The following is a 55,633-nucleotide window of genomic DNA, read 5'->3' as shown; positions in this document are numbered from 1 at the left end:
CGCTGGTGGCTATCGCGTCGGCGGTCGCGACACAGTCCATTGCCTTGTCGAGTGCTCCGCAGCCGACGAGGGTGGTGGTGAGTACGGCTGCCGAGGCGATGGCGAGTGCGAGACGGCGCTTCAAGACGGGTCCTCCCCGGGGGATGTGGATGCGGGCGTACGGTTCTGGCCGTACGCCCGTGTCCATGAAGACGCCGGCGGGCCCTACAGAGTTCCTTCGAGTGCCTTGCGCTGGATCTCGGCGAGTTCGGCGCAGCCGCCGGAGGCGAGGTCGAGGAGGGCGTTGAGCTCCTTGCGGTCGAAGGGCTCGGCCTCGGCGGTGCCCTGGACCTCGACGAATCGGCCGTCGCCGGTGCAGACGACGTTCATGTCGGTGTCGGCGCGGACGTCCTCCTCGTAGCGGAGGTCGAGGAGGGGGGTGCCGTCGACGATGCCGACGGAGACGGCGGCGACGGTGCCGGTGAGGGGCTTGCGGCCGGCTTTGACGAGCTTCTTGCCCTGTGCCCAGGCGACGGCGTCGGCGAGGGCGACGTACGCGCCGGTGATGGCGGCGGTGCGGGTGCCTCCGTCGGCCTGGAGGACGTCGCAGTCGAGGACGATGGTGTTCTCGCCGAGCGCCTTGTAGTCGATGACGGCGCGCAGCGAGCGGCCGATGAGGCGGGAGATCTCGTGGGTGCGGCCGCCGATCTTGCCGCGGACGGATTCGCGGTCGCCGCGGGTGTTGGTGGCGCGCGGGAGCATCGAGTACTCGCCGGTGACCCAGCCTTCGCCGCTGCCCTTGCGCCAGCGCGGGACGCCTTCGGTGACGGAGGCGGTGCAGAAGACCTTGGTGTCGCCGAAGGAGATGAGGACGGAGCCCTCTGCGTGCTTGCTCCATCCGCGTTCGATGGTGACGGGGCGGAGCTGTTCGGGGGTACGGCCGTCGATACGAGACATGGGTCGAGCGTAGCCGTACGCGCGAGGGGCCCGGTCCCCTGTCGGACCGGGCCCCCGTCGGTGTGAGTCCGGCGGGTCAGGTGCTCACATCATGTCTTCGATGTCGGCGGCGATGGGGTCGGCGTCGGTGCCGATGACGACCTGGATCGCGGTGCCCATCTTCACGACGCCGTGGGCGCCGGCGGCCTTGAGGGCGGCCTCGTCGACCTTGCTCGGGTCGATGACCTCGGTGCGCAGGCGGGTGATGCAGCCTTCGACCTCTTCGATGTTGTCGATGCCGCCGAGCCCGGCGACGATCTTCTCAGCCTTGCTGGCCATGTATTTCTCCCTGTCCGTTCCTGTTCGAAGAACGTGAGTCGAGGCGCACCGACGGTCCGCTTTGTCACGGTAACGCACGGTTGGCCCAACTTCGCGAGCGCGTGCCCTCGTTCTGTCGAATGATGACGATCACCGGCGACCTGCCCTCAGCGGGCTCCGGGAGCCTATCGCAACTGGTCTACACCAGTGTGCAACGCGAGTCGGGCCCGGCCTCTTCCGGGTCAGGGAGGACGCCGATGAGTACGGACAGCGCCGCCGGCGCGCCGGGGAAGTCGATGTGGGGCGGGCTCTTCCAGGGGCTGCAGAAGATGGGGCGCAGCCTCCAGCTCCCCATCGCCGTACTGCCGGCCGCCGGCATCATCAACCGTCTCGGGCAGCCGGACGTCTTCGGGGCGGACGGGCTCGGGTGGGACAACGTCGCCAAGGTGATGGCGGGTGCCGGTGGCGCCCTGCTCGACGGCAACCTCGGACTCCCCCTGCTGTTCTGCATCGGTGTCGCGATCGGGATGGCGAAGAAGGCGGACGGTTCGACCGCGCTCGCGGCCACGGTCGGTTTCCTCGTCTACTTCAACGTCCTGCGCCAGTTCCCCGAGACCTGCCCCGAGGGCACGGTGGACATCGAGGGAGGCTGCCTGGCGCCCGAGCAGGCGTTCAGCGGCTACACGTACCAGAATCCGGGCGTCTTCGGCGGCATCGTCATCGGTCTGCTGACGGCCTGGCTCTGGCAGCGCTACCACCGCAAGAAGCTCGTGGACTGGCTGGGCTTCTTCAACGGCCGCCGGCTCGTGCCGATCATCATGACCTTCGTCGCGATCGCGTTCGCGTCCCTGTGCCTGTGGGTCTGGCCGCCGATCGGCGACGCGCTGGAGAACTTCAGCGACTGGCTGGTGGGTCTGGGCGCCTGGGGTTCGGGCATCTTCGGTGTCGCCAACCGCGCGCTGCTGGTGATCGGTCTGCACCAGTTCCTGAACGTGCCCATCTGGTTCCAGTTCGGCACGTACACCAGGCCGGACGGCACGACGGTCCACGGCGACATCCCCATGTTCCTCGCGGGTGACCCGGAGGCCGGCCAGTTCCTGACGGGCTTCTTCCCGATCATGATGTTCGCCCTCCCCGCGGCGGCCCTCGCGATCACCCACTGCGCGAAGCCGCACCGGCGCAAGCAGGTGGGCGGCATGATGCTGTCGGTCGCGCTGACGTCGTTCGTCACCGGCATCACGGAGCCGATCGAGTACTCGTTCCTCTTCATCGCCCCGCTGCTGTACGCCATCCACGCCGTGCTCACGGGTGTATCGATGGCCGTGACCTGGGCGCTGGGGGTGAAGGACGGCTTCAGTTTCTCGGCGGGTCTGATCGACTACGTCATCAACTGGAACCTCGCGACCAAGCCGTGGCTGATCATTCCGATCGGTCTGGGCTTCGCGCTCGTCTACTACGCGATCTTCCGGTTCGCGATCACCAAGTTCAACCTCCCGACGCCGGGGCGCGAGCCGGACGAGGTGGAGGAGGAGATGGACAGGGACAGCACCAAGGCGTAGCGCGGTACGGGGCTTTCGTCCCGATCCGCACGGCGCAGGGCCCTCGGACCGCATGGTCCGGGGGCCCTTCGTCGTTCACGCCCAGCGATGGCCCGGGCACGGAGAATTCGCAGGTTCCTTATCTAAGTCTCACGTGCTAAAACTGGTCTACACCACTCATTGGTGTAGACCACGCGGTCCAGTCCACCGCGTTCCACGAGACGCCGCCGTCGCCCCCTTTTCATGTCCTCTGGCGGCGCCTTGCCTTACTGGAGGAAGTTGATGAGTACGGCCACCGCCCAGGCCGCCGCTCCCGCGAAGAAGCGCGGATCCGGCCTGTTCCAGGGCCTGCAGAAGGTCGGTCGCAGCCTGCAGCTGCCGATCGCCGTACTGCCGGCCGCGGGTATCTTGCTCCGTCTCGGGCAGCCCGACGTCTTCGGCAAGGACGGTCTCGGATGGGACAAGGTCGCCTCCGTGTTCGCCACGGCCGGTGACGCAGTCTTCTCGAACCTGCCCCTGCTGTTCTGCATAGGCGTGGCCATCGGCTTCGCCAAGAAGGCCGACGGCTCCACCGCCCTGGCCGCCCTCGTGGGCTTCCTGGTCTACAACAACGTCCTCAAGGCGTTCCCGGTCACCGAGGCCGTCGTCAACACCACCGCCAACAAGGGTGTCGACGTCGCCGCGACGTACAACAACCCGGGCGTGCTCGGCGGCATCCTGATGGGTCTGATCTCCGCCGTCCTGTGGCAGAAGTTCCACCGCACCAAGCTGGTCGACTGGCTCGGCTTCTTCAACGGCCGCCGTCTCGTCCCGATCATCATGGCCTTCGTCGGCACCCTCGTCGGTGTGGTCTTCGGCCTGGTCTGGGAGCCCATCGGCAACGGCATCTCCAGCTTCGGCGAGTGGATGACCGGCCTCGGCTCCGTCGGTGCCGGCCTCTTCGGCCTCATCAACCGCGCGCTGATCCCGGTCGGCATGCACCAGTTCGTGAACACGGTCTCCTGGTTCCAGATCGGTGACTTCACCAACGCCGCCGGCGAGGTCGTCCACGGTGACCTCAACCGCTTCTTCGCCGGTGACCCGAGCGCCGGAATCTTCATGTCGGGCTTCTTCCCGATCATGATGTTCGGCCTCCCGGCCGCCGCGATCGCCATCGCCCACGCCGCTCGCCCCGAGCGCCGCAAGGCCGTGATGGGCATGATGGTCTCGCTCGCGCTGACCTCCTTCGTCACCGGTATCACGGAGCCGATCGAGTTCACCTTCATGTTCATCGCGCCGGTCCTGTACGTGATCCACGCGGTCCTGACCGCCATCTCGATGGCCGTCACCTGGGCCTTCGGCGTCCACGCGGGCTTCACCTTCTCCGCCGGTGGCATCGACTACCTGCTGAACTGGAACCTCGCGACCAAGCCGTGGCTGATCATCCCGATCGGCCTCGTCTTCGCGGCGGTCTACTACGTGGTCTTCCGCTTCGCGATCACCAAGTTCAACCTCCCGACCCCGGGCCGCGAGCCCGAGGAGGAGCTCGAGGACCTCACCAAGGCGTGAGCCTCAGCCGTACGGCGGAAGGGCCCCGGAACCGACAGGTTCCGGGGCCCTTCCCGTACGTGTACGTCCTCAGACCTCGTAGACCGCGCCCGCGTACGCGAGCTCCGAAGGCCCGTCGTAGACCGCCCGCGCGTCCGCCAGGTTCTGCTCGCCGTCCGTCCACGGCGGGATGTGCGTCAGCACCAGCCGGCCCACCGAGGAGCGGGCCGCTTCCGCGCCGGCCTCGCGGCCGTTGAGGTGGAGCGCCGGGATGTCCTCCTTGCCGTGGGTGAAGGACGCCTCGCACAGGAACAGGTCCGCACCCTCCGCGAGTTGGTGCAGGGCCTCGCAGGCTCCCGTGTCACCCGAGTACGTGAGGGTCCGGCCGCCGTGCTCGATCCTGATGGCGTACGCCTCCACCGGGTGGCAGACCTTCTCCGTACGGACGGAGAAGGGGCCCAGCTCGAAGGAGTCGGACTTCAGCGTGCGGAAGTCGAAGACCTCGCTCATCGCCTTGTCCGAGGGGGTGTCGGCGTACGCCGTGGTCAGGCGCTGTTCGGCGCCCTCCGGGGCGAAGACCGGGAGCGCGTCGCAGCGGCCGCCCTCGTGGCGGTAGTAGCGGGCGACGAAGTAACCGCACATGTCGATGCAGTGGTCGGCGTGGAGGTGGCTGAGGAAGATGGCGTCGAGGTCGTACAGACCGATGTGGCGCTGCAGCTCGCCGAGGGCGCCGTTGCCCATGTCGAGGAGCAGCCGGAAGCCGTCGGCCTCTACGAGGTAGCTCGAACAGGCCGAGTCCGCGGACGGGAACGACCCGGAGCAGCCGACGACGGTGAGCTTCATGGAGCGTGAACCTCCGAGGGCGGAGAGCGGCGGGGGAGGTCTTGCGATGCGTCGAGCGTAAGGCGCGGCGCCCGCCGTCGCTCCTCCGCGGCGTCCCGTTGTGGGCGAACTCACGGGCTCTGTCACCGGTTCGGATGGACCTGGGGCGGGAGGGCGCGGGGTGCGGGCGGCCGGTAACGTCGTGCGGTATGGACGTGTCCTGGTGGCCGGCGCTCGTCGCCGTCGTATTGATCGCGCTGGTCGTGGCGGTGGCGGACGGCCGGAGGCGCTCGGCGCGGCGGCCCGGTGGCCGGACGCGCCCGCCGGCGCGGCCGCCCGTCCGGCCGAGCGCGCCGGGCAAGGCGCCCGCGCGGCTCCCCCGGGCGGGCGAGATCTGGTGGGCGGACGTGCCCTACGAGGACGGGCCCGGCTCGAAGGACCGGCCGTGTCTGGTGCTCTCGCTGCGGGGTGACAGCGCGCTCGTCGCCAAGATCACCAGCAAGTACCACGACGAGCGGCCCGGTGTGATCGCGCTGCCGCCGGGCACCGTGGGGGACGCGCGGGGGCGCCCGAGCTTCCTGGAGACGGACGAGCTGCGGGAGGTCCCGGTGTGGGAGTTCCGCCGCAGAGTGGGAACGGCGGACCCGGTCGTGTGGGACCAGGTCCGCCATCTGGCGTCCTGAGGACCGGGTCTCTCACGCCCCGCGGGGCCCAGGACCCGAGCGTTACGCCCAGAGCTGGCCCTGGACCGTCTCGATCGCCTCTTCCGTCGTCGCCGCCGTGTAGAGGCCCGTCGACAGGTACTTCCAGCCGCCGTCCGCCACCACGAAGGCGATGTCCGCGCTCTCCCCGGCCTTCAGCGCCTTCTGGCCGACGCCGATCGCCGCGTGGAGCGCCGCGCCCGTGGAGACGCCGGCGAAGATGCCCTCCTGCTGGAGGAGTTCCCGGGTGCGGGTGACCGCGTCGGCCGAGCCGACCGAGAAGCGGCTGGTGAGGACCGAGGCGTCGTACAGCTCGGGGACGAAGCCCTCGTCCAGGTTCCGCAGCCCGTACACCAGGTCGTCGTAGCGCGGTTCAGCGGCGACGATCTTGACGTCGGGCTTGTGCTCGCGCAGGTAGCGGCCGACGCCCATCAGGGTGCCGGTCGTGCCCAGGCCCGCCACGAAGTGGGTGACGGAGGGCAGGTCGGCGAGGATCTCCGGGCCGGTCGTGGCGTAGTGGGCGCCCGCGTTGTCCGGGTTGCCGTACTGGTAGAGCATCACCCACGAGGGGTTCTCGGCCGCGATCTCCTTGGCGACCCGTACGGCCGTGTTCGACCCGCCCGCCGCGGGGGACGAGATGATCTCCGCGCCCCACATGGCGAGCAGCTGGCGACGCTCCTCGCTGGTGTTCTCCGGCATGACGCAGACGATGCGGTAGCCCTTGAGCTTCGCCGCCATCGCCAGCGAGATCCCGGTGTTGCCGCTGGTCGGCTCCAGGATGGTGCAGCCGGGGGTGAGCCGGCCGTCCTTCTCGGCCTGCTCGATCATGTGGAGCGCGGGGCGGTCCTTGACCGAGCCGGTGGGGTTGCGGTCCTCCAGCTTGGCCCAGATGCGCACGTCGTCCGACGGGGAGAGCCGGGGCAGGCGGACCAGGGGCGTGTTGCCGACCGCCGCGAGCGGGGAGTCGTAGCGCATGTGGATCAGACCATGCCGCCGGCCACGGCCGGCAGGATCGTGACGTTGTCGCCGTCGGTCAGCTTGGTGGTGATGCCGTCGAGGAAGCGGACGTCCTCGTCGTTGAGGTAGACGTTGACGAAGCGGCGCAGCTGGCCGTTGTCCACGATGCGGGCCTCGATGCCAGCGTGGCGCGTCTCGAGGTCGGCGAAGAGCTCGGCGAGCGTCTCACCGCTGCCCTCAACGGCCTTCTCGCCGTCGGTGTAGGTGCGGAGGATGGTGGGGATGCGGACCTCGATGGCCATGGCGTGGGCTCCTGTTTCGGGAGTGGCGTGAAAGGCGCGCGGCTGTCGGCCCCCGCGCGGGGTGGTGCTCCTGGGGCGGCTGGTGCGCCTCCGCTCACATCGCGCTGGCGAGACGGCACAGGTCGACGTGCAGCCGCGCCACGAGCAGCGCGCTGCCCGGCGTCGTCACTTCGCTCACGTCGTGGGGAACCATGCGGTCATCGTATCGATTCCCGGTCCGGGTTCCGGAATGTGATCTCAGATGGCGGACACTTCGTGCTCGACTGGCGGACCGGGCAGGTAGAGGACGGTCGGGGTTCCGGTCCTCGGATGCGGGACGACCTCGGCTTCCACCCCGTAGACGGCCCTGAGCAGCTCGGGCGTGAGGACCTCGGCGGGTGTTCCCTCGGCGACGATCCGGCCGCCGTTCAGGACGTAGAGCCGGTCGCAGTAGAGGGCCGCGAGGTTGAGGTCGTGCAGGGCGAGGAGGTTGGTGGTGCCCAAGTCGCGGACGAGCCGGAGCACTTCGAGCTGGTAGCGGATGTCGAGGTGGTTGGTGGGCTCGTCGAGGACGAGGAGCTGCGGCTCCTGGACGAGGGCGCGGGCGACGAGGGCGCGCTGGCGTTCGCCGCCGGAGAGGGTGGGGTAGGGCCGGTCGGCGAGCCCGGCGATGCCGACCCGGGCGAGCGCTGCCCCGGCGAGCTCGCGGTCGGAGCCGGTGTCGCCTTCCCAGAACCGCTTGTGCGGGGAGCGGCCGAGGGCGACCAGTTCGCGGACGGTCAGCTCGAACTCGGTGGAGCCGTCCTGCGGGACGGTGGCGATCCGGCGGGCGCGTGCCTTGGGCCCGAAGCCCGCCAGGTCGTCGCCGTCGAGGAGGGCGCGGCCCGATGTGGGGGTGAGGGTGCCGTAGACGCAGCGCAGGAGGGTGGTCTTGCCGCTGCCGTTGGGGCCGACGAGTCCGACGGTCTCGCCGGGGCGGGCGGTGAGGTCGGCGTCGCGCAGCCGTGTCCCGTAGGAGAGTGCCTGGAGGCGCAGTTCGGTCATACCGGGCTTCCTTCCGCGCGGCGGCGCATGAGCCACAGGAAGAACGGGCCGCCGGTCAGGGCGGTGAGGACGCCGACGGGGATGTCCTGGGGCGCGGCGACGGTACGGGCGCCGAGGTCGGCCAGGATCAGGGCGAGTGCGCCGCCGAGCGCGGTGACCGGCAGGAGGCGGCGGTGCGGCGCGCCGACCACCATGCGGGCGGCGTGCGGGACCATCAGGCCGACGAAGCCGACGGCTCCGCTGACGGAGACCATGACGGCGGTGACGAGGGAGGCCAGGACGAAGACGGCGGCGCGGAAGCGGGTGGTGTCCAGGCCGAGGACGGTCGCGCCCTCCTCGCCGACGAGGAGCAGGTCGAGGGGGCGGGCGAGCAGGACCAGGGCGCCGGTGCCGAGGGCGACGACGGCGGCGGGCAGGGCGAGGGTGTCCCAGCGGGCACTGCCGAGGCCGCCGAGGGTCCAGAACGCCGCCTCCTGGAAGTGTTCGGGGCGGCCCCCGAGGACCAGGATCAGCGTGGTCAGCGCGGAGAGGATGTACGAGACGGCCACCCCGGCGAGCACGAGCCGGGCGCCCGTCATCGTGGAGCCGCGCCGGGCCAGGCCGTAGACGAGGACCAGGGCGAGCAGGGCGCCGGCGAAGGCGGCGGCCGGCATGGCGACGGTGGTGGTGGCCCCGCCGCCGATGCCGAGGACGAGCACGAGGACGGCGCCGGTGGACGCCCCGGAGGAGATCCCGAGCAGGAAGGGGTCGGCGAGGCGGTTGCGGACCAGGGCCTGGAGGACGGCGCCGACGACGGCGAGTCCGGCGCCGACGACGGCGCCGAGGAGCACGCGCGGCAGCCGGACGTCGAGCACGATCGTGCGGTACGGGGAGGGGGCGGCGCGGCCGGTGAGGATGTCGACGACCTGCCCCACGGGTATCCGCACGGACCCGAGGGCGACGCCCATGACGACGGCGCCGGCGAGGGCGGCGAGGAGCCCGGCGACGACGAGCCCGTACGGGAGGTGTCCCCGGGCGGGAGCGGCCGCGGCCTTCCCGGCCGCCTCCCCCGCCACGTCCGTCGCGTCCCCCTTCGCCGCCTCCGCGGCCTCCGCGGCCGCCTTCGCCGCGGCCGTCATCGGGTGGGGTGGAGCTGGGCGGAGAGCTTGTCGACGGCGGTGGGGACGCGGACGCCGAGGACCGCGTCCGAGAGCGGCAGGACGGCGAACCGCTTGTTCCTGATCGCCGGGACGTCCTTGAGGGCCGGGTCCTCCAGGAGGCGCTTCTTCTTCTGTTCGACGGTCGTCGAGCCGTAGTCGTAGATGACGATCACGTCGGGCTTGCGGGCGACGACCTGCTCCCAGGTGGCGTCGCCGAAGGCCTTGTCGAGGTCGGCGAAGACGTTGCGGCCGCCGGCCCGGGTGATCAGCTCGTTGCCGATGCCCTTGCCGCCCGCGGTGAACGCGGTCTTGTCGCCGCTGTCGTAGACGAAGACCGACACCGGGGCGACCCCGTCCAGCCGCTTCCCGGTCGCCGCGACGGTCTTCCTGGCGTCCGCGGTCCAGCGCGTGCCACGGTCGGGGACGCCGAAGGTCCGGGCCACCTCGTCGACCTCCTGGTAGAGGTCGGCGAGGGAGGAGGCGCCCGAGGGGCAGTACTCCATGTTCAGGCGGCTGTTGACGCCCGCCGCCTTCAGGTCGTCCCGGCTGCGCCCGGCCTTGGAGTCGAAGGCGCTGGCGTAACCGCCGTAGACGAAGTCGGGGTTCGCGGCGAGGAGCGCCTCCTTGGAGGGGTACTCCTTCGCGAGCACCGGCACCGCGTCGTACGCCTTCTTGTACGCGGGCAGGATCCGGTCGTCGAGGTAGGCCGTGCCTACGAGGGACTTCTCCAGGCCGAGGGCGAGCATGATCTCGGTGACGTGCTGGTTCATGGTGACGGCCCGCCGGGGCGGCGCCTGGTACGTCGTCTTCACACCGCAGTTGGCGACGGTGTACGGGAATCCGGGTGCGGCCTTCGCCGAGGGGCCGGCCTTCTCCGCGGGGGCCGCGCAGGCGGCGAGCAGCGGGACGAGGGCGGCGGCGGGCAGCAGGGTGCGACGGGACCGGGTCATGGGGAACGCCTCCTCCGGGGATTTCCACGTCCCCAGTCGGTGGTGAAGAGGCGGCAGGTCAGTTCCTGGCTCCCAGCGTCCGAAGTCGCTGGTCACAGTGGCGGGACCGTGCCGGATTCGCACCGGCTTCCTGGGTCCTGCCGCCCTGGTGTCGCGTCAGTCTCTCAGGCGTCGTACGCCTCGACGACCTTGACCTCCTCCTCGGTCACCACGCCCTCGACGATCGTGTAGGAGCGGAACTGGAAGGGGCCCGCCGCGTCGGTGTCGGCGGTGGAGACCAGGACGTAGTGCGCGCCGGGCTCGTTCGCGTACGTGATGTCGGTACGGGACGGGTAGGCCTCGGTGGCGGTGTGCGAGTGGTAGATGACCACGGGCTCCTCGTCCCGGTCGTCCATCTCGCGGTAGAGCTTGAGCAGGTCGGCGGAGTCGAACTCGTAGAAGGTGGGCGAGCGCGCGGCGTTCAGCATCGGGATGAACCGCTCGGGGCGGCCGCTGCCGACGGGGCCCGCGACCACGCCGCAGGCCTCGTCGGGGTGGTCCGCGCGGGAGTGTTCCACGATCTGGTCGTACAGGGCCCGGGTGATGGTCAGCATGTCGGACAGGATAAGCAAAGGGGCCGCCCCGTACCGAGGAGTGGTACGGGGCGGCCCGAATGCCGAGACGCGGCGGCTCAGGAGCGCTTGGGGTCGCTCAGGAGCGCTTGACGAAGGCCGCGCCCTCCGGGTTGCGCGCCTTCAGGACCAGGTAGGCCACGCCGAGGAGCAGGGCCCACGCCGGCGCGCAGTAGAGGGAGATCCGCGCGTCCTTGTCGATGCCCATCAGCACGATGACCATGCCGATGAAGGCGAGCGCGAAGAGGCTGCACCAGATGCCGCCCGGCGCCTTGAAGGACGACTGGGGCAGTTCGCCGCGGTCGGCCTTGAGGCGGAAGCGGACCTGGCAGACCAGGATCATGATCCAGGCCCACATGCCGGAGATGGTGGCGAAGGAGACGACGTAGTTGAAGGCGTCGCCCGGCCACTGGTAGTTGATCCAGACGCCGACCATCATCAGGCCTGCGGAGAAGGACGTGCCGACCAGCGGCAGACCGTTCTTGGTGAGCTTGGTGAAGAACTTCGGGCCCTGGCCGTTGAGCGCGAGGTCGCGCAGCATGCGGCCGGTGGAGTACATGCCCGAGTTGCAGGAGGAGAGCGCGGCGGTCAGGACGACGAAGTTCACGATCGCGGCGCCGACGCCGAGGCCCATCTTCTCGAAGGCCGCGACGAACGGGGAGACGCCCGGCTGGAAGTGGGTCCACGGGACGACCGACAGGATCATGATCAGGGCGCCGACGTAGAAGACTGCGATGCGCCACGGCACGGTGTTGATGGCCTTGGGCAGGACGGTCTTCGGGTCCTTGGACTCGCCCGCGGTCACACCGACCAGCTCGACGGCGAGGAAGGCGAACATGACCATCTGCAGGGTCATCAGGGTGGAGCCGATGCCCTTGGGGAAGAAGCCGCCCTCGGACCAGAGCAGGGTCATCGACGCGGTGTCACCGGCGTCGGAGAAGCCGATGGTGAGGATGCCGGCGCAGATCAGGATCATGCCGACGATCGCGGTGACCTTGACCATGGAGAACCAGAACTCGAGCTCGCCGAAGAGCTTGACGGAGATCAGGTTCGCGAGGAACAGGACGACCGTGAAGACCAACGCGAAGACCCACTGCGGCTGATTGAGGACGCCGTCGGTGTTCTTGGTCCAGTACTGCATGTACTCGGAGGCCGCGGTCACCTCGGTGATGCCGGTGACGACCCAGAAGAGCCAGTACGTCCAGCCGGTCACGAATCCCGCGAAGGGGCCGATGAACTCACGTGCGTACTCCGAGAAGGAGCCGGACACGGGCCGGTACATGAGGAGCTCGCCGAGCGCCCGCATGATGAAGAAGATGACGAGGCCCGCGATGGCGTACGCGAGGATCAGGCTGGGTCCCGCCTTGGAGATGCCCTTGCCCGCGCCGAGGAAGAGGCCGGTGCCGATGGCGCCGCCGATCGCGATCATCTGGATCTGACGGGCGCCTAGTGCCCGGTGATAACCCTCGCCGTCGGCGGAGTCCGCGGCCTCACTGCCGTCGTGCTGCTTGTCGACCTGCACTGAGGTCATGGTGGTGCGCCTTTCTCCATGCTGATCCGCGCCGACTCGCGTCTGGCTGCGGATCAGGTCCTGATCCCCCCGGATATGGATGGAGTGCTACCGGCGGTCAGCCGGTCAAAGCGCCCCCGGGAACAGGGGTGGCGTCCCCGGGTGGTCGTGAAGATTTATCACGGGGGAAACAGTGATCGAGGAAGGCGAATGTGGCGCACGCCACATGGAAAAGGGGATAAAAGCCACTCAAGAGGACCAGTAAGAACACTTTGGTGACGTATTCGTTATCCGGATTTGAGTGTCCGCTGAGCGAACCGCCCTCAGGCGCCGGGCATCAGCGTCTCGACGAGCGACTCCTGGAGCGCGCCCAGCCAGAGGTAGGCCATCACCATCGGCTTGCGCGGGTCGGAGTCGGGGAGCCGGTACAGGTCCCCGCTCTCGTCCTCGTCGGTGACCTCCAGACGCGTCCCGATGGTCAGCCGGAGGTCGTTGAGCGCGCCGAGCCAGGCCCGGGACTCGTCGACGGTCAGCTTGAGGACCGCCCCGCCGTCGTCGTCGGTGGGGGCGAGCGCGTCGAGGCTGCGGATCACCGCGTGGGCGTCCTGCCGCTTGCGGGAGCGCAGGTCCTTCTCGGTGAAGCGGCGGAAGTCGGCGGCTGCCGCCCGCAGCTCCTCGTCCTCGTCGCCGTACGCGTCGGGGAAGAGCCGCTTGAGCGCCGGGTCGCTGGGGGCCTCGCTCGGCCCCTCGGCGAAGAGCGCGGCCAGCGGGTCCTCGCCCTCCACGGGCTCGTCGCCCGGCCCGATCAGCTCCATGAGCTGCACGGCGAGGGAACGCAGGATGGAGATCTCGACCTCGTCGAGCGCGACGGCGGCACCGCCACCGGGCAGGACCTCGAAGTGTCCGGCCATCAGCCGCGGTCCTGGGTGAGGGTCGCCCACAGCCCGTAGCCGTGCATCGCCTGCACGTCCCGTTCCATCTCCTCGCGCGTTCCGCTGGAGACCACCGCGCGGCCCTTGTGGTGCACGTCGAGCATCAGCTTGTGTGCCTTGTCCTTGGAGTAACCGAAGTACGCCTGGAAGACGTAGGTCACATAGCTCATCAGATTGACCGGATCGTTGTGGACGAGAGTCACCCACGGCACGTCCGGCTCGACGACGGCGAAGGTCTCTTCGGCCGATTCCGTGCGTTCGATCTCAATAGGCGCGACGCTCACTTACCCCATGCTGCCACCTCAGGAGGGGGGTCGCACAAACGGGTCAGCCCGCGCGGCTAGAAATCGTCAGAGTGACGATTTCTGCGGTAGCATCGCTGACATGAACGCTGCGGACCTTGGGCTCCCGGTGGACGTGCCGTCGACCGCGCTCTTCACCGACCAGTACGAGCTGACCATGCTCCAGGCGGCCCTGAGGGCCGGCACCGCCGACCGGCGCTCCGTCTTCGAGGTCTTCACCCGGCGCCTGCCCGAGGGGCGGCGCTACGGAGTGGTGGCCGGCATCGGACGGGTCCTCGACGCCGTCGAGAACTTCCGCTTCGACGCGGACGTGCTCGGCTTCCTGCGGGAGCAGGACATCGTCGACGAGGCGACGCTCCAGTGGCTCGCCTCCTACCGCTTCTCGGGCGACATCTGGGGCTACCCCGAGGGCGAGGTGTACTTCCCCGGCTCCCCGATCCTGCGGGTCGAGGGATCCTTCGCGGAGTGCGTGCTCCTGGAGACCGTGGTCCTCTCGATCCTCAACCACGACTCGGCCATCGCGGCGGCCGCCTCCCGGATGTCGGGCGCGGCGGCCGGGCGGCGGCTGATCGAGATGGGCGCCCGGCGCACCCACGAGCTGGCGGCCGTCGCCTCGGCGCGCGCGGCGTACGTCGGCGGCTTCGACTCCACCTCGGACCTCGCGGCCGGCTTCCGCTACGGCATCCCGACCGTCGGCACCTCCGCGCACGCCTTCACCCTGCTGCACGACAGCGAGCGCGACGCGTTCCAGGCCCAGGTGGAGACGCTGGGCCGCGGGACGACGCTGCTCGTCGACACCTACGACGTCGCCGAGGCCGTCCGCACCGCCGTCGAGGTGGCGGGCACGGAGCTCGGAGCCGTACGGATCGACTCCGGGGACCTGCTGCTCGTGGCGCACCGGGTCCGGGCGCAGCTCGACGAGCTGGGCGCGACGAACACCAAGATCGTGGTCACCTCGGACCTGGACGAGTACGCCATCGCCTCGCTGGCGGCGGCGCCCGTGGACGCGTACGGGGTGGGCACCCAGCTGGTCACCGGCAGCGGCCACCCGACCTGCTCGATGGTCTACAAGCTGGTCGCCCGCGCCCGGTCGGCGGACCTGAAGGCGCCGCTGACGGCGGTGGCGAAGAAGTCGCTGGGAGGCAAGGCCTCGGTCGGCGGCCGCAAGTGGGCCGCGCGCCGGACGGACGCGGAGGGTGTCGCGGAGGCGGAGGTCATCGGCACCGGTCCGGTGCCGCCGGAGCTCGCCGACCGTCAGCTGCTGGTGGAGCTGGTCAAGGGGGGCGACGTGGTGGCCAGGGAGCCGCTGGAGGCGGCGAGGTCGCGGCACTTCGCGGCCCGGGCCGGGCTGCCGATGTCGGCGACCCAGCTGTCCCGGGGCGAGCCGGTCCTGCCGACCGAGTACGTGTAACACCCTGCGAGGCCCCCTCCCGAAGGAAGGGGGAAGTCTCTAGGCTCGTTGCCATTCCCCCTCACGACCGCTCCCGTTCCCCCCGCCGACCCGTCAAAGGACACCCGCCATGCACCGCGCATTGATCGTCGTGGACGTTCAGAACGACTTCTGCGAGGGCGGCAGCCTCGCGGTGACCGGCGGAGCGGACGTGGCCGCCGCCATCACCGACCTGGTCGGCGAGACGGCGGGCGCCGCGTACCAGCACGTGGTGGCCACCCGTGACCACCACGTCGCCCCGGGCGACCACTTCTCCGACACGCCCGACTACGTGACCTCCTGGCCGGTGCACTGCGTCGCCGGCACGGAGGGCGTGGGCTTCCACCCGAACTTCGCCCCTGCGGTCGCCTCCGGCGCGATCGACGCGGTCTTCGACAAGGGGGCGTACGAGGCGGCGTACAGCGGCTTCGAGGGGCGCGACGAGAACGGAACGACCCTCGCCGAGTGGCTGCGGGCGCACGACGTGGACGAGGTCGACGTCGTGGGCATCGCGACCGACCACTGCGTGCGGGCGACGGCCCTGGACTCGGCGCGGGAGGGGTTCCGTACGCAGGTCCTCCTCGACCTCACGGCGGGCGTCGCCAAGGAGACGACCGAGCGCGCTCTGGAGGAGCTGCGCGGCGCGGGCGTGGAGCTCACGGGCAAGCCGGTGGTCTAGGGACCTGCCCGTGGCTCGGGGCCCGGTCGTCTAGGAGGCCGTGGGCAGGGTCCGTATGGAGTGCCACAGCTCCTGGGTGGTGCCCGTCGCGGACCGCCACAGGAGGCCGTCCGGGTGGTGGAGGACGGCGGTGATCTCGTCGGGCGTCGGGGGCTCCGCGTTGCCGCGCAGGTAGACCGCCCGCAGGCCGAGGTTCCGCAGCCTGGTCAGGGCGCGGGCCCGGTTGGCGGCGTGGACCAGGAAGCGGACCGTGGCACCGTCGCCCGCGGGGCTCGGAAGCCCTATCGCGACGACCACGCTGCCGCCTGGCAACTTGCAGAAACCTCCACCGGGCATGCCGGAACCACTCCCCCTGTGAGCTTGCTGTCAATAAGAACTGGTCAGAGGCACCTAAACACGATCGGCCGCCGCCCGCTAGAGGGCGACGGCCGATCACGCTTTGACCTGCGACGATGCAGATTACTTCTGCGACGGACCCACCTGGACGGTGATCGTCTGGCCGTCCTTGGGCTCCTTGACGACCGCGATCTTGGTGTTGGTGTCAGTTACCTGGACACCGGCCCGCTCGGTCTGGGTGTACCAGTAGGTGCCCCGACGGTCGTCGAAGACCGGGTTGCCGGGCTGCGACTTCACCCACGCCGGCACGCCCGCCTTGTGCAGCCGGATCGCGTCGGTGCGGTAGGTGCCGAAGGTCGAGTCGTACGCCTGGACACGGTTGCGCATCAGGGTGCCGTCGGCGTTCTTCAGCGGCGTCGGGTGCGCGTCGACCGGGAGGATGAGGCCCTGGCCCGGGTGGACGGCCGTGTTGTTGTCCTTCTGCGAGGTGTCCCACAGCCAGACGAGCAGACCGTTCTGGTACGGGTAGTGCTCGACCCAGCTGGCCTTGTCACCCGTGAACCCGAAGTTGTACGGGCCGACCTTGAGGGTCTCGTCGTACGAGACGTACTGGCGGTTCTCCGCGAGGTAGTACTGCTCGTACTCCTTCGTGAAGCCCTTGCCGATCCGCGAGAAGCCCTTCGACACCCAGCCGTTGTCACCGTTCTCGGCGTTGTCCGAGAAGACGGTGGCACCGTCGGCGGTCACCGTGATGGCGTCGGCCGCGAAGCCCTTGCCGCCCGCGCCGCCGTCCGTCTGGTAGCGGAAGCGGAGGTCGAACTTCTTGCCCGCGTAGGCGTCCAGCGGGAAGACCAGCGGCTTGTACGCGCCGGAGACGTCGGTCAGCGCAGGGGCGCCGCTCGCGTCGCGCGGCAGCGCCTTGCCGTCGACCGTGCCGTCGAGGGCGGTCCAGTTGGCGCCGCCGTCCGTGGAGACCTCGGTGTAGAGGTAGTCGTAGTCCAGCTCGATGTCGTACCAGCCCTTGAGCTCAAGGGTGGCCTTCGACTTGCCGGTCAGGTCGACGGAGCGGGTCAGGGTGTTCTTGAGGTCGTCACCCATGTTGCTCCACCACTGCGTGGCGCCCTCGGCGGGCGCGACGACCTCGGTGGTGACCTTCTTCTTCGGCAGCTCGACGACGAGCGCCTGCGGGTTCTTGGTGTTGTACGCGGCCACGCCCAGCTTGTGGGTGGACTTCGTACCGCGCTGCTCGTTGCTCACCTTGGTGTAGTTGAGCCAGCCGAGCTGCAGCTTGTCCCAGGCGTTCATGTCGCCGGGCAGGTCGCCGATGGAGTCCTTGCCCCGGCCGAGCCAGGAGCCGGAGGACATCAGGGACCAGAAACCGGTCGAGTTCTCGGCGCCGGGGCGGCCGGAGGTGTCGTACAGGTCCGGGAGGCCGAGGTCGTGGCCGTACTCGTGGGCGAAGACGCCGAGGCCGCCGTTCTCGGGCTGCATGGTGTAGTCGCCGACCCAGATGCCGGTGCTGCCGACCTGCGTGCCGCCGGACTTGTTGTTCGCCGGGCCGGTCTTGCCCGCGTCCGTTCCGTACGCGTACCAGCGGTGGGCCCACAGGGCGTCGCCGCCCTGGGCGCCGCCGCCCGCGGACTCGTCCTCACCGGCGTGGACGATCTGGAAGTGGTCGATGTAGCCGTCGGCCTCGTTGAAGTTGCCGTCGCCGTCGAAGTCGTACCGGTCCCACTGGTCGTACTGGGCGATGTCGGCCTTGATCTGGGCGTCGGTGCGGCCCTTGGCCTTCTGGTCGGCGGTCCACGCGGTGACACCGTCGCGGACGGCGTCCCAGACGTTGGCGCAGTTGCTGTTGCCGCAGTAGTTCGAGCCGTAGCGGGCCTCGTTGTACTCGACCTTGACCCAGTCCGAGACGCCGCCCTCGACCGAGTACCGGCCCGAGGAGGTCTTCTCCATGTACGTCTTCAGGGACTGCTTCGGCTGGCCCTTCTTGTCCTTGCCGGTGCCGAAGTACAGGTCCTGGAAGTGCTGCTGGTTGTAGTCCTTCTGCCAGGCCGTCGAGTTGTCCTTCGAACGGTCCGGCTGGGCTATCTGGTTGTGCAGCGGGCCGGGCGTGCCGCCGAACTTCGGCTTCGGCTCGGCCGTGTCGTCGTCCGCGCGGTCGACGAGCGTGGTGTTGTCCACCTTGTCGCCGAACTCGACCAGGATCGTGAAGATCTTGTCGGTCTTCTCCCGGCCCAGCTCGACGTACTTCTTGCTGTCGAGCTTGACGACCTGGGAGCCTCCGCGGCGCTCGACCTTCGACTCGCCGCTCAGCACCTGCTCCAGGGCGGCCTTGCGCTGCTGCTCCTGCTGCTTGCTGTACGGGCCCTCGAGGTCGTGGTCGACCGCGGTCTTGTCCACGCCGGCGCCCTGCGCCGGGTCGTGGCGCTCGATGGAGGCGGGTGCGCCCGGCCCCTTGTCGTCGGCCCACGAGGTGGTGAAGGTCGAGGCGGTCGCGGCGGTGGCCGCGAGCGCCACGACGACTGCGGACGCTCTGATCGCCCGTCGTCTGTTGGTCACTTGATCTGTTCCTCCCCGGCGCCCTCGACCACGCGGACCGAAGGTGGGGTGTCCGTGGGCGGGGTCGCGCGTCACAAGTGACGACATTCGACCGGAGTTAAGAGAGAAAAGACAGACCTTGACTTGCACAGACCAACTGCACTATGTAGGAGTCGATTTCCGTTATCCGGACGTCCACCGGGCGCACCGAAAGGGGGCGTTGAGGAAATCGATGACTCCATGCGCCCCCCGTGCATCCGTACCGTGGGTTAGGTCACGCTTACTACCCGTTTCACTCGGGCATCCACCGTCGTAGAGTCGCTCGCGTGGGGGTCCTCCGGCGCCGGCCAGGGGGAGCGACCAGTCGATGCTTCGAGGGACGGTACCCGTCATGCCGCGTCCGAACGCCGCACAGCTCGCCTACGGTTCGGCCACCGTCGTCTTCTCGACCGTCGCCCTGCTGCTGCTGTCCCGCACCACGACCCCGCTGGGGATCGTGGTGATCAGCGCCGCCGGGCTGCTGCTCGGGCTGCTGGTCACGGTGACGATGCCGGCGCACCGCAGGGCACCCGTCCCCGTGACGCCCCTCCCCCGGAACGACGAGATCCGGGTGCCGGCCGTCCGCGTGGGCGCGGGGGCCGATACCCGGATCGGTTCGTGAAGCCGCTTCCGTAGCTACTGCGGGACCGTGACCACCACGGTCTTGGCGGCCTTGTCGTGCAGGCCCTGCTTGTAGGGCTTGTCGACCAGGATCAGGATGAGCAGCAGCAGCGGCCACAGGCAGGCGCAGCAGATCAGCGCGGGCAGCCAGAGCACGATGGCGCGGATCAGCGAGGCGCTCATCTGCGGTGTGGAGCCGTCGTTGAGCATCGCGACCCGCAGCTTCATCCACTTCTTGCCCAGGGTCTGGCCGGCCTTCGCCACCATCAGGGTGTCGTAGCCGACGAAGGCCACGATGGTGATGAGCTGGAAGACCAGGCCGGTGCCCGTGCTGGTGGCGGTGATGGTGTCACCGAAGTCGTCGCCGTCGGTCGCCCGGTCGTACACGTTGAACGGGATACCGATGATGGCCAGCGGAATGGCGACGATCAGCCAGTCGACGATCCGGGCGAGGATGCGCTTGCCGGAGTCGGCGAGCGGCGGCATCCCGGCCAGTGGGTCGGCGCCGCCGTAGCCGCCCGCGCCGCCGTAGGGCTGTGAGCCGTACGGCGGGGGCGGCGGCGGAGCGTTGTCGTACGGCGAACCGGGCGGCGGGCCCCCGGGAGGCGGACCCCCCGGCGGCGGTCCCTCGGGAGGGGGGCCGCCCGGCGGCGGGCCTTCGGGGGGAGGCGGTTCGCTCCCGTACGGGGAACCCGCCGACGGCGGCGTGGGCTCCTGCGGCTTCTTGAGGAACGGGTCGTCCTCGGGCGGCTGGCCGGGCGTCGGCTGGTCGTTGCTCATGGGGGCAGTGCATCCCGCGTGGCAGGCCCCCGCAAGGAATCGCCGCCCGTTCGAGGGACCGCCGTACGGGATCGCCGCCGGGCGTCGGGTCAGCCGGCCACGAAGGTGCGGGCCGCCTTGTCGTGCCAGCACTGCCGCCAGGGGCGGTCGAACAGACACCACAGGACGTTGAGGACGCCGAGGACGAGGAGCCCGAGGACGCTGTAGACGAGCCAGCGGCGCAGGGCCGCGCCGAACGTCGGCGGCTCGTGCGCCTCGATGTCCCGCACCTGGAGACCGCAGAGCTTCTTCCCGAGCGTACGGCCCCACTTGGCGGTGGGCAGCGCTTCGTACAGCACGCCGAGGACGAGGAGCGCGGCGAGCACGATCCCGAAGTTGAGGGAGGTGGTCCCGTCCAGGAGCCAGACCTGGACCGTGACTCCGGACTGCTTGGCCGCCTCGATCTTGGCGTCGATGTGGTCGAGCGCGGTCGTGACGAAGGGGAACGACACTCCGCCGACGAGCGCGCCGAGGACGAGGGTGTCGACGAGCCGGGCGGCGAGCCGCTTGCCGAGACCGGCGGGCCGGGCGGCGGCCTGGGCGCGGGCGGCCTGGAGGAACGGGTCCTCCACGGGCGGCTTCCAGGGGAGGACCGGCTGCTCCTGCTCGGCCTGCCGGGGCGCGGCCGGGGCGGCGGCGGCCGCGGGCTGCGCCAGCTGGTGGACCTGCTGGGGCCAGGAGGGGGCGCCGCCGCCGGCGCCCGTGGTGACGGGGGCGGGACCGGTGCCGGTGCCGGGCTGGGCGGCTTGGGCCGGGGCCTGGGGCTGGGGCTGGACGTGCGGCTGCGGCTGGGCCTGGGGCTGCGGCTGGCCGGGTACGTGTGGGAGCGGCGCGCCGCCGGTCTGAGGGGACCTCAGGGCCTGGGGGCCCTGCGGCCCGGCCACGTCCCGCGGGGCCTCGGCGGACCGATCGCTCCGCGCGCCCTGTTGGTGGCCGGACGCGCCCTGCGGAGGGAGCGCACGGATCGTCATCGTGCCCTCCGGCACGGGCGCCTGCGCCTCCGGCTTCGTCTGCCGTACGCCGGGCAGCGCGCCGCCCGTCGGGTCGGCGGCCGGCGCCGGGGTGACCGGCATCCCGCCCAGCCGGGCCTGGGGGCCGGACGGCTTCGGCTGGGGCTCCGCGGTCCGGGCGGCGGCCATGCGGGGGTCCTGCGCCATGGACGGTCCGCCCGCGGCGGGCTCCGCCTCCGGCGCGCCCCAGGAGACCTTCTGGTCCCGGTCGCCGCCGAAGCCGGTCTGCCGCGAGACGTCCGCCTGCCAGGCCGAGGCCGGTTCGGGCCCGGGCGCCGGTTCGGCGGCCGGTTCCTCGTCGAGGAAGACGGGTCCCGTCTCCTCCACGGCGGGCACGGGCGCCGGCGAGGAGACGGCGGGCGCGGGCGAGGGGTTCGGGGCCAGGGCCGGCCCGGCGGGCATCGCCGAGGCCGGGGCGGCCGGCGGGAGCTCGCCCTCCTGGGGAGCGGGCCGGCTCGTTCCGGGCACCCAGGCGCCCCCGTTCCAGTACCGGATGTATCCGGGAATGGAAGGGTCCGGGTAGTACCCGGCCTGCGGTACCTCCCCGCCGGCTCCAGGAGGAGTAGCCACTGCCCCGACTCCGTTCCGTGACGACGCTTCTACGGTGTTGGGCCCGCGGGCCCAAGGAGGACAGTAACGAAGAACGCCGCCACAAGAAGAAAGAGGCCGCGAGAAACCCGCCTTCGAGCGACATACCTACAGAACCCGCCACTCACCGTCACGCTCGGGCCGACGATCCCCCTCGGAAAATCTCCCGAAAAAACTTCTCCGAAGTCGCGTCATGCCCGGCCGCCACCGCGCTCTCTCCCTGTGCGGGCCCGCCCGGGGCCCCGTACCGGAGAGGACGTCACGCCATGCAGAACACCGAGAACACCGTGGTCGAGCGGGAGCTGGAGCTCCAGCTGGTGCTCTCCCCCGAGCGCTCCATCCCCGTCCCGGCCCGGCTCGCCTACCGCACCGACGACCCGTACGCCGTGCACATCACCTTTCACGTCGGATCGGAGTACCCGGTCAACTGGACGTTCGCCCGCGAGCTGCTCGTCGAGGGCGTGTTCCGACCGTGCGGCCACGGTGATGTCCGGATCTGGCCCACGAAGGTCGACGACCGCAACGTCGTCCTGATGGCGCTCTCGTCCCCCGACGGCGACGCGCTGCTCGAAGCGCCCTCCGCACAGGTGTCCGCGTGGCTGGAGCGGACCCTGCGCGCCGTTCCGCCGGGCACCGAGTCCGAACAGCTCGGCATCGACGAGGGACTTGCCGAACTGCTGGCCACCACCCCGGTCGCCGACGACCTCTGGCTGCGCGACCCGTGGCCCTCGGACGAGTCTCAGGACGGTGAGGCGTGAGCGGGGCGCCGCCCGGTCAGAACAGCTTCCCGGGATTCAGGATCCCGAGCGGGTCGAAGGTCCGCTTGATGCCCTGCTGCAGCTCCACCCCCACCGGCCCCAGCTCCCGCGCCAGCCACTCCTTCTTCAGTACGCCCACGCCGTGTTCGCCGGTGATCGTTCCGCCCAGCGCCAGACCGAGCGCCATGATCTCGTCGAAGGACTCCCGCGCCCGCCGCGACTCGTCCTCGTCCGCCTGGTCGAAGCAGACGACGGGGTGGGTGTTGCCGTCACCCGCGTGCGCGCAGACGCCGATGGTCAGTTCGTACTTCTCGGCGATGGCGGCCGTGCCGTCGAGCATGGCGGCCAGCCGCGTGCGCGGTACGCACACGTCGTCGATCATCGTCGCGGACTTGATCGTCTCCAGAGCGGTCAGGGAGAGCCGGCGTGCCTGGAGGAGGAGTTCGGACTCTGCGGCGTCCTCGGCCGGTACGACCTCGGTGGCCCCGGCCGCCGCGCACAGCTCCCCGACGGCGGTCAGATCGGCCGCGGGGTCCGGCGTGTCGAAGGCACACAGGAGCAGCGCCTCGGTGGTGTTCGGCAGGCCCATGTTCGCCATGTTGTTGACGGCGCGGATGGTGGTGCCGTCCATCAGCTCCAGCAGAGACGGCGTATGGCCGCGCTCCATGATCGCGCAGACGGCCTCGCAGGCGGCCGCCGAAGAGGGGAACTCAGCGGCCAGCACGAGCTGCTGCGGCGGCTGCGGGCGGAGCGCGAGGGTCGCGCCGACGATGATGCCGAGACTGCCCTCCGAGCCGACGAAGAGCCGGGTCAGGTCGTACCCGGCGACGCCCTTGGCGGTGCGCCGGCCGGTGGAGAGCAGCCGCCCGTCGGCGAGGACGACGTCGAGGCCGAGGACGTACTCCGCCGTCACCCCGTACTTCACACAGCACAGGCCGCCGGACGCGGTGCCGATGTTGCCGCCGATGGTGCACGTCTCCCAGCTGGAGGGGTCCGGCGGGTAGTACAGGCCGTGCTCGTTGACCGCCCGGGACAGGACGGCGTTCACCACCCCGGGCTCCACCACGGCGATCCGGTCGACCGGGTTGATCTCCAGGATCCGGTCCATCTTGACCAGGGACAGCACGACGCAGCCCTCGGAGGCGTTGGCGGCGCCGGACAGGCCGGTGCGCGCGCCCTGCGGGACGACCGGGACGCGCAGCGCGGTGGCGGTGCGCATGACGTGCTGGACCTGCTCGACGGTGCGCGGGAGCACGACGACCGCGGGGGTGCCGGCCGTGCAGAAGCTCGCCATGTCGTTCGCGTAGGAGGCGGTGACGTCGGGGTCGGTGATCAGCGCCTCGGCGGGAAGGCCCGCGCGCAGCTCGGTGTGGAGCCGCGTCAGAAGATCGTCCATGCATCCAGCCTGGCACCCGGGGCCATCGGTGTGAACCCGCCGGAGTGGGCGCTTCGTGTGCTCTTCGTACAGGCGCACAGTGAGCGGCATGAAGACGGAGAACGTGTCGAGGTCGGTCCTGGTCGCCGGGGCGGGCGCGGTGCTCGCGGCGACGGCGCTGCTGTACGCCCCCGATCTCGCTCCCGGTCTGTTCGGCGACGGGAAGCCGCCCGCCCCCGGTCCCGCCGAGCGGGCCGTGCTCGCGGCGAACGCGGGGGCGCAGGCCTCGCTGCCCGACCTGGGCGCGCTGATCGCCGACCGCGAGAAGTGGCTGAAGAAGCATCCGACGGACGAGGAGTCCTGGGCCGTGCTGGGCGCGGCGTACACGGAGCGGGGCGTGCGGCTCGGTGACGCCGCGTACTACCCGCGGGCCGAGCGGGCCCTGAAGCGCTCGCTCGAGGTACGGCCGGCCGCGCGCGGGAACCTCGACGCGCAGCTGGGGCTCGGCGCCCTGGCCAACGCGCGGGGCGACTGGAGCACGGCGCGGACCTGGGGCGAGGCGGTCCGCAAGGAGGACCCGAAGCGCTGGCCGGCGTACCCGCTGCTGATCGACGCGTACAACGGGCTCGGCGACTACGCGTCCGCCCAGAAGGCGCTGTCCGCGCTGGAGGAGCTGCACTCGGGCTCGGCGGTGAGCACGCGCGTGGCGCAGGTCTTCCGCAACAAGGGCTGGCGCGAGGACGCGGCGGCCGCGGCGGACGACGCGGTGGCGCGGGCGGAGACCACGGCGGAGAAGGCGGCGGGGTACGCGCGGCTCGGGGACCTGGCGTGGGAGCGGGGCGACCCGGAGGAGGCGGTGACGCGGTACGGGACGGCGTTGCGTCTCGTACCGGAGCACGGCCCGTCGCTGGCGGGGCGGGCCCGGGCGCTGGCGGCGCTCGGCCGCACGGACGAGGCGCTGCGCGACCACCGGGCGGCGCTCGCGCGGCTGCCGCGGCCGGAGTACGTCCTGGCGGCGGGCGAGCTCTACCAGTCGCTGGGCATGGAGAGTGAGGCGCGGGCCCGGTACGAGCTGCTGCGGACGAGGACCTGGGTCGACGGGGAGGCCGTCCTCGGCCTGTTCGAGGCGGACCACGGCGACGCGACGGCGGCGGTCCGGCGGCTGAAGGCGGAGTGGGCGCGCGGGCACCGTTCGGTGCAGGTGGCGGACGCGCTGGGCTGGGCGCTCTTCCGGGCGGGTCAGCCGAAGGAGGCGCTGGGGTACGCGAAGCGGGCCACGGACGAGGGGCTGCGCAGCGCGCTCTTCTCGTACCACCGGGGCGAGATCGAGCGGGCGGTGGGGCGGTACGGTCCGGCCCGCCGCCATCTGGCGGAGGCGCTGCGGATCAACCCGGACTTCTCGCCGCTGCTCGCCCCGAGGGCCCGGGAGGCGGTCAAGGCGCTGGGCGACCCGCCGGACGTACTCCCGGAGGAACTGCGGCCGGAGGCGGTGCGGGCTCCGGAATCCGAGACCGAGTCGACGCCGCGGGAGACGCCGGCTCCCGGAGAGACACCGGCTCCCGAAGAGACGCCGGCTCCCGGGGAATCGCCGAAGGCACAGCCGCAGTAGCCGGGGGTCCCGCCACGCCCCGCCACGCCCGTTGTGGGCAACTGTCCCGCTGGGGCGGAACGGGTGGGGAACCCCGGCCGCGCTGCGGCGCCAACCCCGCGGGCGCCGCAGCGTGCCGACGCCCGGGCGGACCCGGGTGCTCATGGTGACGGGCCCGGGCGATCGCCCGGGCCCGTCGGCCTCGGCGGACTGGCAGGGTGCCGGACTACAGGTTGCCGCGCTTCTCCTGCTCGCGCTCGATCGCCTCGAACAGGGCCTTGAAGTTGCCCTTGCCGAAGCCCATGGAGCCGTGGCGCTCGATCATCTCGAAGAAGACGGTCGGCTTGTCCTGCACCGGCTTGGTGAAGATCTGCAGCAGGTAGCCGTCCTCGTCGCGGTCGACGAGGATCTTCAGCTCGCGCAGGGTCTCGACCGGCACGCGGGTCTCGCCGGCCCACTCGCCGAGGGTGTCGTAGTACGAGTCCGGGGTGTCGAGGAACTGGACGCCCGCCGCGCGCATGGAGCGGACGGTCGCGACGATGTCGTTGGTGGCCAGGGCGATGTGCTGGACGCCCGCGCCGCCGTAGAACTCCAGGTACTCGTCGATCTGCGACTTCTTCTTCGCGATCGCCGGCTCGTTGATCGGGAACTTCACCTTGAGCGTGCCGTCGGCGACGACCTTCGACATCAGGGCCGAGTACTCGGTCGCGATGTCGTCGCCCACGAACTCCTTCATGTTCGTGAAGCCCATGACCTTGTTGTAGAAGCCGACCCAGTCGTTCATCCTGCCGAGCTCGACGTTGCCCACGCAGTGGTCGATGGCCTGGAAGGTGCGCTTGGCCGGCGGCTCGACGATCGGGGCGGCGGAGACGAAGCCCGGCAGGTAGGGGCCGTCGTAGCCGGAGCGCTCGACGAGGGTGTGGCGGGTCTGGCCGTACGTCGCGATGGCGGCGAGGACGACGGTGCCGTGCTCGTCCTTCACCTCGTACGGCTCGGTGATACCGGTGGCGCCGTGCTCGACGGCGTAGGCGTACGCGGCGCGCGCGTCGGGCACCTCGATCGCCAGGTCGACGACGCCGTCGCCGTGCGTGGCGACGTGCTCGGCGAGGAAGCGGCCCCAGTCGGTGGAGGCCTTGATGACGGAGGTGAACACGAAGCGGGCGGCGCCGTTCGTCAGGACGTAACTGGCGGTCTCGCGGCTCCCGTTCTCCGGTCCGGAGTACGCGACGAGCTTCATGCCGAAGGCCGTGGAGTAGTAGTGCGCGGCCTGCTTGGCGTTGCCGACGGCGAAGACGACCGCGTCCATCCCCTTCACGGGGAAGGGGTCGGCCTGCCGCGCCGTGGAGGGGGAGGGATCGATGATCATCGAGTTGTCTGCCATGGGGGCAGAGTCCCGCCGATCGGCAAGCTGCGCAATAGTTCGCCGAGCGACTGGGCAATCTGCACAGCGCTGAGCCAGTATGGCCGGAAGACTTGTACAGGATGACCATGGGGAGGCAGCTGTGGCGATCGATCATCTGGACGGCCGGCTGATCGTGCTGCTGGCACGGGAACCGCGGATCGGGGTGCTTGAGGCCTCGCGCCGGCTGGGCGTGGCGCGCGGCACGGTGCAGGCGCGTCTGGACCGCCTTCAGGCGAACGGGGTCATCCGCGGTTTCGGCCCGCAGGTCGACCCGACGGCGCTCGGTTATCCGGTGACGGCGTTCGCGACGCTGGAGATCAAGCAGGGGCAGGGGGCGGACGTGCGGGAGCACCTGGCGACCGTGCCCGAGGTGCTGGAGCTGCACACGACGACGGGCCACGGCGACATGCTCTGCCGGCTGGTCGCCCGCTCCAACGCCGACCTCCAGCGGGTGATCGACAGGGTCGTCGGCTTCGAGGGGATCATGCGGGCGTCCACGGCGATCGTGATGGAGAACCCCGTGCCGCTACGGATCATCCCGCTGGTGGAACAGGCGGCGGAGGACGGCCCCGCGTAGACCTCGACGGCCCGGGCGGCCCCGCGCCCCCGCGTAGCCCCTCGACGGGCCCGCGTGGCCCCCGACCCCGGCCCCCACGACACCGCGCCCGAGTTCCAAAGAGGTGGTTGCAAAGAAACCCTTGCAACCCTTCCTTTGCAACTCTATTCTCGTGCCATGCCCGAGCCCGAGAAGCCCCAGAGCCGCACCCTCGACCCGCGCTCGCTGCGCGGGCTCGCCCACCCGCTCCGGATCCAGCTGCTGCGCTCCCTGCGCCACCACGGCCCCGCCACCGCCTCCCAGCTGGCCGAGCGGCTCGGCGAGTCCAGCGGTGCGACCAGCTACCACCTGCGGCAGCTCGCCGCGCACGGCTTCGTCGAGGACGACCCGACGCGGGGCAAGGGCCGGGAGCGGTGGTGGAAGGCGTCCCAGCAGGGCACGAGCTTCGACGAGTCGCTGTACCGGAACCCGGACCCCGAGGTGCAGGGCGCGGTGGCGGTCTATCTCCACGAGATCGCGACCATCCACACCCAGGAGCTGAACACCTACCTCGGCACCCGGCACGAATGGGACGAGAGCTGGAGCGCCGCCTCCGACATGAGCGACTTCTGCCTGCGCCTGCCGCCCGAGCGGCTGCGCGAACTCAACGAGAAGATCCACGAGTTGATCGACTCCTACAGCGAAGGCGCCGACCCCGAAGCTCCGGGCGCCGCCCGCGTACGGATGCACCTGCACGCGTTCCCCCAGTACGAGAACTGAGAAAGGGATCACGAAGCCATGCACCCCGACATCCACCTCCAGCTCCACCACCTCGACGCGGCCGAACTCCACCGGGCGGCCGCCGACTCCCTCCCCCGCACGCCGTTCCGCTCCCAACTGGGCTGGGCACTGGTCACCTTGGGCCTGCACCTCGCCGTTCCGGCCGAACCCGCCACCGCTCGGCGGATCACGCTGGCCGCATGAGCACCCCGGGGGGACGCGCTCCACTGGCCACCGTCCTGGCCGCCAACGCCATATCCATCACCGGCAATTCACTCACCCTCATCGGCGTCCCGTGGTTCGCCCTCGACACCACGGGCAGCCCCGGAAAGGCGGGGCTGGTCGCCTTCTGCGCGGCCGTCCCCGTCGTCGTCTCCGCGATCGTCGGCGGACCGGTCATCGACCGGATCGGGCGCCGGCGGATCAGCGTCGCCTCCGACCTCGTCTGCGCCGTCGCGCTCGCCGCGATCCCCCTCCTGCACGGCGCCGGCCTGCTCCGGTTCTGGATGCTGTGCGCGCTGATGGCCGTGACCGGTCTCTTCCACGCGCCCGGCGAGACCGCCCGCTCCGTGCTGATCCCGGGCCTCGCCCGCCGCGCCGGGACCCCGCTCCCCCGCGCCGCGAGCCTCTACGACGCGGTCTCCCGAGGCGCCCGGATGACCGGCGCCGCCCTCGCGGGCGTCCTCATCGCCGTCCTCGGCGCGGACACGGTCCTGCTCCTCGACGCCGCCACCTTCGGGCTCTCCGCCCTGATGATCCTCGTCGGCCTGCGAGGCGTGCCGTCCGCCGCTCCCCTGCCGGATCCGGCCCCCTTCTCGCTGTCCGGCTACCGCGCCGAGCTCCGCGAGGGGTACACCTTCGTGCTCCGCTCCCGGCTGCTGCTCGGCGTCGTCCTCATGGTGATGGTCACCAACGGCCTGAGCCAGGCGTGGAGTTCGGTGCTGCTGCCCGTCCACGCCCGGGAGAACCTCGGCGGCTCGGCCGCCCTCGGCCTGCTCGTCGCCGTCTTCGGCGGCTGCGCGCTGCTCGGGGCGCTGCTGTACGGGGCGTTCGGCCACCGCTTCTCGCGCCGGGCCGTCTTCACCGCGGGCTTCCTGCTGTGCGGCGCGCCGCCGTACGTGGTGGCCGCGCTCACCGACACCACGGCGCCGCTGCTCGTGACCATGGCGGCGAGCGGATTCGGCGCGGGGATGCTCAACCCGATCCTCGCCACCGTCGCGTACGAACGCGTCCCCGACGAACTGCGCAGCCGGGTCTCCGGGGTGACCACGGCGGGGGTGCTCCTGGCCACCCCGCTGGGCGGCCTCGTCGCCGGGCAGCTCGTCGAACGAAACGGCCTGGTGACGGCGCTCCTCGCGCTCGGCGCGGTGTACTTCCTGGTCACCCTCGCCCCGATGGTCTTCCCGGCCTGGCGCGGGATGGAGCCCTCGGGGACGAAGGGCGAGCCGGTCAGCAGCTCGGGATCTTCGCTTCCTGGCCCTGCTCCAGCGCCCGGAGCGACGCCACCGCGTCGCTGAGCGTCGAGACCGGGATCAGCCGCATCCCCTTCGGCAGCTCCGCCTGCGCGTCGGAGCACTCCGCCTCCGGCACGAGGAAGACGCTCGCCCCGTCCCGCGCGGCGGCCTGGGTCTTCAGCGAGACCCCGCCGACGGCGCCGACCGTGCCGTCCGGGTCGATCGTGCCCGTACCGGCGACGGTACGGCCGCCGGTGAGGTCGCCGTCCGCGCCGTCGCCGTCGAGCTTGTCGACGATCCCGAGAGAGAAGAGGAAGCCGGCGCTCGGCCCGCCGATGTCGGCGAGATGGAGCGTGACCTTGACGTCCTGCGGGTCCTTCTTCAGATACCCGAGGGCGGCCAGGGTGGCGGCGTCCTGCGACTCCTTCATCTCGCCGAGGTTGTGCTTCTCCACCTCGGCGTCCGACTTCCCCGGGGGGTAGACGGAGTCACGCGGCAGAACGGCCTGGTCGGTACGGAACCAGGCGTCGGCGATGTCGGCGAAGTCGTTGTCGACGCTCGGCCCGGTGGCCACGATCGTGGTCATCAGCAGCTTGCCCTCGGTCTCCCGGACGGGCGCCCCGCTGATCGTGATCACCGGCCGCCCGTCGACGGCACCGAGCACGTCGGCGGTCGAACCGGGCGAGGCGATGGCGTACGGCAACGGCGCGAGCCCGACGACGGCGAAGAGCGCGGCGACGGGCAGGGCACAGAGCGCGAGCGCACGGTTGCGCGTGAGACTGGTGAGCACGGCGTCCAATCTACTGGGCACCCGGCGGCACCCGACGGCCGAAGAACCCCCGGACCTGGTGACGCACGGCACGCACGGCCGCCTGCGGTCGATCGCCCGAGGGACGCGTAGTCGGTGAAGACCCCGTGCGCCGCGTCGTCGAGCTGCCACCGGCGGGGGCGGCCCCCGGTGTGCGCGAGCATCGCGTCCCAGGAGGGTCGAGCCGGGCGCCGCGGAAGCCGTCGGTGCCCGGGGGCCGGAGCCCTCGCCCCGCCCGTGGCCCCAGGCCGGGGCACTGGAGGACCTGCGGCCCCGGGCCGGGGCCCCTGGAGGCCCGCCGAACCGGAGCCACGTGGCCCGTGCGCGCGCCCTAGCGCAGCGCGTCGGCGACCTCACGGGCCGCGTCGACGACCCTCGGGCCCACCCGTTCCGGGACGGCGTCCGCGAGCATCACGACGCCCACGCTGCCCTCGATGCCCGTGATGCCCACCAGCGGGGCCGCCGCGCCGCTCGCTCCCGCCTCCAGCTCGCCGTGGGTCAGGGTGAATCCGGGCTCGATCAGGCTGCCCTGCCGGGCCGCGAGGATCGCGCGACCCGCCGCGCCCCGGTCCAGCGGGTGCCGGAACCCGGCCCGGTAGGCCACGTGGTAGTCGGTCCAGGTCGGTTCCACGACGGCGACCGCCAGTGCCTCCGCCCCGTCCACGAGGGTGAGGTGGGCGGTCGCGCCTATGTCCTCGGCGAGCGAGCGCAGCGCGGGTAGCGCTGCCTCCCGTACGAGCGGATGGACCTGGCGGCCCAGCCGGAGCACGCCGAGACCCACCCGGGCGCGACCGCCCAGGTCTCGCCGTACGAGTGCGTGCTGTTCGAGCGTGGCGAGCAGACGGTAGACGACGGTCCTGTTGACGCCGAGTCGGTTGGACAACTCGGTGACGGTCAGGCCGTGGTCGGTGTCGGCGAGCAGTTTGAGGACCCTGAGGCCCCGGTCGAGCGTCTGGGAGGTTTCCGCGGTCACGACGCCCTCTCCTTCGGAGTGAGTGACGGCGGACCTTCAAACGAGAGCAGCGGCGCCGGTCCCGCGGCGACGCACGTCAGAGGCCGCCGGCAGGCCATGCGCACCGGCTGCGCTCCGCGGCGGCGCTGCCACGGGGCGGTTGCATTGCGGGGGACAGTAGCGATCCACTCCGCTCAGCGGAAGACCTCGTCCAGAATCCGGGCGCGAGCGACCGGATAACGCCGGTTCGAGTCGTAAGTCGGCCGGTCGGAGGAGTTCGGCGGACAAGATCGGCTTTGTCGTACGCGAAAAGCGCCGGGCCCGTACGCCCACCGCGCACGGGCCCGCGAGGCTCCCGCGTCCGCCGGACATGCCGGCCGCCGGACGCCCGGCTCACCCGACGCCCGACTCACCCGACGCCGGGCTCACCCGACGCCCGACTCACCCGACACCCGGGTCACCGCATCCGGGTGGCCCACTCCTGGACCTTCTTGATCCGCTCGCGGATCTGACCGGCGGTCGCCTCCGCGCTCGGCGGACCGCCGCAGACCCGCCGCAGCTCGGTGTGGACGACGCCGTGCGGCTTGCCGCTCTGGTGAACGTACGCACCGACCATCGTGTTGAGCTGTTTCCTCAGCTCAAGGAGTTCCTTGTGGGAAACGACGGGCCGCCGCTCGGCCGGCAGCTCCAGCAGGTCCGCCTCGGTGTCCGGCCGCTTGCGGCTGTGCGCGATCTGCCGGGCCTGGCGCTTCTGGAGCAGGAGCTGAACCTGGTCGGGTTCGAGGAGGCCGGGGATGCCGAGGTAGTCCTGCTCCTCCTCGCTGCCCGGGTGGGCCTGCATCCCGAACTCGGCGCCGTCGTAGAGCACGCGGTCGAAGACGGCGTCGGACTCCAGCGCCTCGAAGGGCAGCTGGTCCTGCTCGCCGGTGTCCTCGTCCTGCTGCCTCTCGGCCTCCGCCATCTCCTTCTCGGACTCGGCGTACGGGTCCTCCTCGCCGTTCTTCTTCGGCTTGTCGAGGACGTGGTCGCGCTCGACCTCCATCTCGTTGGCGAAGCCGAGGAGGTTGGGGATGGTGGGAAGGAACACGGAGGCGGTCTCGCCGCGCCTGCGCGAACGTACGAAACGTCCGACGGCCTGGGCGAAGAAGAGGGGGGTCGAGATGGTCGTCGCGTACACGCCGACGGCGAGACGGGGGACGTCGACGCCCTCGGACACCATGCGGACGGCGACCATCCAGCGGTCGTTGTTCTCGCTGAACTCGTCGATCCGCTTCGAGGCGGCGGCCTCGTCGGAGAGGACGACCGTGGCCTTGGTGCCGGTGATCTCGCGGATCAGCTTGGCGTAGGCGCGGGCGGAGTCCTGGTCGGAGGCGATGACAAGCCCGCCGGCGTCGGGGATGCCCTTCCTGACTTCCGTCAGGCGCTGGTCGGCGGCGCGCAGGACGTTCGGCATCCAGTCGCCGCGCGGGTCGAGGGCGGTGCGCCAGGCCTGGGAGATGGCGTCCTTGGTCATGGGCTCGCCGAGGCGGGCGGCGATCTCGTCGCCCGCCTTGGTGCGCCAGCGCATGTTGCCGCTGTAGGAGAGGAAGATCACGGGCCGGACGACGCCGTCGCCCAGAGCGTTCCCGTAGCCGTAGGTGTAGTCGGCGGACGACCGCCGGATTCCGTCGTTCCCCTCCTCGTACGTGACGAAGGGGATGGGGTTCGTGTCGGAGCGGAAGGGCGTACCGGTCAGGGCGAGGCGGCGGGTCGCCGGGTCGAACGCCTCCAGGCAGGCCTCGCCCCAGGACTTGGAGTCGCCGGCGTGGTGGATCTCGTCGAGGATGACGAGGGTCTTGCGCTGCTCGCAGCGGTTGCGGTGGAGCATGGGGCGCACGCCCACACCGGCGTAGGTGATGGCGACGCCGTGGTACTCCTTGCTGAGCGGCCCGGCGCTGTAGTCGGGGTCGAGCTTGATCCCTATCCGCGCGGCGGCGGCGGCCCACTGCTTCTTCAGGTGCTCGGTGGGGGCGACGACCGTGACCTGCTGCACGACATGGTGGTGCAGCAGCCAGGACGCGAGGGTCAGCGCGAAGGTGGTCTTTCCGGCGCCAGGGGTCGCGACGGCGAGGAAGTCGCGGGGCTGTTCCTGGATGTACCTCTCCATGGCGCCCTGCTGCCAGGCTCGCAGCTTGTTGGCGGTGCCCCAGGGGGCCCGCCCGGGGAAGGCGGGAGAGAGGTGATGGGAGGAGGTGGCGGTGGTAGTCACGGTCTCCGGTTCGACGCTCGTCCAGATATGACAACCGGGCCACCCTACCGGTGCGGCCACCGGGGCCCGGCCTGGGCGAGGCCATGACCTCGCGCCGTGCGGCGAGCGTCACAGCCTCGGACCGGTCAGCGAGCGAATCGCGGCAGCCGCGCGGCGATCTTGGGTACGTCGAGCGCCCCTTGGCACACGTCCAGGACGAAGGTCTCCGCCTCGTCGACGTCGAACCCCGGGTCCAGCGGGTGGCCGTTCATGTGCAGGAACACCCAGGTCGCGTACCAGGCGATGCGCTTGTTCCCATCCACCAGACCGTGGTTGCGGGCCAGCGACTCCATCAGAGCCGCCGCCTTCTCCCAGACGTCGGGGTATGCGTCCTGGCCGAACACGCTCGACTGCGGGCGCGCGAGCGCGGAGTCGAGCAGCCCGTAGTCGCGCACGTCGCTCGCTCCGAGGCGCTCAGCCAGGTTCAGGAGTTCGGGCAACGTGAGGTAGTGCGTCACGCGAGCCTCCGGTTCAGCTCCTCGCTGGCCTTGAGAACGTGCTCGGCGGCCTCGTTGAACAGCCGTGAGTGCTCGTTTATGGCCTTGATGACGGCATCGTGAGCGAAGGACTGCATGCTGCGGCCCTCCGCTTCGGCGCGCTCGCGCAGCGCGTCCAGCTCTTCTTCGGTGAATCGGACGTTGAGACCAGCCATGTACCAGATGGTACCGCGCGGTACCATACGGTGTCACCGGGTTTCGGCCGCCCGCAGCCTCGTCGCCACCCACGCCCCCACCAGCGCCACCCCCGCCATCGGCAGGAAGACCACCGCGAAGGCCGCCGGGTGGGAGCTCGCCCCCGCCACCGCTCCGTGGCCGACCGTCCCGCCCCCCAGCGCCCCGAACGCCGCGCCGCCGAGCGCGAGCAGCAGCACGTTCGACAGGCCGTCCGAGATCTGCAGCGCCGCCGAGTTCGCGCCCGCCTCCTCCGGTGCGGAGAGCTTCAGGAGCAGCACGCTCGTCGAGGCGATCACCATGCCCATACCCAGGCAGCCGAAGCCCCACGCGACCGCCACCACCCACACCGGGACCGACTCGATCAGGACCGTCGGCGCCGTGCCGATCGCCGCCGCGACGAGGAGCATCCCGAGCACCACGAGCCGTTCCCGGTACGGCTCCGTCCGCGGCCGGGACTGGATCCACGACCCGAGCGCCCACGTCGCGCCGCCGACCGCGAGCGACAGCCCCGCCAGCGTGGGGCTCAGCCCCCGCTGGGTGACCAGCATGAGCGGCACGAAGGACTCGGCGGCGATGAAGGACCCCGCCGCGATCCCCCGCAGCAGCACCACGGACGGCAGCCCGCGCGCCGCCCGGTAGGTCCCGCGGGGCAGCAGCCCGAGCACGGCCGGCACGAGCAGCGCCGCGCCCGCCGCCGCCGGAAGCAGCGAGAGCCAGCGCAGCTCCTGACCGGCGTACTGGAGCAGCCCCGCACCGGCCGAGATGCCGAGCGCGAGCCGGATCCGCCGCCGGTCGTACGGCGGGAGGGGCGCGGCCGGGTCGGCGGGCCCGGACGCGGTGCGGCGAATGGCGGGGAGGGCGAGGGCGAGCGGGAGGAGGACGAGGACGGGGATCCCGACGAAGACCCAGCGCCAGCCCAGGTGCTCGGTGATCGTCCCGGAGGCGAGCGGCCCCACGACGGACGGGACGACCCAGCTGGCGGCGAAGGCGGCCATGATCGCGGGCCGCAGCTGCTCGGAGTAGGCCCGGCTGACGACGACGTACAGCGCGACGATCACCAGCCCGCCGCCGAGCCCCTGCACGGCCCGGCCGAGGACGAAGAGCCACATCGTGCCGGCGGTCCCGGAGAGCAGCAGCCCGGCGGCGAAGGCGCTGATGCCGACGGTGAGCGGTGCGAGGGGCCCGGCGCGGTCGGACCACTGCCCGGACAGGACCATGGCGAAGAGGCTGGTGGTGAAGTACGCGGAGAAGGCGAACGCGTAGAGCGGGATCCCGTTCAGCTCGCGCGCCGCGACCGGCATGGCCGTGCCGACGGCGGTCGCCTCGAAGGCGATGAGCAGGACGACGGAGACGATGCCGACGCTGAGCGCCCGGTGCTCCCGGTCGAGCACGGAGCCGCCGCCCGAGGGGGCGGCGGTGGGGGTGGTCGGCGCGACGTCGGCGTCACGGGGTTCGAGGGCGCTCATGCCTCCAGAGTAAGAGGCGTACCGCGATTTGACCCCTGTCCAAAGCAGGACAGTGCACTGGTCCGTAGGTCGTAGGCCCCGCTACGCCCACGCCCATGACTATGACGGGCACATGGCAGTCATGTTGCATCCCCCCGGATTCCCTTGGCGCCACTCTCCGCCCGCCCTACGGTCGTACTCGTACACACCATGGCCGTGTGCCCGAGTGGCTCAGGGGCTCGACTGCAAATCGAGTTACGTCGGTTCGATTCCGATCACGGCCTCTGCGCGCCTGTGGCGCGAAACCGCCCACCCCCCGCCTTTGCTGCGTAGCGAACGCATAGGCTTCGATCGCTTTCCCGGCCGGACACAGCCGGGAGTCAACGGGGAGGGGCGAAGGGCTATGACCTTCGAAGAGGAGTGGGCTGCCGCCCGTGCGAGTGCGGCGCAGTCCTCGGCGATGCAACTCAACCAGGTCGACGGGAGCCCGGGCGGCCCTGCGAGTGATGCCGCGGTTCTGGCAGTGAACTCCGACGAGCTCGGAGCGATCGGGCACGACGCGTACGGCCTCTACGGACGGCTGTCGAAGGACGGGGACCACGCCCGCCCCTCGACGTTCAACGCGGCGATCGCGTTGATGAACGGCAACTTCACCAGCGGCTCGGAGCTGCTGAAGGTGCATGACCGCTGGAACACGCAGCTGCGGACCCTTCTCGACGCGTGCGCCCACATCTCCAACCACCTCGACTACACGAAGGCCACTCATGCGAACAACGACGTCGACATCGCCGGCAACCTGACCTCGGTATCGAAGATCAGCGAGTACTTCAAGTAGTCCACGGGGGACCCGATGCTGAAGTTCGACGACGTCGTCAACGCGCCTGTAGGCAAGTTCAAGGAAGCGGTCGACGACTGGTCGGAAATGGTCGCGAAGCTGGAGAAGCTCGCCGACGACGCCCGGCTGGGCATGAAGGTGAAGTCGGACAAAGCCGACTGGCAGGGTGTCAACGCGGGTGTCACCAAGCCGTTCATCACGAAGACGGCCAAGGAGTTCGACGACGCCGCCGCTCAGGCCAAGGGCATCAAGCTGCTCCTTGAGGACGCGCACACGTCGTTCAAGGCGGCCAAGGACGCGCTCGCCAGGATCAGGGACGCGGAGGGACCCGCCGCAGGCATCCATGTGGACGCCACGGGCAAGGTCAGGCCCCGATATCCGCTGGAGGACGACGAGGCGGCCCGCCGTGACCCCGACTATCCGGAGGCTCTGCGCAAGCAGAAGGAGACCGTCGCCTCCTGGCAGACCAAGCTCGACCGGATCGTCGAGGACTGTTCCGACGCCGACGACTCCCTGAAGCGTGCCCTCGCCGCGAACGTGAAGGACGACCACAACTTCACCGCGCCCACGTACAAGAGCCTCGACGCGGAGCAGGTCGACCGGGCGACGGAACTCATGAAGAAGGTCACCGGAGACGGCGGCACCGCGCGCAATGTGGTCGCGCTCAGGGAACTCGAAGAGCTTCTGGACGACAACCGCACGGACCCCGAGTTCTCCGCGGGCTTCTACCGGAAGCTGGGTGCCGAGGGGACCCTGGAGGCGTACACGAGGATGTCGCTGGACGCGACGTCTCTCGGGCCCGCCGGCCAGGACCGCGCGAACATGGTCCGCAACATCCAGGGCGACATGGGCGCGATGCTCGGCCTCGCCACGCAGACGTCGACACCGAACCACCTCGACGCCACCTGGACCACACAGCTCCTGAAGGCGGGCCGCAAGCAGATCGACGTGTCGGGTTTCGCCGGCCTGGGCACGGAGGTGTACGGCTACCAGGCCCTGGGTTCCCTGATCAGGGAAGGGACGTACGACAAGGGCTTCCTCACCGCGGTGGGCCGCGACATGGTCGCCATGGACAAGCAGGACCCCGACATCTGGCAGCGGTACATGCCGTACGACCAGAAGATGGCCTTCAACCTCGACGAGACGGGCGGCAGGGGCTTCAACCCCCTCACCGGCCTCATGGAGGCGATGAGCCGGAATCCCGAAGCATCGGCGGCCTTCTTCGACGAACCGCTGCGTGAGGACACCAACAAGGACGGTGTCGTGACGCTGTCCGACAGCGCCATCAAGGGCAAGGACGCTCAGGGCATGGTCGAGTACATGCTCGACAAGAAGCCGACGGCGGACTGGTACGACACCACGATCGGCGGAGAGTACAACCCCGGCCAGACCGCCATGGGCAACGCTCTGGAGGCGGCGGTGACCGGCCGCGTACCGGGTGACGACGACGCGCCACCGGTGTCGCACACCGAGACCATGAGCAGCGTGATGGAGAAGGTCGTCGCGAAGATCGGCGCGGAACCGGAACTGGTGGCCGCGACGAAGCCCGGCGACCCGCCCAGCCCGCTCCACGCCCTGGCTCCGCAGTTCGGCAACATGGCCGCCGAGTACATGCCCGATCTGCAGGCGACCGCGGAGAACGGGGCGGACCAGGCGAAGCCGTTCGGCGTGATGGCCGAGTTCCGCAAGGACGAGATGGCGTTGTTCCTCGGCGCGGTCGGCCAGGACCCCCAGGCATACGGTGCGATCACGAACGCCCAGCAGGCGTACACCACAGCGCTCGTCTCGGACGTCTTCCACAACCCCGAGAAGCACGGTGACACCCAGGCCGCGATCGAGAACGCCGTCCACCCGGGCGGCGAGATCGCGGGCATCATGACCGAGGCCAGGGCGCAGTCCATCCACGACACCAAGGCGCACGAGGCCGAGGAGTTCAACAAGGGCGTGGAGGACAACGCGAAGTGGACGAACCGGGTCATCGATGCTGTGGGGGGCAAGTACGTGGAGATGATCCCGGTAGGCGGCGACGTGATCATGTGGATCAAGGAGGACGTCACGGAGTCCGCCGTGGAGAAGGCGCAGGACGACAAAGCTGGTGAGTCCCGTGTCGAGTCGGCCCAGGGCTACACCGAGGCAGAAAAGGCGGCAAAACGAGCAGCGGCATCCGCCGTCGACGCAGCCGCACGAGGATCCGACCTCGCTCCGGAGCAAATCGCCGAGTACAGGGGGGCGGCCTCCACGAAGACGGGGGCCGCACACTCCATCGGCCGTGACCTGATCGCCAGTTCAGCCCCGAAGGGAAGCTAGATGCGCCGAGCGCAGGCCGCCCGTTCATTGGCCGCATTGACGAGCACACTCCTCCTAGCAGCGATGGCCGGCTGTTCAGACGGTGAGAGCAGGTCGGTTCCGAAGCTCCCGGAACGGCTCTGCTGGGGCGTGTTCGCCGACGACGAGATCACTCCTCTCATGCGGACGGGCACGAAGGCCAAGGTGTGGGACGAACCCTTCGCCCTCGACGAGGGACTCGACTCCGTCACGTGCATCCTGTACGTCGACGGCGTCGAGAGGATGCTTGTCGACGCCACACGCTACGACTTCGAAGGTGAGGTCGACTGGTCCCCCTGGGACAAGGCCAAGCCCCAGCCCATCGACGTGGGCGAGAGGGGCATCATCTGGCCAAACGGCGCCGGCACGCACATTGTGTGCGAGGCATCCAAGTCGCCGTCCGAACCTGGAAAGTACATCGAGATGCATTTGAGCGTGGACGGCTCGCCCGACGAGAAGAAGCTGCGCGCCGCACTCCCGGGCCTGTTGCAGCAGTTGGTCACCTTCGCGAAGAACGAGCTGAACTGCCCCTGACGCACTGCGGTCACAGGGTGTTGCGGTGCGGGATCCGTACCGCAACACCCCCACGACATGGGTTCGACCAACACCACATCACGGGACATGCCGCTCGGCCGGCCGCCGCTGTCCGCCAGCAGACCGGCCCGTCCCCCGTGGACACAGTGAAATGGTCTGTCACTCTACTGAGCCGTACAGGCAGTCCTCATGCCGAAGGGCGTGTACCGGCCCTGCACCCCTAGACGTTCGGCAGCGCCGCCACCGCCGCCTGGGGCCGGATCGGGAGGCGGTTGACCGGGCGCCCCGTTGCCGCGCGGACCGCTGAGGCCACCGCTGCCGGGGACGTGACCACGGGCACCGCGCTCGCCGCCTTCGCGCCGAAGGGGGCCACCACGTCGCGCTCCTCGACGAGTTTCACGATCCGGATGTCCGGGGCGTCCAGGGCCGTCGGCAGGGCGTAGCCCGTCAGGTCCGGGTGGCGCAGGAGGCCGCGGGCCGTGCGGAGGTTCTCCGTGAGGGCCGCGCCGACGCCCTGGGTGACGCCGGCCTCGATACGGGTGGCCAGCTGCGCCGGGTTGAGGACGCGGCCGACGTCCTGGGCGACGGCCATCTCCACCACGCGGACCGCGCCCAGCTCGATGTCGACGTCGACCACCGCGCGGATCGCGCAGAACGCGAGGCCCACGAAGGCGTCGCCCTGGCCCGAGTCGTCCAGGGGCTCGGTCGGGTGGGGGCGGCACTGGGCCGTGGCCCAGAGCTCCTTGCCGTCCATCGCCTCCGTGACCGTGGTCGACAGGACCCCGTCGTACGACGTGATCTTGCCGTCCGTGATCTGGAGGAGCTCCGTCGACATCCCGAACTTGTGGGCCAGCGGCTGCAACAGCTGCGTGCGGACCATCTTCGCCGCCCGCTCGACCGCGCCGCCCGACACCCATGTGTGGCGGCCGTGCGTCGCCGGGCCGGCCGGCGGCTGGTCCGTGTCCACCGAGGCGACATGGACCTCCTCGATGCCCAGCGTCTCCTGGACGATCTGGCGCGCCAGCGTCGAGAAGCCCGAACCGGTGTCCACGGCCGAGCAGATGACCGTCGCCACGCCGTCGTGGACCTTCACCGTCGCCGTCGAGACCTCGTCCGCGCCCTCCGCGCCGAGCATGTGGACCATGCCGACCGCGTAGCCGACGCCCCGGCGCACCGCGCCCGGCTCGCCCGCGCCCTCCGGACCGCCCGGGAGCAGCCAGTCCTCCTCCGGGGTGTCCATCGGCAGGGACGGCAGGGGGAAGTCACGGACGGCGGCCAGCAGTTCGGCCACCGGGGCCGGGCAGGTCACCGTCTGGCCCGTCGGGAGGATGTCGCCGGTCGCCAGGACGTTGCGCAGCCGTACGTCGACCGGGTCGACGCCCAGCTTCGCCGCCAGCTTGTCCATCTGCGCCTCGTACGCCGCGCAGACCTGCATCGCGCCCTCGCCCCGCACATGGCCGGAGGGCGGGTTGTTCGTACGGACCGCCCAGCCCTCGATGAAGGCGTGCGGAACGACGTACGGGCCGCAGGCGAAGGCCACGGCGGCGGCGAGGGACTCCGAGGACGCGTCGGCGTAGGCACCGGCGTCCAGCAGGATCTGCGCCTCCACCTTCACCAGCCTGCCCTCGGCGTCCGCGTGGTGGCGGTAGCGCAGCAGGGTCGGGTGCCGGTGGGCGTGGCCGAGGAAGGACTCCTCGCGCGTGGCGGTGAGCTTGACCGGGCAGCCGGTACGCAGCGCCAGCAGGCCCAGCGGGATCTGGAAGCCCGGGTCGTCACGGTCGCCCGTCGCTCCCGGGACGCCCGTCACGACCACCTTGACCTGGTCCGGCGCGAGGCCGAAGCAGGCGGCCGCCAGGTTCCGGTCGGTGTGCGGGTCGGTGGAGGCCGTGTAGATCTCGACCCCGCCGTCGGGGCGCGGGACGGCGAGACCGGCCTCCGCTCCGATGGGGGCCGGGTCCTGGCGGCCGATCCGGTAGAGGCCCTCGACGACGACCTCGCCCGCCGCCTCGGCGTCGCCGAACCGCAGCGGGATGTGGCGGATCAGGTTTCCGTCGGGGTGCAGCGCCTCGGCGGCGAAGGCCTTCTCCGGGTCCGTGACCGGCTCGAGGAGCTCGTACTCGACGGCGATGGCCGCCGCCGCGAGCCGGGCCGTGTCCGGGTGGTCCGCCGCGACCGCGGCGATCGCCTCGCCGTGGTGGCGGACCAGGTCCGACGCGAAGACGGGACGGTCGGCGACGGTCCTGCCGTACGTCGCGTCCCCGGGCACGTCGGCGTGGGTCACCACGGCCCGTACGCCGGGCATGTCGGCCGCCGCCGTCGTGTCGATCGAGACGATCCGGGCGTGCGGGTGCGGGGAGCGCAGGATCGCCGCCCACAGCAGGCCCTCGGCCCACAGGTCGGAGGCGTACGGGAACGTGCCCTCGGTCTTGGCCCGCGCGTCGGCCGACGGGAGGGAGGTGCCCAGGCCGTGGGCCACCGGCTCCTGGTCGACGTCGAGCGCCGACGCGGCCGTCGCGGGGGTGGCGGTGGTCGCGTCGCTGCTCACGCCGTGCCTCCGTCGTGCGGGTGGGGAATCTGGTGCGGGATGCGCGCTTCGTCCGCCGTCGCGGCGGCCTGCGCGTCGCGCTCGGCGACGACCTCCCGTACGGCGTCGAGCACGCCTCGGTAGCCCGAGCACCGGCACAGGTTGCCGCAGAGTGCCTGGCGGGTCTCCAGCTCGGTCGGAGCGTGGTTCCCCTCCAGGAGGTCATGCACGGTCATGGCCATGCCCGGCACGCAGTAGCCGCACTGGACGGCCCCGCAGCGGGCGAGGGCGCGCTGGACGTCCGACGGTTCGCCGTCGGTCGCCAGGCCCTCGACCGTACGCACCTCGCTGCCGGCGGCCGTCGCCGCGGGCACCAGGCAGGAGGCCACGAGCCGGCCGTCGACCTGGACGTTGCACGCGCCGCACTCGCCCTGCGAGCAGCCGTCCTTGGCACCGGCCAGGCCGAGCCGCTCGCGCAGGACGTAGAGCAGCGACTCGCCGATCCAGGATTCCGTCACCGGACGGTCGGCGCCGTTCACCCGCAGGACGTACGAGATGTGCGGGTGCTCGTCGCTGTCCGCGCTGTTGCCCGTGGAGGGGGCGGGGTCCGGTTCGCCGGCCGCCCGGCCGGGGCCATCGGCGGCGGTCGCCGCAGCGTCCGCGTCCGACATCCCGGGCGTGTCCGCGTACTCCGACGTCCGCGCGGTCCCGGCCGCCTCGGCCGCCTCGGGGTGCGCCCCGGCCTCCGCGTGGCCCTCGGAGCCCTCGGGGCTCTCCGTCGCGTCCGTCTCGGAGTCCGCGGCCGCCGTGTCCCCGTCCGCCGGCTCCTGGACCGCCCACGGCGCCGGCGCGCCGCCCGGCAGGGTCGCCGGAGCGCTGCCGGCGTACTGCGCCAGCATCGAGGCGGTGTACTCGCCCGACTCGTCCGAAGCGTCGGGCCCGTCCGCCACGACCGGGATCCTCCACTGCCCGGTCGACGCCGGCTCGGGCGTCTCGCCCGCCCCGGCGAAGTTCCACTGGCCGGTCCCGTGCGGATCGGGCTGCCCCGCGTCCGCGAAGTTCCACTGACCCGTCGCGTGCGGGTCGGCACCGCCCGCCGGCTCCGTCGCCCCGGGCCCCGTGTACTCCGGCCCCATGGCCTCGGAACCCATGTACGCCGCACCCATGGCCTCGGACCCCATGTACTCCGGCCCCACGGCCTCCGACCCCACGCCCTCCGGAGCCGTCGTCTCCGCGGCCGTCGGCGGCTGCACCACCCACTGGCCCGTCGCCGCCGGGTCGGTGCCCGCGGCAGGGGTGAGCGGCGTCAGCGGCATGATCATCGGCGGTACGTAGCCGTGGCCGGGGGCCTCCAGCGGGACGCCGTCGAGCATGAAGTCGGGCGGCAACTGCACGAACGCCGTGGCGTCGCCGTCGTACCCCTCGCTCTGCGGGATCGGCTCCCAGCCGCCCCCGCTCGCGTTCCCGTTCGGTTCGTCGCTCACGACAGCGCCCTCCCCAGTGCCCGTCGAGCCAGCGCGGCGACCGTGCGCCGCAGGTGCAGTACGGCAGGTGGCAGCTGCTCGTCGCCCGGCGGGTCCGGGATACAGGCGGCCGCCACGTACTCGCCGAACGCCGTCAGCGCCTCGGGGGCGAGCCCCCGGTCGCCGTCCCAGTCGACCAGCGAGGCGATCCAGTGCTCGGCCTCCAGGGGCCGCAGCGGCATCGGGGCGATCGCGCCGACCGCGCAGCGCACCCCGCGCCTGGCCGGGTCGAGGACGACGGCGACGGAGGCGGTGGCGCGCGCCGGGCCGGTGCGGCCGGTCGCCTTGAGGAAGACCTGCGGGGCGTGCAGGAGGGGCACGCGGACGAACGCGACCAGCTCGCCGGGGGCGAGCAGGTCACGGCCGGCCAGCAGGTGGGAGACGGGGATCTCGCGCGTGCCGTGCGGACCCATGACGACGAGGTCCGCCTCCAGGGCGGCCAGGACGGGCAGTGAGTCACCCGTGGGCGCCGCGGTGACGACGTTGCCGCCGAGGGTGCCCGCGTTGCGGATCTGGGGCGGCCCCGCGGCGCGCGCGGCGGCGGCGAGGGCGGGGATGAGGGCCGCGAAGTCCGGGCGGCCCATCCGGGCGTGGGTGAGGCCGGCGCCGAGGAGGGCGTGACCGTCCTGGTACTGCCAGCCGCGGATCTCGTTGATCCGGCCGAGGCCGACCAGGCCGGCGGGCCTGAGCTGCCCCTTGTTGACGGCCGCCATCAGGTCCGTGCCGCCCGCGACCGGTACGGCGGCGGGCATGGCCGCCAGCGCCGCCACGGCCTCGTCGAGCGAGGCGGGCAGCGTCACGGACTGCGCCGTCTGTGGTGCGTGCGTGGTCAACCCGCTGCCCCTTCCCGGTGTCCCCGGCGGTCCCCGACTCGTCCCCGGCTGTCGCGCCTGTGTGGGCGTACCGTACGTGCTCACAGCCCGGACGTGGCAACTCTGGCACATCTTCCGAGCCGTCCGACGCGAGGGTCCGCGAAGGACGGTTCCGTCCAGGAAGCCCCACCAGGCACGGTAACTTCCGTTTTGCCGCTCTTGGGTGACGTGGGGACGCGAGGTGCCTCACACGATCGGGGGCGCTCCTTCGAGGGGCCTGCCGAGGACGCCGGGGCGCTGCTGCCACGGCCGCGGTCCGGTGGGCGGCCGGTAGTCGACGCCGAGGGCGTCGAGGCGCCGGTAGTGGGTGTCCATCCGGTGTTCGAAGCCGGCGAAGTCCCGCTCCCCGGGCGCGGGGAGGGCGGACCAGGCGACCTCGGCGAAGGCGGCGAGGCGCGGGAAGACCTGGTAGTCGACGCGGGAGCGGTTCTCCATGACCTCGGTCCACACGTTGGCCTGGGTGCCCAGGACGTGGGCGGCCGCCTCGGGGCTCAGGCCGGGCGGCACGGGCTCGAAGCGGTAGACGTCTTCCAGGGTCCGCACGTACCCGATGGGCATCGGCTCGTCCTCGCCCGGCGCCTGACGGTGGTCCAGGTACACCTGCTGCTCGGGGCACATGACGACGTCGTGTCCGGCCTCGGCGGCGGTGACCCCTCCCCCGTACCCCCGCCAGGAGGACACGGCCGCACCCGGCGCCAGGCCGCCCTCCAGGATCTCGTCCCAGCCGATCAGCCGGCGGCCCCGGTCGGCGAGCCAGCGGTCGAAGTGGCGGATGAACCAGGACTGGAGCTCGTTCTCGTCGGCGAGTCCGAGCTTCTTGATGCGGGCCTGGGCCGTCGGTGACTCCTTCCACTGGTCCTTGGGGCACTCGTCGCCGCCGACGTGGACGAAGGTGGACGGGAAGAGCTCCAGGACCTCCTCGAAGACGCCCTCGTAGAAGCGGAGGGTGGCCTCGGTGGGCGCGAGGACGTTCGGGTTGACGCCCCAGGTGTCCCAGACGGTGAGGGCGGCCGTGTCGACGACATCGGTGTTGCCCAGTTCGGGGTAGGCGGCGATCGCGGCCTGCGAGTGTCCCGGGACGTCGATCTCGGGGACGACGGTGATGTGCCGCTCGGCGGCGTACGCGACGATCTCGCGGATGTCCGCGTGGGTGTAGTACCCGCCGTGCGGGGTCTCGTTCCAGAGCGGCGAGGCCCGGTGCCCCCACTTGGTGCGGGCGCGCCAGGCGCCGACCTCGGTGAGCCGGGGGTGGCGCTCGATCTCGACCCGCCAGCCCTGGTCGTCGGTGAGGTGGAGGTGGAGGACGTTGAGCTTGTGGGCGGCCATCAGGTCCAACTGCCGCAGGATGTCGTCCTTGGGCAGGAAGTGGCGGGCGACGTCGAGCATGAGCCCGCGCCAGGGGAAGCGGGGGCCGTCCTCGATCGTCAGTCCCGGAAGGTCCCACGCGGCCCGGCCGGCCGGCGCCCTGCGGCACGCGTCGGGCCCGAGCAGCTGACGGAGCGTCTGGACGCCCCAGAACACCCCGGCCGCGCTCCCGCCGGCGACGAGCACCGCCACGTCGTCGGCGGAGCCGGCCGTGGAGAGGCGGTAGCCCTCGGGGCCGTACGCCTCCTCGACCTCGGGGTCGACGCGCAGCCGGATCGCGCGCGGGCCCGCGCCGGGCGCGAACGGCAGTCCGGTGGCGGCGCCGAGCGAGGACCGCAGCCAGCGCGCCACGCCCTCGGTGCCGGGCCCGGCGTCGAGGGTGGTGTCCTCGTCAAGCGGGACGCGGCCGGGCTTCGCCGCCCGGACGTCGAGTGCGCGGGGCGCGGGGATCAGCGGCTCGTGCAGGTCGTCGGTCATGGGATCGGCCTTTCGGGAGCGGACGGCGTGGGAGAGGGGGCGCGGGGGGGCCGGGCGGCGGCCCGTCAGTCCTTCACGGCCCCGCCCAGTCCGGAGACCAGACGGCGCTGTACGAGTACGAAGAAGACGAGCACCGGAATCGTCATGACGGTCGATCCCGCCATGATTCCTCCCCAGTCGTTCTCGTCCGGCTTGAAGAAGACCAGCAGGGCCATCGGGAGGGTCGACTGCGAGGTGTCGCTGATGAGGAACGACTTCGCGAACAGGAAGTCGTTCCAGGTCGAGATGAACGAGAAGACGCTCGTCGCCACGAGACCCGGGAAGACCAGCGGGAAGAGGATCTGCCACAGGAAGCGCGTACGGCTCGCGCCGTCGATCTGGGCCTGTTCCTCCAGCGCCTCCGGGACCGCCTTGACGAAGCCGCGCAGCATCCAGATCGCGAACGGGAGCGAGAAGGCGAGGTGCGGCAGGACCAGCGAGCCCAGGGTGTTGAGCTGGCCGAGGTCCCGCATGAGGAAGAAGAGCGGGATCGTCAGCGCCTCGACCGGCACCATCTGGGCGACCAGGAACATCACGAGGAGCGTGGTCCGGAATCGGAAGCGGAAGCGGGTCACCGCCGTCGCCGCGAGGAAGGCGATCAGTGCGGACGCGAGGACGACCGTGCAGGCGACGGCAAGGGAGTTGAGGAAGTACCGCCCGAAGTCCTGCTGTTCGAAGACGCGCCGGAAGGAGTCGAGGGACGGGGACAGGGTCCACGGCCGCGGATGGGCCGACTGGATCTCGCCGGCCGGTTTGAAGGCCGAGAGGACCATCCAGTACAGCGGGAAGGCGACCACGGCCGCGACGAGGAGGGCGGCGGCCTCCGCCGCGAGGCGCCCGGGGCGGCGGATGCGGAACGCGCTCACAGTTCTTCTCCCTGGCGGCGCAGCAGTCGGAGGTACACCAGCGTCACGGCCAGCAGGATCAGCAGCATGACGACGCCGATCGCCGAACCCAGGCTGTACTGGGAGGAGGCGAAAGCCTTCTGGTACGCGTACACGTTGAGGACGAGGTTCTGGCCGGCGATGCCGCCACCGCCCGTCATCACGTAGATCTGGGTGAAGACCTTGAAGTCCCAGATGATCGACTGGATGGTGACGACGACGAGGATCGGCCGGAGCATCGGCGCGGTGACCGAGCGCCAGATCCGCCACTGCGAGGCGCCGTCGAGCGCCGCGGCCTCCAGGACCTCGGAGGGGATGGCCTTGATGCCCGCGTAGACGGTGACCATCACGAACGGGAACGAGCACCAGACGACCTCGAAGAGGACCAGGGCGAAGGCGCTGTACCGGCCGTACGTCCAGGAGAAGTCGCCGAGTCCGAGCAGCCGGTTGACCGGGCCGAAGTCGGGGTCGAAGAGGAAGACCCAGACCGTGGAGCCGGTGACCGCGGGGGTGGCCCAGGCGCCGAGCGCGGCGAGCATCAGCGCGAGCCGGGGCAGGGCCCGTACGCGGGTCAGGAGCACCGCGAGGGCGCAGCCCACCGCGAGGGTGGTGACGACGCAGGCGGCGGCGAAGAGGACGGTGGCGAGGAGGACCTGCCAGAACTGCGGGTCGGAGAAGAGGGCGGTGTAGTTGCCGAAGCCCTGGAAGGAGGTGGGTTCGCCGCCGCTGACCTGGGCCTGGGTGTACTCCAGGAAGGAGATGAGCCCGAGCTGGTAGATGGGGTAGACGAGCAGCCCGCCGAGGACGACGAGCGCGGGGAGCAGGTAGAGCCAGGGTGTCCGGCCGGACCGTCCCCGGGGGCCGCCCGGGCGGCGCGGCCGGCCCGGGCGGCCGGGGCGCGCGGCGGGTGCCGTGCGCCCCTTGGCGGTGTCCGTGGTGGTCAGGGTCATGACGGTCAGCCCGCGGCGGCGAACGCCGCGTCCATCTTCTTCGCCGCGTCGTCCGAGGCCGTCCTCACGTCCTTACGGCCGCTGACGATCTCCTGGAACATCGTCGGCAGCACCTGCGAGGCGTCGATCTGGCCCCAGCCGGGGGACGCGGGGACGAACCGGGTGCCGGCGCCGAGCGTGGCGATGAAGGGCTTCACGAAGGGCTCCTTCTCGGCCGTCGCCGCCCGTACGTCGGTGAAGGTCGGCAGGAAGCCCATGGCGTCGAAGAGCTTGCCCTGCGTCTCCTTGCCGGCGAGCGACTTCATCAGGTCGACGGCGAGGGTGCGGTGCGAACTGCTCTTCATCACGCCGATGTTGTTGCCGCCCGCGAAGGCCGGGGCGATCGAACCGGGGGTGAGGCCGGGCAGGGGCACGACGGCGTACCTGCCCTTCGCCTCGCCCGCGTCGACCGCCGCGCGGACGAAGTCGCCGCCGATCACCATCGCGGCCTTGCCGGAGGCGAAGGCGGTGACGGTCGCGTTGCCGCCCATCTGGGCGCACTTGGCGGCCGGACAGTTGTCGTCGCCGAAGAGCGAGGTGTACGCGGTGATGCCCTTGCGGGCGGCCTCGGTGTTGACGGCGCCCCGGTACGAACCGCCTTCCTCCGTGGCCAGTTCGCCGCCGTTGGCCCAGACGAACGGCATCGCGCCGTAGGTGTTGGCGCCGCCGACGGCCATGCCGTACATCTCCGGCTTCGCCTTGTGGATCTTCTTCGCGGTGGAGATGAGCTCGTCCTGCGTCTTGGGGGCGGCGAGGCCGAGCTCCTTGAAGACGTCGGTGCGGTAGTACAGCGCGCGTACGCCGACGAAGAGGGGCGCGCCGTAGACCTTGCCGTCCACGGTGACCGAGGACTTGGCGGTGGGGTCGGTGTCCTTGGCCTCGGCCCAGGCGCCGAACTCGGCGCTGACGTCGGCGAGTCCGCCGTCCTTCACGTAGCCGGCGGTGTCGGTGTTGCCGTACTCGATGACGTCGGGCGCGGAGTTCGGGTCGTTGAAGGCGGCCTTGACGCGCTGGGCGCGGGTCTCGACGGGGATGTACTCGACCTCGACCTCCGCCCCCTCGTGGCGCTGCTCGAAGGCGGCGACGGCGGCGTCGACGACCTGCTTCTTCGGCGCGTTGTCGACCTCCTGGAAGAGCCAGACGCGCAGGGTGCCGCTCTTCTCGTCGGCCGAGGCCTTGCCGTCGGAGGTCTGCGGGGCGCAGGCGGTGGCGGTCAGACCGGCGAGCACAAGTGCGGTGACGGTGGCGGCGATGGGGGTCCCCCCTGCTCGAGCGAAGCCGAGAGCTTGGGGGAGGGCAGGAAGCTTCAAGACGGGTCCCCTCCGGTGGTGTTGCAACATACGCAACAGGCGTTTCGTGCTGCACAACACGCGAGAGGTTAGGGGTGGACCAACTCCCGGACAAGTGGTCTCAACCACTCTGTGACCGGCGGAAGCAGCCCGTGCAACGCGCCACCGAAGGGCCTCGACGCGAACGGCCCCGCACTCGCACACGCGAACGGCCCCCGGCACACGCACCGAGGTGCGCGCGCCGGGGGCCGTCCCGACCGCAAGGACCGTCCCGGGGGCCACCCCGGGGCACGGTCCTACTTCTTGTCCTTGCCGCCCTTGTCCTTGTCTCCGCCGCCGGAGCCCATGGACTCGTAGATCTCCTTGCACATCGGGCAGACCGGGTACTTCTTGGGATCACGCCCCGGCACCCAGACCTTTCCGCACAGTGCGACCACGGGAGTGCCGTCGAGGGCGCTCGCCATGATCTTGTCCTTCTGGACGTAATGGGCGTAGCGCTCGTGGTCACCGTCGCCGTGGGAAACCTGCGGCGTCGGCTCGACGAGTGTTCCCGTACCTGCCCCGCGCTCGGGCTCGAGAGTGCTCATGGAAACCAAGGGTACTGGGGTCCGGACGTGTCAGTTGAGCGAAGGGTCGTCCGGGTACGTCGCCACCATCGCGAGGTCGCTCCGCTGGCGGCGCAGCACCTCGCGCCACAGTGTCTCCGGGCGCGGCGAGGAGACGTCGCCCGGTTCGGACTCGACGACGTACCAGGCGCCGTCGCCGAGCTCGGTCTCCAGCTGACCCGGGCCCCAGCCCGCGTAGCCGGCGAAGATCCGGAGGGAGCCCAGTGCGGGACCGAGCAGTTCGGGCGGGGTCTCCAGGTCGACGAGGCCGATCGCGCCGAAGACCCGGCGCCAGCCCAGCGGGCCCTCGTCGCCGGGGATCACCGCGAGGCCGAGGGCCGCGTCCAGGGAGACCGGACCGCCCTGGAAGACCACGCCCGGCTCGCCGGCGAGATCGGCCCAGGGAGCGAGGATGTCACCGACCGTGACCGGGGTCGGCCGGTTCAGGACAACGCCGAGGGAGCCCTCGTCGTCGTGGTCCAGCAGGAGCACCACCGCCCGGTCGAAATTGGGGTCGGCGAGGGCGGGGGTGGCGACGAGCAGCCGTCCTGTGAGCGAGGACACCTCGGTCATGCGACACATGATCCCGCATCTTCGCCCTCCGCGGGGCCCGACCGGCAGAGTGAGGACGGACCGGCGGCCCGCGCAGTTCAGAGGGGTCGCGACCCGCCTCCGGGGGCCGGAAACGGACGGTGACACTCCGCAAGATCACGTGAACGGAGGGTGTTGTGCCGAATTCATTACATCTGTGTGGTGCCCTGAGGCTTCCTAGCGGGGGGCCTACGCCCCTTACCCTTTTCCCTGGCCCCCTGCCCGACCCGACCGGAACGCGAGATTCATGACCGGCACAGACGATGTACTGCTTGTCCACGGCGGCACCCCGCTGGAGGGCGAGATCCGCGTTCGCGGCGCGAAGAACCTCGTGCCCAAGGCGATGGTCGCCGCCCTGCTCGGCAGCGGGCCGAGCAGGCTGCGCAATGTGCCCGACATCCGTGACGTCCGCGTGGTCCGCGGACTCCTCCAGCTGCACGGGGTGACGGTCCGCCCCGGCGAGGAGCCGGGCGAGCTGGTCCTCGACCCGACGCACGTCGAGTCCGCCAACGTGGCCGACATCGATGCCCACGCCGGTTCGTCGCGCATCCCGATCCTCTTCTGCGGCCCGCTGCTCCACCGCCTCGGCCACGCCTTCATCCCGGGCCTGGGCGGCTGCGACATCGGCGGCCGGCCGATCGACTTCCACTTCGACGTGCTGCGCCAGTTCGGCGCGACGATCGAGAAGCGGGCGGACGGCCAGTACCTGGAGGCCCCGCAGCGGCTGCGCGGCACCAAGATCCGGCTCCCGTACCCCTCGGTCGGCTCGACCGAGCAGGTGCTGCTGACCGCGGTCCTGGCGGAGGGCGTCACCGAGCTCTCCAACGCGGCCGTGGAGCCGGAGATCGAGGACCTCATCTGCGTCCTGCAGAAGATGGGCGCGATCATCTCCATGGACACCGACCGGACGATCCGGATCACCGGTGTGGACCGTCTCGACGGCTACACGCACCGGGCGCTCCCGGACCGCCTGGAGGCGGCCTCCTGGGCGTCGGCGGCGCTGGCGACCGAGGGCAACATCTACGTCCGCGGCGCGCAGCAGCGGTCGATGATGACGTTCCTCAACACGTACCGGAAGGTGGGTGGCGCCTTCGAGATCGACGACGAGGGCATCCGCTTCTGGCACCCGGGCGGCTCGCTCAACGCGATCCACCTGGAGACGGACGTGCACCCCGGTTTCCAGACCGACTGGCAGCAGCCGCTGGTGGTGGCCCTGACGCAGGCCGCGGGCCTCTCCATCGTCCACGAGACGGTGTACGAGTCGCGGCTCGGCTTCACGTCGGCGCTGAACCAGATGGGCGCGCACATCCAGCTGTACCGCGAGTGCCTGGGCGGCTCGGACTGCCGCTTCGGCCAGCGCAACTTCCTGCACTCGGCGGTCGTGTCGGGCCCGACGAAGCTCCAGGGCGCCGACCTGGTGATCCCGGACCTCCGCGGCGGCTTCTCGTACCTGATCGCGGCGCTCGCGGCCCAGGGCACGTCCCGGGTCCACGGCATCGACCTGATCAACCGCGGCTACGAGAACTTCATGGAGAAGCTCGTGGAGCTGGGCGCGAAGGTCGAGCTGCCGGGCAGCGCGCTGGTCTGACGCGCCACGCGGCCGTACGAGGGCCGACGGACCCCTGACGGGGGTCTGTCGGCCCTCGCCGCCGTTTCCGGCCCTGTGGGCGTCTCCGGGGGCCAGGGGCGCCCCGGGGCGCGCGCACCGCGTACGGCACGTCCAGGCGGCCCTTCCGGGGCGGCACGCCCCTGTGCGGGCCGTAGGCGGGCAGACGAGAGGGCGGCCACCCCCTGACAGGGTGGCCGCCCTCTCTGTCGCCTACAGCCCCGCGTGGGTGCCTTCGGCGGTGTGCCTGCAGGCTTACTTGCCCTTGGCGGCTTCCTTGAGCTTCGAGCCCGCGGAGACCTTCACGCTGTAGCCGGCCGGGATGTTGATCGGGTCGCCGGTCTGCGGGTTACGAGCGGTGCGAGCGGCACGGTGGGTGCGCTCGAAGGTCAGGAAGCCGGGGATGGTGACCTTCTCGTCGCCCTTGGCGACGACCTCGCCGACGGTCTCGGCGAGAGCGGCCAGCACGGCGTCGGCGTCCTTGCGGGTCACCTCGGCGCGGTCGGCCAGGGCGGCCACCAGCTCACTGCGGTTCATGTTGTTACTCCCGTGTTCTTCTTGCCTGTGAGGCGTGCCACGCGGCGGAGCCGCATGTATGGGCACAGCGAAGCCGATGCTGCCAGGGCCCTCGGACAGTCCCCGGACCCGGGTCTGGTGACAGACCCTCGCGCCCGAATAGGCATCCTGCCCCCACCAGCGGCGGGAACGCCAATCCGGCACCCTCTGGGGTCACACGAAAAGCGCCACGGGCTCTGGCGTGGTGACGTTCCGTCGACTCCGCCGAAACTCTTTGGAGCCGAAGCGCCACCCTACGGCGGATCTACGGCGCGACGCCCGGCGACGCGCCGTTCCGACGGCGGGCCCGGGGCCTTTCACGGCCTTGTCCCGGCCCGCCGTACGTCGTGAGCGGGGCTCTCTCAGAGCCCGCCCGTCCCGTGGTCGGCACCCGCGCCGGCCGCCTTCGCCGCCGTGCGGACGGCGCCCGCGACCGCGCCGGCGACCTTGTCGTTGAAGACCGACGGGATGATGTAGTTCGGGTTCAGCTCGTCCTCGGTGACGACGTCGGCGAGCGCCGCGGCGGCCGCGAGCATCATCTCCGTGTTGACCGTGCGGGACTGGGCGTCGAGGAGACCGCGGAAGACGCCCGGGAAGACCAGCACGTTGTTGATCTGGTTGGGGAAGTCCGAGCGGCCGGTGGCCACAACGGCCGCCGTCTGACGGGCGATTGCCGGGTCGACCTCGGGGTCGGGGTTCGCGAGCGCGAACACGATCGCGTCCTCCGCCATCGCGGCGACGTCGTCCGCGCCGAGCAGGTTCGGGGCCGACACGCCGATGAACACGTCCGCGCCGACGACGGCCTGCTGGAGGGTGCCGGTGACGCCCTCGGGGTTGGTGTTGTCGGCGATCCAGCGCAGCGGGGTGCCGGGCGCGGCCTCGACGAGGTCCTCACGGCCGGCGTGGACGACACCGTGGATGTCGGCGACGACGGCGTGCTTGACGCCCGCGGCGATGAGCAGCTTCAGGATGGCCGTACCGGCGGCGCCGGCGCCGGACATGACGACCCGTACGTCCCCGACGCTCTTGCCGACGACGCGCAGCGCGTTGGTGAGGGCGGCGAGGACGACGATCGCGGTGCCGTGCTGGTCGTCGTGGAAGACGGGGATGTCGAGGGCCTCGCGCAGGCGGGCCTCGATCTCGAAGCAGCGGGGGGCGGAGATGTCCTCCAGGTTGATGCCCGCGAAGCCGGGGGCGATGGCCTTGACGATCGCGACGATCTCGTCGGTGTCCTGGGTGTCCAGGCAGATCGGCCAGGCGTCGATGTCGGCGAAGCGCTTGAACAGGGCCGCCTTGCCCTCCATGACCGGCATCGCGGCCATCGGGCCGATGTTGCCGAGGCCGAGGACGGCGGAGCCGTCGGTGACGACCGCGACGGTGTTGCGCTTGATGGTGAGGCGGCGGGCGTCCTCGGGGTTCTCGGCGATCGCCATGCACACGCGGGCCACGCCCGGGGTGTAGATCATGGAGAGGTCGTCGCGGTTGCGGATGGGGTGCTTGGACGCCATCTCGATCTTGCCGCCGAGGTGCATCAGGAACGTACGGTCGGAGACCTTGCCGAGGACGACACCCTCGATGGTCCGCAGCTGCGCGACGATCTCGTCGGCGTGCGCGGTCGAGGTCGCGGCGATGGTGACGTCGATCCGGAGCTTCTCGTGGCCGGAGGCGGTCACGTCGAGGCCGGTGACGGAACCGCCGTGGGACTCCACCGCCGTGGTGAGCTGGGAGACCGCGGTTCCGCTCGCGGGAACCTCCAGCCGGACCGTCATCGAGTACGAGACGCTGGGCGCCGTTGCCATGGCCGAGTTCCTCTGCTTTCCCTAGCTTCGTTGCTACGCCGCCCCGGCTGGTTGCCTGGCAGCGCCCTCCGATCGTCGCACCTACCAGCCGGTAGCAGGTAATGCGGTCATTTTGTTTTCGGAAAGTAGTTTCCACCATACGAGAAGTTGGGGAGAAACAGAAGAGGTCCGCGTCACCCGGGGGTGACACGGACCTCTTCTGTATGTACGTACAAGGTGGCACCGACCCGCCATGCTCGCCTCGCGGCAAGTGGTCCCTCTAAGGGACGAAGGTTGGGCCCGGGGGCTTGGATCGAGCCGGTGCCATAGACAGGCTAACAAACCACCCTGGTAAGTGATTCCTGCGACGCATGTTGACCTGAAATCAGTCCCTGAGCAGGTCGGGAACCCCGTCCGCGTCCGGCACGTCCCGGGCGCCCGAGACCACCGTCAGCTGCTGGGTGGCCCGGGTCAGCGCCACGTACAGGACCCGCAGACCCGCCGGGGACTCGTCCGCGATCTCGGCCGGTGAGGCGACCACGGTGGCGTCGTACTCCAGGCCCTTGGCCTCCAGGGAGCCCAGCGCCACCACCCGGTCGCCGAGGTCGGCCAGCCAGCCGGCGGCCTGCTCACGGCGGTTCATGGCGACCACGACCCCGACCGTGCCGTCCACACGTTCGAGCAGCCGCCGCGCCTCCGCCCGTACGGTTCCGGCCAGATCGTCCTTGCTCGAAACCGCCACGAACCGGGGCTCCACACCGGTCGAGCGGACCGCGCGCGGCGACTCCTTTCCGGGCATGGCGAGGGCGAGCACCTTGGCGGCCAGTTCGGCGATCTCGGCGGGGTTGCGGTAGTTCACGGTCAGCTCGAAGCGGCGGCGCGGGCGGCTGCCCAGCGCCTCGTCACGGGCCTCCGCGGCCTCGTCCGGGGTGGACCAGGAGGACTGCGCCGGGTCGCCGACGACCGTCCAGGTCGCGTGCCGGCCGCGCCGTCCGACCATCCGCCACTGCATGGGGGTCAGGTCCTGCGCCTCGTCGACGATGACGTGCGCGTACTCGGTGCGCTCCGCCGCGAGCCGCTCGGCCCGCTCGCGCTGCGTCTCCTCCCGTACGGGCATCAGCTCCTCCAGCCCTGTCAGCTGGTCCAGCGGGTCGTACTCCCGCCTCTTGCGC

Annotated in this window: 54 protein-coding genes, 1 tRNA gene and 1 riboswitch (2 of these 56 only partly in view); of the genes, 17 read left to right on the top strand and 38 right to left on the bottom strand. The window is 71.0% G+C overall.

The annotated features are described in order from the left end of the window. The 3 genes from M5362_RS23240 to M5362_RS23230 form a co-directional block, all read right to left on the bottom strand. Nucleotides 1-124 carry the 5' portion of a hypothetical protein gene (locus M5362_RS23240; RefSeq protein ID WP_260229649.1) on the bottom strand. It extends 257 nt beyond the left edge of the window, so the window shows 124 of its 381 coding nt (coding positions 1-124); it begins with the start codon at nucleotides 122-124; its stop codon lies off the left edge, out of view. A gap of 80 nt (nucleotides 125-204) precedes the next feature. Further along, nucleotides 205-936, bottom strand: a complete 732-nt coding sequence (rph, locus tag M5362_RS23235) for a ribonuclease PH (protein ID WP_260229648.1) — start codon at nucleotides 934-936, stop codon at nucleotides 205-207. 84 nt (nucleotides 937-1,020) lie between these two features. Further along, nucleotides 1,021-1,254: a glucose PTS transporter subunit EIIB gene (locus M5362_RS23230; protein WP_019886687.1), complete on the bottom strand. Its 234-nt coding sequence runs from the start codon at nucleotides 1,252-1,254 to the stop codon at nucleotides 1,021-1,023. Between the two features lie 236 nt (nucleotides 1,255-1,490). Here M5362_RS23230 and M5362_RS23225 point away from each other — a divergent pair, with 236 nt between their 5' ends. Continuing rightward, the gene (locus M5362_RS23225; protein ID WP_260229647.1) at nucleotides 1,491-2,792 is read left to right on the top strand and encodes a PTS transporter subunit EIIC; all 1,302 of its coding nucleotides are present in this window, start codon (nucleotides 1,491-1,493) and stop codon (nucleotides 2,790-2,792) included. Nucleotides 2,793-3,053: 261 nt separating this feature from the next. Continuing rightward, on the top strand, nucleotides 3,054-4,319 hold the full coding sequence (locus M5362_RS23220) for a PTS transporter subunit EIIC (protein ID WP_260229646.1): 1,266 nt from the start codon (nucleotides 3,054-3,056) through the stop codon (nucleotides 4,317-4,319). A 69-nt stretch (nucleotides 4,320-4,388) separates the two neighbouring features. Here M5362_RS23220 and M5362_RS23215 read toward each other — a convergent pair whose 3' ends face one another. Then, complete coding sequence (locus M5362_RS23215; RefSeq protein ID WP_260229645.1) at nucleotides 4,389-5,141, bottom strand: MBL fold metallo-hydrolase; 753 nt, start codon at nucleotides 5,139-5,141, stop codon at nucleotides 4,389-4,391. A 188-nt stretch (nucleotides 5,142-5,329) separates the two neighbouring features. Between M5362_RS23215 and M5362_RS23210 the strand changes: the two genes are divergently transcribed. Next, nucleotides 5,330-5,803, top strand: coding sequence for a type II toxin-antitoxin system PemK/MazF family toxin (locus M5362_RS23210; protein WP_260229644.1), 474 nt, complete (start codon nucleotides 5,330-5,332; stop codon nucleotides 5,801-5,803). 42 nt (nucleotides 5,804-5,845) lie between these two features. On the opposite strand, the gene M5362_RS23205 is transcribed toward M5362_RS23210, so the two are convergent. The 10 genes from M5362_RS23205 to clpS form a co-directional block, all read right to left on the bottom strand. Further along, nucleotides 5,846-6,796 carry a PLP-dependent cysteine synthase family protein gene (locus tag M5362_RS23205; protein ID WP_260229643.1) on the bottom strand — a complete coding sequence of 317 codons (951 nt, stop codon included), beginning with the start codon at nucleotides 6,794-6,796 and terminating at the stop codon, nucleotides 5,846-5,848. A 5-nt stretch (nucleotides 6,797-6,801) separates the two neighbouring features. Further along, complete coding sequence (locus M5362_RS23200) at nucleotides 6,802-7,080, bottom strand: MoaD/ThiS family protein (protein ID WP_260229642.1); 279 nt, start codon at nucleotides 7,078-7,080, stop codon at nucleotides 6,802-6,804. Between the two features lie 94 nt (nucleotides 7,081-7,174). After that, on the bottom strand, nucleotides 7,175-7,273 hold the full coding sequence (locus M5362_RS33335) for a putative leader peptide (RefSeq protein WP_374214509.1): 99 nt from the start codon (nucleotides 7,271-7,273) through the stop codon (nucleotides 7,175-7,177). 44 nt (nucleotides 7,274-7,317) lie between these two features. Continuing rightward, nucleotides 7,318-8,103 (bottom strand): ABC transporter ATP-binding protein, encoded by a 786-nt coding sequence (locus M5362_RS23195; RefSeq protein WP_260229641.1) that lies wholly within the window; start codon nucleotides 8,101-8,103, stop codon nucleotides 7,318-7,320. Beyond that, complete coding sequence (locus M5362_RS23190; protein WP_260229640.1) at nucleotides 8,100-9,221, bottom strand: iron ABC transporter permease; 1,122 nt, start codon at nucleotides 9,219-9,221, stop codon at nucleotides 8,100-8,102. The genes M5362_RS23195 and M5362_RS23190 overlap by 4 nt, the downstream gene beginning before the upstream one ends. Then, a complete protein-coding gene (locus tag M5362_RS23185) occupies nucleotides 9,218-10,192 on the bottom strand; it encodes an ABC transporter substrate-binding protein (protein WP_260229639.1) in 975 nt (324 codons plus the stop codon). The genes M5362_RS23190 and M5362_RS23185 overlap by 4 nt, the downstream gene beginning before the upstream one ends. Nucleotides 10,193-10,226: 34 nt before the next feature. Next, a riboswitch (cobalamin riboswitch) is annotated at nucleotides 10,227-10,352 on the bottom strand. Nucleotides 10,353-10,356: 4 nt separating this feature from the next. Continuing rightward, entirely contained in the window at nucleotides 10,357-10,785 is a 429-nt protein-coding gene (locus M5362_RS23180) for a M67 family metallopeptidase (protein WP_260229638.1), read from the bottom strand. Between the two features lie 97 nt (nucleotides 10,786-10,882). Then, complete coding sequence (locus tag M5362_RS23175; protein WP_260229637.1) at nucleotides 10,883-12,334, bottom strand: amino acid permease; 1,452 nt, start codon at nucleotides 12,332-12,334, stop codon at nucleotides 10,883-10,885. A gap of 302 nt (nucleotides 12,335-12,636) precedes the next feature. Then, nucleotides 12,637-13,224 (bottom strand): DUF2017 domain-containing protein, encoded by a 588-nt coding sequence (locus M5362_RS23170; protein WP_260229636.1) that lies wholly within the window; start codon nucleotides 13,222-13,224, stop codon nucleotides 12,637-12,639. Continuing rightward, a complete protein-coding gene (gene clpS / locus M5362_RS23165) occupies nucleotides 13,224-13,529 on the bottom strand; it encodes an ATP-dependent Clp protease adapter ClpS (protein ID WP_260229635.1) in 306 nt (101 codons plus the stop codon). The genes M5362_RS23170 and clpS overlap by 1 nt, the downstream gene beginning before the upstream one ends. A 100-nt stretch (nucleotides 13,530-13,629) precedes the next feature. Between clpS and M5362_RS23160 the strand changes: the two genes are divergently transcribed. Further along, on the top strand, nucleotides 13,630-14,958 hold the full coding sequence (locus tag M5362_RS23160; protein ID WP_260229634.1) for a nicotinate phosphoribosyltransferase: 1,329 nt from the start codon (nucleotides 13,630-13,632) through the stop codon (nucleotides 14,956-14,958). A gap of 109 nt (nucleotides 14,959-15,067) precedes the next feature. Continuing rightward, the gene (locus tag M5362_RS23155) at nucleotides 15,068-15,655 is read left to right on the top strand and encodes an isochorismatase family protein (RefSeq protein ID WP_260229633.1); all 588 of its coding nucleotides are present in this window, start codon (nucleotides 15,068-15,070) and stop codon (nucleotides 15,653-15,655) included. 30 nt (nucleotides 15,656-15,685) lie between these two features. Here M5362_RS23155 and M5362_RS23150 read toward each other — a convergent pair whose 3' ends face one another. Then, nucleotides 15,686-15,991: a hypothetical protein gene (locus M5362_RS23150; RefSeq protein ID WP_260229632.1), complete on the bottom strand. Its 306-nt coding sequence runs from the start codon at nucleotides 15,989-15,991 to the stop codon at nucleotides 15,686-15,688. 123 nt (nucleotides 15,992-16,114) lie between these two features. Further along, entirely contained in the window at nucleotides 16,115-18,556 is a 2,442-nt protein-coding gene (locus tag M5362_RS23145) for an immune inhibitor A (RefSeq protein ID WP_260229631.1), read from the bottom strand. 370 nt (nucleotides 18,557-18,926) lie between these two features. Here M5362_RS23145 and M5362_RS23140 point away from each other — a divergent pair, with 370 nt between their 5' ends. Then, nucleotides 18,927-19,196 (top strand): hypothetical protein, encoded by a 270-nt coding sequence (locus M5362_RS23140; protein WP_260229630.1) that lies wholly within the window; start codon nucleotides 18,927-18,929, stop codon nucleotides 19,194-19,196. Nucleotides 19,197-19,210: 14 nt separating this feature from the next. Here the strand turns inward: M5362_RS23140 and M5362_RS23135 are convergent, their stop codons facing one another. Together M5362_RS23135 and M5362_RS23130 are read right to left on the bottom strand one after the other, a co-directional pair. Then, the gene (locus M5362_RS23135) at nucleotides 19,211-19,975 is read right to left on the bottom strand and encodes an RDD family protein (RefSeq protein WP_260229629.1); all 765 of its coding nucleotides are present in this window, start codon (nucleotides 19,973-19,975) and stop codon (nucleotides 19,211-19,213) included. Nucleotides 19,976-20,064: 89 nt separating this feature from the next. After that, nucleotides 20,065-21,594 carry an RDD family protein gene (locus M5362_RS23130; protein WP_260229628.1) on the bottom strand — a complete coding sequence of 510 codons (1,530 nt, stop codon included), beginning with the start codon at nucleotides 21,592-21,594 and terminating at the stop codon, nucleotides 20,065-20,067. A 284-nt stretch (nucleotides 21,595-21,878) separates the two neighbouring features. On the opposite strand from M5362_RS23130, the gene M5362_RS23125 reads away from it, so the two are divergent. Further along, complete coding sequence (locus M5362_RS23125) at nucleotides 21,879-22,370, top strand: SsgA family sporulation/cell division regulator (RefSeq protein ID WP_260229627.1); 492 nt, start codon at nucleotides 21,879-21,881, stop codon at nucleotides 22,368-22,370. Between the two features lie 16 nt (nucleotides 22,371-22,386). Here the strand turns inward: M5362_RS23125 and M5362_RS23120 are convergent, their stop codons facing one another. Then, entirely contained in the window at nucleotides 22,387-23,766 is a 1,380-nt protein-coding gene (locus M5362_RS23120; RefSeq protein ID WP_260229626.1) for an FAD-binding oxidoreductase, read from the bottom strand. Nucleotides 23,767-23,854: 88 nt separating this feature from the next. Here M5362_RS23120 and M5362_RS23115 point away from each other — a divergent pair, with 88 nt between their 5' ends. Then, nucleotides 23,855-25,354, top strand: coding sequence for a lipopolysaccharide assembly protein LapB (locus M5362_RS23115; protein ID WP_260229625.1), 1,500 nt, complete (start codon nucleotides 23,855-23,857; stop codon nucleotides 25,352-25,354). 205 nt (nucleotides 25,355-25,559) lie between these two features. On the opposite strand, the gene hppD is transcribed toward M5362_RS23115, so the two are convergent. Beyond that, the gene (hppD, locus tag M5362_RS23110) at nucleotides 25,560-26,699 is read right to left on the bottom strand and encodes a 4-hydroxyphenylpyruvate dioxygenase (protein ID WP_260229778.1); all 1,140 of its coding nucleotides are present in this window, start codon (nucleotides 26,697-26,699) and stop codon (nucleotides 25,560-25,562) included. Between the two features lie 136 nt (nucleotides 26,700-26,835). On the opposite strand from hppD, the gene M5362_RS23105 reads away from it, so the two are divergent. The 4 genes from M5362_RS23105 (at nucleotide 26,836) to M5362_RS23090 (ending at nucleotide 29,567) form a co-directional block, all read left to right on the top strand. Then, on the top strand, nucleotides 26,836-27,312 hold the full coding sequence (locus M5362_RS23105) for an Lrp/AsnC family transcriptional regulator (RefSeq protein WP_260229624.1): 477 nt from the start codon (nucleotides 26,836-26,838) through the stop codon (nucleotides 27,310-27,312). Between the two features lie 156 nt (nucleotides 27,313-27,468). Beyond that, nucleotides 27,469-28,050 (top strand): transcriptional regulator, encoded by a 582-nt coding sequence (locus M5362_RS23100; RefSeq protein WP_260229623.1) that lies wholly within the window; start codon nucleotides 27,469-27,471, stop codon nucleotides 28,048-28,050. Nucleotides 28,051-28,068: 18 nt separating this feature from the next. Continuing rightward, nucleotides 28,069-28,254, top strand: a complete 186-nt coding sequence (locus tag M5362_RS23095; protein ID WP_260229622.1) for a hypothetical protein — start codon at nucleotides 28,069-28,071, stop codon at nucleotides 28,252-28,254. Beyond that, nucleotides 28,251-29,567, top strand: coding sequence for an MFS transporter (locus M5362_RS23090; RefSeq protein WP_260229621.1), 1,317 nt, complete (start codon nucleotides 28,251-28,253; stop codon nucleotides 29,565-29,567). The genes M5362_RS23095 and M5362_RS23090 overlap by 4 nt, the downstream gene beginning before the upstream one ends. On the opposite strand, the gene M5362_RS23085 is transcribed toward M5362_RS23090, so the two are convergent. The 6 genes from M5362_RS23085 to M5362_RS23060 form a co-directional block, all read right to left on the bottom strand. Continuing rightward, complete coding sequence (locus tag M5362_RS23085; RefSeq protein WP_260229620.1) at nucleotides 29,500-30,294, bottom strand: S16 family serine protease; 795 nt, start codon at nucleotides 30,292-30,294, stop codon at nucleotides 29,500-29,502. The genes M5362_RS23090 and M5362_RS23085 overlap by 68 nt on opposite strands. Before the next feature lie 349 nt (nucleotides 30,295-30,643). Beyond that, nucleotides 30,644-31,285: an IclR family transcriptional regulator gene (locus tag M5362_RS23080; RefSeq protein WP_260229619.1), complete on the bottom strand. Its 642-nt coding sequence runs from the start codon at nucleotides 31,283-31,285 to the stop codon at nucleotides 30,644-30,646. Nucleotides 31,286-31,721: 436 nt separating this feature from the next. Next, nucleotides 31,722-33,512, bottom strand: coding sequence for a DEAD/DEAH box helicase (locus tag M5362_RS23075; RefSeq protein WP_260229618.1), 1,791 nt, complete (start codon nucleotides 33,510-33,512; stop codon nucleotides 31,722-31,724). A 125-nt stretch (nucleotides 33,513-33,637) separates the two neighbouring features. Beyond that, nucleotides 33,638-34,009: a type II toxin-antitoxin system death-on-curing family toxin gene (locus tag M5362_RS23070; RefSeq protein ID WP_260229617.1), complete on the bottom strand. Its 372-nt coding sequence runs from the start codon at nucleotides 34,007-34,009 to the stop codon at nucleotides 33,638-33,640. Further along, on the bottom strand, nucleotides 34,006-34,203 hold the full coding sequence (locus M5362_RS23065) for an Arc family DNA-binding protein (protein WP_260229616.1): 198 nt from the start codon (nucleotides 34,201-34,203) through the stop codon (nucleotides 34,006-34,008). Before M5362_RS23065 ends, M5362_RS23070 begins: the two co-directional genes overlap by 4 nt. A gap of 33 nt (nucleotides 34,204-34,236) precedes the next feature. Next, nucleotides 34,237-35,691, bottom strand: a complete 1,455-nt coding sequence (locus M5362_RS23060; RefSeq protein WP_260229615.1) for an MFS transporter — start codon at nucleotides 35,689-35,691, stop codon at nucleotides 34,237-34,239. Nucleotides 35,692-35,882: 191 nt separating this feature from the next. Here M5362_RS23060 and M5362_RS23055 point away from each other — a divergent pair. From M5362_RS23055 to M5362_RS23040, 4 genes are all read left to right on the top strand, one after another. Next, a tRNA-Cys gene (locus M5362_RS23055) sits at nucleotides 35,883-35,954 on the top strand. Nucleotides 35,955-36,073: 119 nt separating this feature from the next. Then, nucleotides 36,074-36,505, top strand: coding sequence for a hypothetical protein (locus M5362_RS23050; RefSeq protein WP_260229614.1), 432 nt, complete (start codon nucleotides 36,074-36,076; stop codon nucleotides 36,503-36,505). Nucleotides 36,506-36,520: 15 nt separating this feature from the next. Then, nucleotides 36,521-38,812 (top strand): DUF6571 family protein, encoded by a 2,292-nt coding sequence (locus M5362_RS23045; protein ID WP_260229613.1) that lies wholly within the window; start codon nucleotides 36,521-36,523, stop codon nucleotides 38,810-38,812. Nucleotides 38,813-38,848: 36 nt separating this feature from the next. Next, complete coding sequence (locus M5362_RS23040; protein WP_260229612.1) at nucleotides 38,849-39,364, top strand: hypothetical protein; 516 nt, start codon at nucleotides 38,849-38,851, stop codon at nucleotides 39,362-39,364. Nucleotides 39,365-39,584: 220 nt separating this feature from the next. Here M5362_RS23040 and M5362_RS23035 read toward each other — a convergent pair whose 3' ends face one another. The 9 genes from M5362_RS23035 to M5362_RS22995 form a co-directional block, all read right to left on the bottom strand. Continuing rightward, nucleotides 39,585-41,909, bottom strand: a complete 2,325-nt coding sequence (locus M5362_RS23035) for a molybdopterin cofactor-binding domain-containing protein (RefSeq protein ID WP_260229611.1) — start codon at nucleotides 41,907-41,909, stop codon at nucleotides 39,585-39,587. Continuing rightward, nucleotides 41,906-43,372, bottom strand: a complete 1,467-nt coding sequence (locus M5362_RS23030; RefSeq protein ID WP_260229610.1) for a 2Fe-2S iron-sulfur cluster-binding protein — start codon at nucleotides 43,370-43,372, stop codon at nucleotides 41,906-41,908. Before M5362_RS23030 ends, M5362_RS23035 begins: the two co-directional genes overlap by 4 nt. Continuing rightward, a complete protein-coding gene (locus tag M5362_RS23025; protein WP_260229609.1) occupies nucleotides 43,369-44,244 on the bottom strand; it encodes a xanthine dehydrogenase family protein subunit M in 876 nt (291 codons plus the stop codon). The genes M5362_RS23030 and M5362_RS23025 overlap by 4 nt, the downstream gene beginning before the upstream one ends. Nucleotides 44,245-44,469: 225 nt before the next feature. Continuing rightward, a complete protein-coding gene (locus M5362_RS23020; RefSeq protein ID WP_260229608.1) occupies nucleotides 44,470-46,125 on the bottom strand; it encodes a beta-N-acetylhexosaminidase in 1,656 nt (551 codons plus the stop codon). A gap of 65 nt (nucleotides 46,126-46,190) precedes the next feature. Beyond that, entirely contained in the window at nucleotides 46,191-47,030 is an 840-nt protein-coding gene (locus M5362_RS23015) for a carbohydrate ABC transporter permease (protein WP_260229607.1), read from the bottom strand. Further along, entirely contained in the window at nucleotides 47,027-47,998 is a 972-nt protein-coding gene (locus M5362_RS23010; RefSeq protein WP_260229606.1) for a carbohydrate ABC transporter permease, read from the bottom strand. Before M5362_RS23010 ends, M5362_RS23015 begins: the two co-directional genes overlap by 4 nt. A gap of 5 nt (nucleotides 47,999-48,003) precedes the next feature. Beyond that, on the bottom strand, nucleotides 48,004-49,290 hold the full coding sequence (locus tag M5362_RS23005; protein ID WP_260229777.1) for an extracellular solute-binding protein: 1,287 nt from the start codon (nucleotides 49,288-49,290) through the stop codon (nucleotides 48,004-48,006). A gap of 332 nt (nucleotides 49,291-49,622) precedes the next feature. Beyond that, nucleotides 49,623-49,913 carry a DUF3039 domain-containing protein gene (locus tag M5362_RS23000; protein ID WP_260229605.1) on the bottom strand — a complete coding sequence of 97 codons (291 nt, stop codon included), beginning with the start codon at nucleotides 49,911-49,913 and terminating at the stop codon, nucleotides 49,623-49,625. Nucleotides 49,914-49,943: 30 nt separating this feature from the next. Then, complete coding sequence (locus M5362_RS22995; protein ID WP_260229604.1) at nucleotides 49,944-50,504, bottom strand: YqgE/AlgH family protein; 561 nt, start codon at nucleotides 50,502-50,504, stop codon at nucleotides 49,944-49,946. A gap of 265 nt (nucleotides 50,505-50,769) precedes the next feature. Between M5362_RS22995 and murA the strand changes: the two genes are divergently transcribed. Then, nucleotides 50,770-52,110, top strand: a complete 1,341-nt coding sequence (gene murA / locus M5362_RS22990; protein WP_137989063.1) for a UDP-N-acetylglucosamine 1-carboxyvinyltransferase — start codon at nucleotides 50,770-50,772, stop codon at nucleotides 52,108-52,110. 273 nt (nucleotides 52,111-52,383) lie between these two features. Here the strand turns inward: murA and M5362_RS22985 are convergent, their stop codons facing one another. The 3 genes from M5362_RS22985 to M5362_RS22975 form a co-directional block, all read right to left on the bottom strand. Then, complete coding sequence (locus M5362_RS22985; RefSeq protein WP_017237029.1) at nucleotides 52,384-52,665, bottom strand: HU family DNA-binding protein; 282 nt, start codon at nucleotides 52,663-52,665, stop codon at nucleotides 52,384-52,386. 380 nt (nucleotides 52,666-53,045) lie between these two features. Beyond that, entirely contained in the window at nucleotides 53,046-54,482 is a 1,437-nt protein-coding gene (locus M5362_RS22980; protein ID WP_260229603.1) for an NAD-dependent malic enzyme, read from the bottom strand. 364 nt (nucleotides 54,483-54,846) lie between these two features. Then, nucleotides 54,847-55,633: the 3' end of a UvrD-helicase domain-containing protein gene (locus tag M5362_RS22975; protein ID WP_260229776.1), read on the bottom strand. 1,553 nt of this gene lie beyond the right edge of the window; 787 of the gene's 2,340 nt are visible here — the last part of the coding sequence; its start codon lies beyond the right edge, outside the window; the stop codon is at nucleotides 54,847-54,849.

The organism is Streptomyces sp. Je 1-79 (genome assembly GCF_025195125.1).
GTDB lineage: Bacteria > Actinomycetota > Actinomycetes > Streptomycetales > Streptomycetaceae > Streptomyces.
The sequence above is the reverse complement of the archived record's forward strand: the minus strand, read 5'-3'. Positions and strand labels throughout refer to the sequence as shown.

Coding starts and splice junctions, on each gene's coding strand:
- M5362_RS22980 (WP_260229603.1), bottom strand. CDS start 54,482: ATGGCAACGGCGCCCAGCGTCTCGTACTCGATGACGGTCCGGCTGGAG.
- M5362_RS23010 (WP_260229606.1), bottom strand. CDS start 47,998: ATGACCCTGACCACCACGGACACCGCCAAGGGGCGCACGGCACCCGCC.
- M5362_RS23215 (WP_260229645.1), bottom strand. CDS start 5,141: ATGAAGCTCACCGTCGTCGGCTGCTCCGGGTCGTTCCCGTCCGCGGAC.
- M5362_RS23210 (WP_260229644.1), top strand. CDS start 5,330: ATGGACGTGTCCTGGTGGCCGGCGCTCGTCGCCGTCGTATTGATCGCG.
- M5362_RS22995 (WP_260229604.1), bottom strand. CDS start 50,504: ATGACCGAGGTGTCCTCGCTCACAGGACGGCTGCTCGTCGCCACCCCC.
- M5362_RS23160 (WP_260229634.1), top strand. CDS start 13,630: ATGAACGCTGCGGACCTTGGGCTCCCGGTGGACGTGCCGTCGACCGCG.
- M5362_RS23230 (WP_019886687.1), bottom strand. CDS start 1,254: ATGGCCAGCAAGGCTGAGAAGATCGTCGCCGGGCTCGGCGGCATCGAC.
- M5362_RS23020 (WP_260229608.1), bottom strand. CDS start 46,125: ATGACCGACGACCTGCACGAGCCGCTGATCCCCGCGCCCCGCGCACTC.
- hppD (WP_260229778.1), bottom strand. CDS start 26,699: ATGATCATCGATCCCTCCCCCTCCACGGCGCGGCAGGCCGACCCCTTC.
- M5362_RS23045 (WP_260229613.1), top strand. CDS start 36,521: ATGCTGAAGTTCGACGACGTCGTCAACGCGCCTGTAGGCAAGTTCAAG.
- M5362_RS23125 (WP_260229627.1), top strand. CDS start 21,879: ATGCAGAACACCGAGAACACCGTGGTCGAGCGGGAGCTGGAGCTCCAG.
- M5362_RS23135 (WP_260229629.1), bottom strand. CDS start 19,975: ATGAGCAACGACCAGCCGACGCCCGGCCAGCCGCCCGAGGACGACCCG.
- M5362_RS23115 (WP_260229625.1), top strand. CDS start 23,855: ATGAAGACGGAGAACGTGTCGAGGTCGGTCCTGGTCGCCGGGGCGGGC.
- M5362_RS23220 (WP_260229646.1), top strand. CDS start 3,054: ATGAGTACGGCCACCGCCCAGGCCGCCGCTCCCGCGAAGAAGCGCGGA.
- M5362_RS23095 (WP_260229622.1), top strand. CDS start 28,069: ATGCACCCCGACATCCACCTCCAGCTCCACCACCTCGACGCGGCCGAA.
- M5362_RS23190 (WP_260229640.1), bottom strand. CDS start 9,221: ATGACGGCCGCGGCGAAGGCGGCCGCGGAGGCCGCGGAGGCGGCGAAG.
- M5362_RS23050 (WP_260229614.1), top strand. CDS start 36,074: ATGACCTTCGAAGAGGAGTGGGCTGCCGCCCGTGCGAGTGCGGCGCAG.
- M5362_RS23170 (WP_260229636.1), bottom strand. CDS start 13,224: ATGGCCGGACACTTCGAGGTCCTGCCCGGTGGCGGTGCCGCCGTCGCG.
- M5362_RS23060 (WP_260229615.1), bottom strand. CDS start 35,691: ATGAGCGCCCTCGAACCCCGTGACGCCGACGTCGCGCCGACCACCCCC.
- M5362_RS23090 (WP_260229621.1), top strand. CDS start 28,251: ATGAGCACCCCGGGGGGACGCGCTCCACTGGCCACCGTCCTGGCCGCC.
- M5362_RS23120 (WP_260229626.1), bottom strand. CDS start 23,766: ATGGACGATCTTCTGACGCGGCTCCACACCGAGCTGCGCGCGGGCCTT.
- M5362_RS23205 (WP_260229643.1), bottom strand. CDS start 6,796: ATGCGCTACGACTCCCCGCTCGCGGCGGTCGGCAACACGCCCCTGGTC.
- M5362_RS23100 (WP_260229623.1), top strand. CDS start 27,469: ATGCCCGAGCCCGAGAAGCCCCAGAGCCGCACCCTCGACCCGCGCTCG.
- rph (WP_260229648.1), bottom strand. CDS start 936: ATGTCTCGTATCGACGGCCGTACCCCCGAACAGCTCCGCCCCGTCACC.
- M5362_RS23185 (WP_260229639.1), bottom strand. CDS start 10,192: ATGACCCGGTCCCGTCGCACCCTGCTGCCCGCCGCCGCCCTCGTCCCG.
- M5362_RS23155 (WP_260229633.1), top strand. CDS start 15,068: ATGCACCGCGCATTGATCGTCGTGGACGTTCAGAACGACTTCTGCGAG.
- M5362_RS23065 (WP_260229616.1), bottom strand. CDS start 34,203: ATGGCTGGTCTCAACGTCCGATTCACCGAAGAAGAGCTGGACGCGCTG.
- M5362_RS23175 (WP_260229637.1), bottom strand. CDS start 12,334: ATGACCTCAGTGCAGGTCGACAAGCAGCACGACGGCAGTGAGGCCGCG.
- M5362_RS23195 (WP_260229641.1), bottom strand. CDS start 8,103: ATGACCGAACTGCGCCTCCAGGCACTCTCCTACGGGACACGGCTGCGC.
- M5362_RS23180 (WP_260229638.1), bottom strand. CDS start 10,785: ATGCTGACCATCACCCGGGCCCTGTACGACCAGATCGTGGAACACTCC.
- M5362_RS23150 (WP_260229632.1), bottom strand. CDS start 15,991: ATGCCCGGTGGAGGTTTCTGCAAGTTGCCAGGCGGCAGCGTGGTCGTC.
- M5362_RS33335 (WP_374214509.1), bottom strand. CDS start 7,273: ATGGTTCCCCACGACGTGAGCGAAGTGACGACGCCGGGCAGCGCGCTG.
- M5362_RS23225 (WP_260229647.1), top strand. CDS start 1,491: ATGAGTACGGACAGCGCCGCCGGCGCGCCGGGGAAGTCGATGTGGGGC.
- M5362_RS22985 (WP_017237029.1), bottom strand. CDS start 52,665: ATGAACCGCAGTGAGCTGGTGGCCGCCCTGGCCGACCGCGCCGAGGTG.
- M5362_RS23140 (WP_260229630.1), top strand. CDS start 18,927: ATGCCGCGTCCGAACGCCGCACAGCTCGCCTACGGTTCGGCCACCGTC.
- M5362_RS23000 (WP_260229605.1), bottom strand. CDS start 49,913: ATGAGCACTCTCGAGCCCGAGCGCGGGGCAGGTACGGGAACACTCGTC.
- murA (WP_137989063.1), top strand. CDS start 50,770: ATGACCGGCACAGACGATGTACTGCTTGTCCACGGCGGCACCCCGCTG.
- M5362_RS23200 (WP_260229642.1), bottom strand. CDS start 7,080: ATGGCCATCGAGGTCCGCATCCCCACCATCCTCCGCACCTACACCGAC.